At 54.6% G+C, this 55967-nt stretch carries 60 protein-coding genes (1 of these 60 running past the window's edge); 25 read left to right on the top strand and 35 right to left on the bottom strand.

Going from position 1 to position 55967, the window contains the following annotated elements:
• The 11 genes from ACOSDR_RS18370 to ACOSDR_RS18320 form a co-directional block, all read right to left on the bottom strand.
• A protein-coding gene (locus tag ACOSDR_RS18370) for a hypothetical protein (protein ID WP_420732162.1) crosses the window boundary here: on the bottom strand, positions 1-203 show its 5' end (the start). It extends 901 nt beyond the left edge of the window; 203 of the gene's 1104 nt are visible here — the first part of the coding sequence; it begins with the start codon at positions 201-203; the stop codon falls past the left edge of the window.
• Positions 204-430: 227 nt separating this feature from the next.
• Positions 431-1630 carry a hypothetical protein gene (locus tag ACOSDR_RS18365; protein ID WP_420732161.1) on the bottom strand — a complete coding sequence of 400 codons (1200 nt, stop codon included), beginning with the start codon at positions 1628-1630 and terminating at the stop codon, positions 431-433.
• Between the two features lie 19 nt (positions 1631-1649).
• Positions 1650-2219 carry a hypothetical protein gene (locus ACOSDR_RS18360; RefSeq protein ID WP_420732160.1) on the bottom strand — a complete coding sequence of 190 codons (570 nt, stop codon included), beginning with the start codon at positions 2217-2219 and terminating at the stop codon, positions 1650-1652.
• A 233-nt stretch (positions 2220-2452) separates the two neighbouring features.
• On the bottom strand, positions 2453-2725 hold the full coding sequence (locus ACOSDR_RS18355; protein WP_420732159.1) for a hypothetical protein: 273 nt from the start codon (positions 2723-2725) through the stop codon (positions 2453-2455).
• Complete coding sequence (locus ACOSDR_RS18350; RefSeq protein ID WP_420732158.1) at positions 2716-3954, bottom strand: bifunctional DNA primase/polymerase; 1239 nt, start codon at positions 3952-3954, stop codon at positions 2716-2718. The genes ACOSDR_RS18355 and ACOSDR_RS18350 overlap by 10 nt, the downstream gene beginning before the upstream one ends.
• A 3-nt stretch (positions 3955-3957) precedes the next feature.
• Positions 3958-4434, bottom strand: coding sequence for a hypothetical protein (locus tag ACOSDR_RS18345; protein WP_420732157.1), 477 nt, complete (start codon positions 4432-4434; stop codon positions 3958-3960).
• A complete protein-coding gene (locus ACOSDR_RS18340) occupies positions 4428-5099 on the bottom strand; it encodes an HNH endonuclease (protein WP_420732156.1) in 672 nt (223 codons plus the stop codon). Before ACOSDR_RS18340 ends, ACOSDR_RS18345 begins: the two co-directional genes overlap by 7 nt.
• A 2-nt stretch (positions 5100-5101) precedes the next feature.
• A complete protein-coding gene (locus tag ACOSDR_RS18335) occupies positions 5102-5290 on the bottom strand; it encodes a helix-turn-helix domain-containing protein (RefSeq protein WP_420732155.1) in 189 nt (62 codons plus the stop codon).
• Between the two features lie 118 nt (positions 5291-5408).
• The gene (locus ACOSDR_RS18330; RefSeq protein WP_420732154.1) at positions 5409-6602 is read right to left on the bottom strand and encodes a hypothetical protein; all 1194 of its coding nucleotides are present in this window, start codon (positions 6600-6602) and stop codon (positions 5409-5411) included.
• A 99-nt stretch (positions 6603-6701) separates the two neighbouring features.
• Positions 6702-7886: a tyrosine-type recombinase/integrase gene (locus ACOSDR_RS18325; protein WP_420732153.1), complete on the bottom strand. Its 1185-nt coding sequence runs from the start codon at positions 7884-7886 to the stop codon at positions 6702-6704.
• 510 nt (positions 7887-8396) lie between these two features.
• Positions 8397-10079: a putative bifunctional diguanylate cyclase/phosphodiesterase gene (locus ACOSDR_RS18320; RefSeq protein WP_420732152.1), complete on the bottom strand. Its 1683-nt coding sequence runs from the start codon at positions 10077-10079 to the stop codon at positions 8397-8399.
• Between the two features lie 272 nt (positions 10080-10351).
• On the opposite strand from ACOSDR_RS18320, the gene ACOSDR_RS18315 reads away from it, so the two are divergent.
• Complete coding sequence (locus ACOSDR_RS18315; RefSeq protein WP_420732151.1) at positions 10352-11044, top strand: FkbM family methyltransferase; 693 nt, start codon at positions 10352-10354, stop codon at positions 11042-11044.
• Here ACOSDR_RS18315 and ACOSDR_RS18310 read toward each other — a convergent pair.
• Together ACOSDR_RS18310 and ACOSDR_RS18305 are read right to left on the bottom strand one after the other, a co-directional pair.
• Positions 11028-12233 (bottom strand): hypothetical protein, encoded by a 1206-nt coding sequence (locus ACOSDR_RS18310; protein WP_420724656.1) that lies wholly within the window; start codon positions 12231-12233, stop codon positions 11028-11030. The genes ACOSDR_RS18315 and ACOSDR_RS18310 overlap by 17 nt on opposite strands.
• Positions 12234-12332: 99 nt before the next feature.
• Positions 12333-13013 carry a DUF4823 domain-containing protein gene (locus ACOSDR_RS18305; protein WP_420732150.1) on the bottom strand — a complete coding sequence of 227 codons (681 nt, stop codon included), beginning with the start codon at positions 13011-13013 and terminating at the stop codon, positions 12333-12335.
• A gap of 155 nt (positions 13014-13168) precedes the next feature.
• Between ACOSDR_RS18305 and ACOSDR_RS18300 the strand changes: the two genes are divergently transcribed.
• The gene (locus tag ACOSDR_RS18300) at positions 13169-13420 is read left to right on the top strand and encodes a hypothetical protein (protein ID WP_420724654.1); all 252 of its coding nucleotides are present in this window, start codon (positions 13169-13171) and stop codon (positions 13418-13420) included.
• Positions 13421-13646: 226 nt separating this feature from the next.
• Positions 13647-13781 (top strand): hypothetical protein, encoded by a 135-nt coding sequence (locus ACOSDR_RS18295; protein ID WP_420724653.1) that lies wholly within the window; start codon positions 13647-13649, stop codon positions 13779-13781.
• A gap of 19 nt (positions 13782-13800) precedes the next feature.
• Here the strand turns inward: ACOSDR_RS18295 and ACOSDR_RS18290 are convergent, their stop codons facing one another.
• From ACOSDR_RS18290 to ACOSDR_RS18240, 11 genes are all read right to left on the bottom strand, one after another.
• Complete coding sequence (locus ACOSDR_RS18290) at positions 13801-15288, bottom strand: class I adenylate-forming enzyme family protein (RefSeq protein ID WP_420732149.1); 1488 nt, start codon at positions 15286-15288, stop codon at positions 13801-13803.
• A 67-nt stretch (positions 15289-15355) separates the two neighbouring features.
• The gene (locus tag ACOSDR_RS18285) at positions 15356-16006 is read right to left on the bottom strand and encodes an HD-GYP domain-containing protein (RefSeq protein ID WP_420732148.1); all 651 of its coding nucleotides are present in this window, start codon (positions 16004-16006) and stop codon (positions 15356-15358) included.
• Positions 16007-16050: 44 nt separating this feature from the next.
• Entirely contained in the window at positions 16051-18132 is a 2082-nt protein-coding gene (locus ACOSDR_RS18280) for a GAF domain-containing protein (protein WP_420732147.1), read from the bottom strand.
• A 257-nt stretch (positions 18133-18389) separates the two neighbouring features.
• Positions 18390-18956 (bottom strand): demethoxyubiquinone hydroxylase family protein, encoded by a 567-nt coding sequence (locus tag ACOSDR_RS18275; protein ID WP_420732146.1) that lies wholly within the window; start codon positions 18954-18956, stop codon positions 18390-18392.
• Positions 18935-19468, bottom strand: coding sequence for a disulfide bond formation protein B (locus ACOSDR_RS18270; protein ID WP_420732145.1), 534 nt, complete (start codon positions 19466-19468; stop codon positions 18935-18937). The genes ACOSDR_RS18275 and ACOSDR_RS18270 overlap by 22 nt, the downstream gene beginning before the upstream one ends.
• A complete protein-coding gene (locus ACOSDR_RS18265) occupies positions 19465-20052 on the bottom strand; it encodes a YqaA family protein (RefSeq protein WP_420732144.1) in 588 nt (195 codons plus the stop codon). Before ACOSDR_RS18265 ends, ACOSDR_RS18270 begins: the two co-directional genes overlap by 4 nt.
• A gap of 99 nt (positions 20053-20151) precedes the next feature.
• The gene (locus ACOSDR_RS18260; RefSeq protein WP_420732143.1) at positions 20152-20952 is read right to left on the bottom strand and encodes a hypothetical protein; all 801 of its coding nucleotides are present in this window, start codon (positions 20950-20952) and stop codon (positions 20152-20154) included.
• Complete coding sequence (locus ACOSDR_RS18255) at positions 20953-21852, bottom strand: hypothetical protein (protein WP_420732142.1); 900 nt, start codon at positions 21850-21852, stop codon at positions 20953-20955.
• A 39-nt stretch (positions 21853-21891) separates the two neighbouring features.
• Positions 21892-22620: a hypothetical protein gene (locus ACOSDR_RS18250; protein WP_420724645.1), complete on the bottom strand. Its 729-nt coding sequence runs from the start codon at positions 22618-22620 to the stop codon at positions 21892-21894.
• Positions 22621-22634: 14 nt separating this feature from the next.
• Positions 22635-23450 (bottom strand): hypothetical protein, encoded by an 816-nt coding sequence (locus ACOSDR_RS18245; protein WP_420724644.1) that lies wholly within the window; start codon positions 23448-23450, stop codon positions 22635-22637.
• A complete protein-coding gene (locus tag ACOSDR_RS18240) occupies positions 23447-24790 on the bottom strand; it encodes a hypothetical protein (protein ID WP_420724643.1) in 1344 nt (447 codons plus the stop codon). The genes ACOSDR_RS18245 and ACOSDR_RS18240 overlap by 4 nt, the downstream gene beginning before the upstream one ends.
• A 319-nt stretch (positions 24791-25109) precedes the next feature.
• Between ACOSDR_RS18240 and mdh the strand changes: the two genes are divergently transcribed.
• On the top strand, positions 25110-26069 hold the full coding sequence (gene mdh, locus ACOSDR_RS18235) for a malate dehydrogenase (protein WP_420732141.1): 960 nt from the start codon (positions 25110-25112) through the stop codon (positions 26067-26069).
• On the opposite strand, the gene ACOSDR_RS18230 is transcribed toward mdh, so the two are convergent.
• Entirely contained in the window at positions 26066-26944 is an 879-nt protein-coding gene (locus ACOSDR_RS18230) for a YgfZ/GcvT domain-containing protein (protein WP_420724641.1), read from the bottom strand. The two genes, mdh and ACOSDR_RS18230, sit on opposite strands and share 4 nt — an antisense overlap.
• Before the next feature lie 45 nt (positions 26945-26989).
• Here ACOSDR_RS18230 and ACOSDR_RS18225 point away from each other — a divergent pair, with 45 nt between their 5' ends.
• On the top strand, positions 26990-28027 hold the full coding sequence (locus tag ACOSDR_RS18225; protein WP_420732140.1) for a glycosyltransferase family 9 protein: 1038 nt from the start codon (positions 26990-26992) through the stop codon (positions 28025-28027).
• Positions 28028-28035: 8 nt separating this feature from the next.
• On the opposite strand, the gene ACOSDR_RS18220 is transcribed toward ACOSDR_RS18225, so the two are convergent.
• Complete coding sequence (locus tag ACOSDR_RS18220; protein ID WP_420732139.1) at positions 28036-28824, bottom strand: glycosyltransferase family 2 protein; 789 nt, start codon at positions 28822-28824, stop codon at positions 28036-28038.
• Positions 28825-29023: 199 nt separating this feature from the next.
• Here ACOSDR_RS18220 and ACOSDR_RS18215 point away from each other — a divergent pair, with 199 nt between their 5' ends.
• Genes ACOSDR_RS18215 through pyrC form a run of 4 tightly spaced genes read left to right on the top strand, consistent with a single transcriptional unit; the run spans position 29024 to position 34317 of the window.
• The gene (locus ACOSDR_RS18215) at positions 29024-30433 is read left to right on the top strand and encodes an O-antigen ligase family protein (RefSeq protein WP_420732138.1); all 1410 of its coding nucleotides are present in this window, start codon (positions 29024-29026) and stop codon (positions 30431-30433) included.
• Between the two features lie 10 nt (positions 30434-30443).
• On the top strand, positions 30444-31478 hold the full coding sequence (locus tag ACOSDR_RS18210) for a glycosyltransferase (RefSeq protein WP_420732137.1): 1035 nt from the start codon (positions 30444-30446) through the stop codon (positions 31476-31478).
• A 35-nt stretch (positions 31479-31513) separates the two neighbouring features.
• The gene (asnB, locus tag ACOSDR_RS18205) at positions 31514-33283 is read left to right on the top strand and encodes an asparagine synthase (glutamine-hydrolyzing) (RefSeq protein WP_420732136.1); all 1770 of its coding nucleotides are present in this window, start codon (positions 31514-31516) and stop codon (positions 33281-33283) included.
• Positions 33280-34317 carry a dihydroorotase gene (gene pyrC, locus ACOSDR_RS18200; RefSeq protein ID WP_420732135.1) on the top strand — a complete coding sequence of 346 codons (1038 nt, stop codon included), beginning with the start codon at positions 33280-33282 and terminating at the stop codon, positions 34315-34317. The genes asnB (ACOSDR_RS18205) and pyrC overlap by 4 nt, the downstream gene beginning before the upstream one ends.
• A 7-nt stretch (positions 34318-34324) precedes the next feature.
• On the opposite strand, the gene ACOSDR_RS18195 is transcribed toward pyrC, so the two are convergent.
• Together ACOSDR_RS18195 and ACOSDR_RS18190 are read right to left on the bottom strand one after the other, a co-directional pair.
• Complete coding sequence (locus tag ACOSDR_RS18195) at positions 34325-35173, bottom strand: branched-chain amino acid aminotransferase (RefSeq protein WP_420724634.1); 849 nt, start codon at positions 35171-35173, stop codon at positions 34325-34327.
• Positions 35174-35225: 52 nt separating this feature from the next.
• A complete protein-coding gene (locus tag ACOSDR_RS18190) occupies positions 35226-35867 on the bottom strand; it encodes a S24 family peptidase (RefSeq protein ID WP_420724633.1) in 642 nt (213 codons plus the stop codon).
• 357 nt (positions 35868-36224) lie between these two features.
• Between ACOSDR_RS18190 and ACOSDR_RS18185 the strand changes: the two genes are divergently transcribed.
• The 8 genes from ACOSDR_RS18185 to ACOSDR_RS18150 all read left to right on the top strand — a co-directional run bounded on the left by ACOSDR_RS18185 (position 36225) and on the right by ACOSDR_RS18150 (position 44042).
• Complete coding sequence (locus tag ACOSDR_RS18185; protein ID WP_420732134.1) at positions 36225-36680, top strand: hypothetical protein; 456 nt, start codon at positions 36225-36227, stop codon at positions 36678-36680.
• Between the two features lie 529 nt (positions 36681-37209).
• Positions 37210-37431: a hypothetical protein gene (locus tag ACOSDR_RS18180; protein WP_420732133.1), complete on the top strand. Its 222-nt coding sequence runs from the start codon at positions 37210-37212 to the stop codon at positions 37429-37431.
• A 2-nt stretch (positions 37432-37433) separates the two neighbouring features.
• A complete protein-coding gene (locus ACOSDR_RS18175) occupies positions 37434-39137 on the top strand; it encodes a portal protein (protein WP_420732132.1) in 1704 nt (567 codons plus the stop codon).
• Positions 39130-39399: a hypothetical protein gene (locus tag ACOSDR_RS18170; RefSeq protein WP_420732131.1), complete on the top strand. Its 270-nt coding sequence runs from the start codon at positions 39130-39132 to the stop codon at positions 39397-39399. The genes ACOSDR_RS18175 and ACOSDR_RS18170 overlap by 8 nt, the downstream gene beginning before the upstream one ends.
• Before the next feature lie 15 nt (positions 39400-39414).
• A complete protein-coding gene (locus ACOSDR_RS18165; protein WP_420732130.1) occupies positions 39415-40167 on the top strand; it encodes a capsid assembly protein in 753 nt (250 codons plus the stop codon).
• 137 nt (positions 40168-40304) lie between these two features.
• The gene (locus tag ACOSDR_RS18160; RefSeq protein WP_420724627.1) at positions 40305-40625 is read left to right on the top strand and encodes a hypothetical protein; all 321 of its coding nucleotides are present in this window, start codon (positions 40305-40307) and stop codon (positions 40623-40625) included.
• Between the two features lie 522 nt (positions 40626-41147).
• Entirely contained in the window at positions 41148-42980 is a 1833-nt protein-coding gene (gene asnB, locus ACOSDR_RS18155; protein ID WP_420732129.1) for an asparagine synthase (glutamine-hydrolyzing), read from the top strand.
• A 15-nt stretch (positions 42981-42995) separates the two neighbouring features.
• Positions 42996-44042, top strand: a complete 1047-nt coding sequence (locus ACOSDR_RS18150; RefSeq protein ID WP_420732128.1) for a class I SAM-dependent methyltransferase — start codon at positions 42996-42998, stop codon at positions 44040-44042.
• A 6-nt stretch (positions 44043-44048) separates the two neighbouring features.
• Here the strand turns inward: ACOSDR_RS18150 and ACOSDR_RS18145 are convergent, their stop codons facing one another.
• Positions 44049-44384: a DUF1491 family protein gene (locus ACOSDR_RS18145; protein WP_420724624.1), complete on the bottom strand. Its 336-nt coding sequence runs from the start codon at positions 44382-44384 to the stop codon at positions 44049-44051.
• The gene (locus ACOSDR_RS18140; RefSeq protein WP_420732127.1) at positions 44377-45558 is read right to left on the bottom strand and encodes a CaiB/BaiF CoA transferase family protein; all 1182 of its coding nucleotides are present in this window, start codon (positions 45556-45558) and stop codon (positions 44377-44379) included. The genes ACOSDR_RS18145 and ACOSDR_RS18140 overlap by 8 nt, the downstream gene beginning before the upstream one ends.
• Positions 45559-45696: 138 nt before the next feature.
• Between ACOSDR_RS18140 and ACOSDR_RS18135 the strand changes: the two genes are divergently transcribed.
• Entirely contained in the window at positions 45697-47112 is a 1416-nt protein-coding gene (locus ACOSDR_RS18135) for a malonyl-CoA decarboxylase (protein WP_420724622.1), read from the top strand.
• A 17-nt stretch (positions 47113-47129) separates the two neighbouring features.
• On the opposite strand, the gene ACOSDR_RS18130 is transcribed toward ACOSDR_RS18135, so the two are convergent.
• A complete protein-coding gene (locus ACOSDR_RS18130; protein WP_420732126.1) occupies positions 47130-47810 on the bottom strand; it encodes a helix-turn-helix transcriptional regulator in 681 nt (226 codons plus the stop codon).
• A 181-nt stretch (positions 47811-47991) separates the two neighbouring features.
• On the opposite strand from ACOSDR_RS18130, the gene ACOSDR_RS18125 reads away from it, so the two are divergent.
• The 7 genes from ACOSDR_RS18125 (at position 47992) to ACOSDR_RS18095 (ending at position 52024) form a co-directional block, all read left to right on the top strand.
• Positions 47992-48444, top strand: coding sequence for a hypothetical protein (locus ACOSDR_RS18125; protein ID WP_420732125.1), 453 nt, complete (start codon positions 47992-47994; stop codon positions 48442-48444).
• On the top strand, positions 48437-49012 hold the full coding sequence (locus ACOSDR_RS18120; protein ID WP_420732124.1) for a GNAT family N-acetyltransferase: 576 nt from the start codon (positions 48437-48439) through the stop codon (positions 49010-49012). The genes ACOSDR_RS18125 and ACOSDR_RS18120 overlap by 8 nt, the downstream gene beginning before the upstream one ends.
• Entirely contained in the window at positions 49009-49839 is an 831-nt protein-coding gene (locus tag ACOSDR_RS18115; RefSeq protein ID WP_420732123.1) for an isocitrate lyase/PEP mutase family protein, read from the top strand. Before ACOSDR_RS18120 ends, ACOSDR_RS18115 begins: the two co-directional genes overlap by 4 nt.
• 67 nt (positions 49840-49906) lie before the next feature.
• Positions 49907-50443, top strand: a complete 537-nt coding sequence (locus ACOSDR_RS18110) for a hypothetical protein (RefSeq protein WP_420732122.1) — start codon at positions 49907-49909, stop codon at positions 50441-50443.
• A gap of 52 nt (positions 50444-50495) precedes the next feature.
• A complete protein-coding gene (locus ACOSDR_RS18105; RefSeq protein WP_420732121.1) occupies positions 50496-51038 on the top strand; it encodes a Chromate resistance protein ChrB in 543 nt (180 codons plus the stop codon).
• A gap of 27 nt (positions 51039-51065) precedes the next feature.
• Entirely contained in the window at positions 51066-51812 is a 747-nt protein-coding gene (locus ACOSDR_RS18100; RefSeq protein WP_420732120.1) for a COG4280 domain-containing protein, read from the top strand.
• Positions 51809-52024 (top strand): hypothetical protein, encoded by a 216-nt coding sequence (locus tag ACOSDR_RS18095; protein ID WP_420724614.1) that lies wholly within the window; start codon positions 51809-51811, stop codon positions 52022-52024. The genes ACOSDR_RS18100 and ACOSDR_RS18095 overlap by 4 nt, the downstream gene beginning before the upstream one ends.
• 4 nt (positions 52025-52028) lie before the next feature.
• On the opposite strand, the gene ACOSDR_RS18090 is transcribed toward ACOSDR_RS18095, so the two are convergent.
• The 4 genes from ACOSDR_RS18090 to ACOSDR_RS18075 are packed head-to-tail and all read right to left on the bottom strand — an operon-like array spanning position 52029 to position 55522.
• On the bottom strand, positions 52029-52532 hold the full coding sequence (locus tag ACOSDR_RS18090) for a DUF934 domain-containing protein (protein WP_420732119.1): 504 nt from the start codon (positions 52530-52532) through the stop codon (positions 52029-52031).
• A gap of 19 nt (positions 52533-52551) precedes the next feature.
• The gene (locus ACOSDR_RS18085) at positions 52552-54222 is read right to left on the bottom strand and encodes a nitrite/sulfite reductase (RefSeq protein WP_420732118.1); all 1671 of its coding nucleotides are present in this window, start codon (positions 54220-54222) and stop codon (positions 52552-52554) included.
• Positions 54222-54533: a DUF2849 domain-containing protein gene (locus ACOSDR_RS18080; RefSeq protein ID WP_420724611.1), complete on the bottom strand. Its 312-nt coding sequence runs from the start codon at positions 54531-54533 to the stop codon at positions 54222-54224. Before ACOSDR_RS18080 ends, ACOSDR_RS18085 begins: the two co-directional genes overlap by 1 nt.
• A 17-nt stretch (positions 54534-54550) precedes the next feature.
• Entirely contained in the window at positions 54551-55522 is a 972-nt protein-coding gene (locus ACOSDR_RS18075; RefSeq protein ID WP_420732117.1) for an NAD(P)-dependent oxidoreductase, read from the bottom strand.
• Positions 55523-55967 lie beyond the last annotated feature (445 nt).

The following is a 55967-nucleotide window of genomic DNA, read 5'->3' as shown; positions in this document are numbered from 1 at the left end:
TCAGGGTCCAGGCGAATCATTGCGGCCTGTTGGGGTGTAAACCCGCCCTCTGAAATCATTCCCTCCAGGGCATTGGTGCGGCGGCGGTCGTTTCGACCAGCGGCAAGCTGTCCAGTCAATGCCCCTGCGGCGGCTCCAATGTTTCGGCCTGCGTTGCCCGGATCGGTCGATGGTGCCCCGGCTGCAATCAGATAAGGGGCCATTGCGCCTAGTGCTGTTGGCAGGTCGCTATTGAAGATTGACCCTATTGCGCTCTGTTGTGGCGCAACTGACATAGGCCGGGGGGCTGCTGCTCCAGGGACCATTGCGGGTTGCTGCGTCGTGCCCAATAGACCGCCCTGGACTTGCGGATCGTTCGGGCTTCCCAAAAGACCGACCTGGATTAAGGCGGGGTTTAAAAGTCTTGGGTTCACATATCCTTGCATGCTCGTTACTCCACTAGGAAAAAATTTTCGGGGGGCGGCGGCGTATTGGACGGCATGCGCGGCAAGCCCTCTTGCGCCTGGGGGACTGTCTGATTCATGGCTGCGATGTCTTGCGGGGTGAAGACCGGCCCTAACTCCCGATCCATCGCGTCATACATCCCAATCAATGAATAGCCATTCCGGCGATAATAGTTTTCCGCGAATTGAAGTTCTTGCGCCTTGCGTTGGGCGATGCGCTCCAGGTGATCGACCACTTGCCGGTTGCCTTCCGGGGTTCGCAAAAGGTTTGGAAGGGCTGCAAGGAACATCGACACGTCTTTGTCACTGGATGAACCCGAACCCGTCTGTCGCATGGCAGGCGCAAGGCGGCTCTGAATGCTTTGAATCAGTTCGCCCTCTTGCAGGGATGGATCGACGGGCAAGCCCAAATCGTTCGCCAAGCTGCCAAGGAACAGGCGGATATTTGCGGTCGGACCCGTGCCGAATTGATCCAAGGCGGCGCGGACCCGTTGCAAGTCTGGCATGGATTCCCGCATTTTCTGGACGCCCTCCCGCATGCCGCCGATAAATTGCGCGTCGAGTTTCGATAGTTCGTCTGCACCCTTCGGAAGGTTGACGGTCACTCCCCCTTGCTTGGACAACATATCGCGGGCGGCTTGCTGATATTCCGGGGTTCCCGGCTGGTAGCCTGCCTGCATAAGCTTTACCTGAATGTCAGGGGGCTGTTGATACGCGGGCTGTCCAAGGGCCTCTTGCGCGGTCTGATATCGGAAACCATTGTTGCCGTCCGGTACTTTCACCAAATCGGCGGCTGTGATTGGCTTTGGCTTGTTGTTTTCCATGCCCTGTAGTGCGGCGAATTGCAGTTCTTGCGCCCGTGGTCCTGTCAGACCGTCCAGGGCGGCGAACATGCCTTGATAGCCTTTAGGCGGCTCTGTGGTGCCTCCAGGCGTCAAGGGTGCGCCGGTTGGGTCGCTGTAAGTCCGGTTGGGCGCACCTTGTCCCTGAAAACCCCGCATGGCGGCTTGGAATGCTTTTTGATCGGCCTCTTGCGCCTGCTGCCGTTCCTGTCGCTGCCTGCCCATCTCTAAGCCCTGCGTCAACTGAGACGCCAGATAGCCCAAACCGCCCGCGTGAGTGCCGTTGTTCATCTGCGCGGCATAGTTCGGATCAAGTAGTTTTACGTATCGGCCTGCGGTCTGCATTGGATGGTCCTTTCGTGTTTCAGGCGTTGCCAGCGATTAAGGGGGACTGGACCGCGCGAACAATTCGATCTTCATTTTCAAGTAAGACTTCGGCGGCCCAAGGGCCTGCGACTGCCAGCGCAATATGTGCTGTAGTTTCCAGCGACCATTGCCCCGCCATTTGCTCCAGGCCGATTGCCGTTGCAACGTTGTCCGGCTGCAATGCTGCCAGGGCTTGCCGATATTCAGGCGGCTGCTGTAACAACCAGCGCAGGGGAATCGATAGTTCTGGACGCGCTGGATAGGCCGGGTTCCCGTGGCCATGTTCGCCATATGCCGCGACGCCCTCACAATATAACCGTTCTCGCGTATCTCGATTAATGCTCCATTGATCCAAAAGCCCGAACACCAAATCATTCACGCGCTGGTCCAGGTTTCCGAGATATGCGCCGATAAATTGGCGTTTTAGGCTTGTGGTGATTTCGTCGGGAAGGGTAGCCGCCCCCGGATCAAGGGCGTTGTCGGACGCGGTGGGGCCATGAGGAATGCGGCAATCCGGGGGCGGCGTTTGTGACCGCTCAAAAGCGGAATTCTGTTTCCTGTTTCTCATATCCTGCTTTCCTCATGTTGGCGCGATCCCCGACGATTCCGACATAAACAATATAACTGATAAGCGGTTTACCTGCATGTATTAATTCCCTTAAATCCGTTACCGGTAACACATTGGACAGGTGACGCGGTTCGGCAATTTTTGTAAGATTGCCTTGGGTTGCTTGCACCGGCCCGGCAAACGGTGTCCCGACATGGAAGCTGGAAATTCCTTGTAAGGGGCCTTCCGTCTGTCTAACGCGGCTTTTGTTGCAGAGAAGCGGCGCGGCCCGTGTACTCCCCAAAGGATGCACGGGCTTTTTTTGTTTCAGATCCCAGATATTCCGCTAGTGCCCGTTCTATTGCTTTGGACAGGACGGCGGAATCATCGGCCTGGGATTTCTCCAGCATACCGAATTCAAGCATCGCCAATTTTAAGGCAGGCGTTGCCGTGATTGTCACAAGGGTTTCGCCCCGGCGTTTTCTTTCGCGATAGGCCGCCATTTTTTTTGCAGAGTCTAAGGGCATTGGCTGCGCCGGACTCGGACGGGTTTGGTTTGTTTCGTCCCGACTGACTTACGCCCCGTTTTCTCTTTCGATTGGCTTGGTTCTTTAGAATCAGACAGCATCCTAAGAGAAGGGGAAGGGGGTATGTTATATTGGTGAGCGTTTTGCACACCTTCCCCAAATTGATAGCGCGGCGGGTCTCCAGCGCCATTGCCTCCAGGATGAACACAAGTCAGATAACTATTGTCAGACAACCAATCGCGGGCATTCCTGAAACGGCGGACAGACCAGCCAAGGGATACCCCTAGTGCATTCGCAAGGATGAATTCAGCTTGCTTTGATCCAACACGCCAGCCATGCGCGGCGCGTATGTGCATCATCAAACAAAGCGCGTCACTGTTACCGCCAATGTCTTTTAACTCTGTCGCACTCATGGCCGCGCGGGCTTCCCCGCCCCATAGGTTCCCACTCTCCCGATACTGCCAGACCTTGCGCGCAACGGTCACAGCTTCACTGTCTGGCAACGGCGGCGTGAAACTGGCATTGATTGCGCGGGCCTCGATCAAGAGCGCGTCAAACGTGGGGACGTGGTGTGCGGCCTGAATAAGGGCATGGAATAGATCGACGTTGCGGCCTGTTCCACCGGGTTGTGTATTTTCCGCGCGTACAGACGTCCGAAAAACCTTCCCGACTTGGATATCGTCCATATGCGCGGCCTGGACGGGGCCTAGGCGCGCGGTAGCATCTTTCATAAAGGGGAGACGCCGCAAATCCTCTAAACGGCCCTCTAGGACGCGATAGTCGCCTGCTTTCTTGTCTGGCGTTTCAGGGTTTAACGGGCGGTGTGATGGGGCCAGAACGGCAAGACCGCCCCCAAGGATATCTAAGGGGCAAGCCTCGCCAAAAGGTTTGATACTTCTGATTTCGCCGTTGTGCCGATAATACAGATGCACGCCCCCGCTTGGGGTTGATATTTTTAGGGGGGTGTCCCCGAAAGCCTCCAGGGCGGCTTCGTGGTGAATCGGATACGGTGAATCAACATCGACAACCGAAATCCCCGAAATAGGACCGCACAAAATGGCGGCATTGGCGCTTGCCAGCCCTGGACGGTTCAAAAGCTTTTGCATGGTTCCGACCCGCAAGCTTTCGGGATGTTTAACCCTTGGGACGTGCGGGGCTTCTGCCCTGGTCGGAATGGTCGGGACGCCAAGCCCTGCCAGGACAGGGGCGGCTTCTGTGAAGGCTCCCATCGATCACGCCTCCACCTTTGGGGCCTGGTCTTCAGCCTGGAGTTGGCGCGCGACCCGCAACAAATCTTGCATCTTGGGCGGGCGTTCCGATTCATACCGGATGCGGGCGGCGGCGTTAATCAATACTTCATCAACCCCGATATCGTCTGGATGGTCTGGTATGTCTTGGATGAATGATTGAAAGCGACGATCCGCGATAGCCTCACTTGCCAACAAGGCACGGGCAATAAGAGCCAAACCCAAGGACTTATCACCCTCGGTCAGGTCTTTAACAGCACACGCAAAGCGATTCATCGGGCAATTTGTGAAGGCGTATTGCGTCACCGTGCCATCGTCATTTTCTATCGCGAAACGCGGGGCGAATTGACCGAGTAAGGGCATCATGCGCCCTTTGCCCATTGCTTCCCGGTTGCCATGACGGACGGCTGCGATCAACAAAGCGGGTGCCACGGTCTGGAGTTTGTCAGGGATTCCTAGCATGGCGCACCGCCTGGACGCGACACGCCCTGTTCGCCCGGTTCCGGGAAATTGAGCCTTGCGAATTCGCCATGAACGCCACGGGCAAGGCAATCGTAGTCTTTCGCGGCCTCTTGTGCCGTGAGCCGCCAGGGACCGCGAAACCGCGACCCGTTTTGCGTCACGGCTGCCTGATAGCGGCCTTGCGCTGGATCAAACCCAATTCCAAGGAATCCTGTGTGATTCAGGCAGACCGTGCGATTAGCGGAATTCTCGGCCCTTGTGCATATCCGCAAGTTTGAGCGGCGATTGTCGAGTGTGTCACCATTGGCGTGATCGACCACAAGACCGGGGGCTGGGGCCATGACTTCCCTATGCATGTAACAAACGCGACTCTTGCCGTTGCGGGTTACAGAACGGCCCGCATATCCGTTATTCGTGCCAGCGGGAAACCAACGGTATTGATTCAGGCGGGCATGATCTGCCCTGTCGACAAGGATGGGCTTGCCGTCGCTGCGAACAATAACGGCGGCTTGGTCGCCAATATCGGACAAGTCAAAATGTGTCGCGATGATGGACGGGACCGGTTGCGGAATTTTCGGAGTTGGAGTATTCTTAGGGCCTTCCGAGCCTGTTAAGAAATCTCCGTCCCCGGCCAGCGTGCCGGGGTTCGGTCTATGGTGTGTCATGATTACGCTGCCTGCATTCCAGCAAGAGCGCGAATGCTGCTAGTAACAACACGGCGGCTCCGTCCGAATTTCACGCTTTGAAGCGTTCCGGCGTCCATCATGTTGTAAACATGGCGGGGGGTAACTCGCAATTCATGGGCGGTTTCTGCAACCGTCATGAAAAGCGTTTCAGCGGGTCTGTCTGTATTCATGGCTATCTGTCTCCTTAGCCTCTGGGGTTCAACTCAGAGACTAAGATTGCAGAAGTATTCAGTGACAAAACAGATAGACTAAACTGACAATAATAAGACTAAACTGACAAAACCTAGTTTAGTCACCCGTTCTTTCTCTTATTTCCTTTTTTGCACGGATAATAGTTCTGTCAGACGGGGGTTTACCTAGTCTTAGTTTATTCAGTATTTCATCGCCAAGGTCTTTATTAGTCTTATTGTCAGGCGGCGCGCCATTTTGGTATTCTTTTTCCCATAAAATGAGGATGCGATCCACTAACTTTGGCCTGCCTCCTTTATCCTTTGTTGTCTCGACGGGCTTTTCATCCTTGGCGACGTGTACGGTTGTTTCCGTATCGACGGGCGGCGATTGAATAGCAGCTTGGGCAGGCGTTGCATGAACGGGTTTTTCCGGTTGCTCCAGGCTGCTATCAGTTTGCCATAGCCTTAGAACATCGTCGCGACGAAACCGGATATTCTCAAAATATTCGATTGCGGGTTTGTTGTAGGTTCCGAAAACACCAAGCCCAAAATATCTTTGCTCCAGATAATTCACACAGTCGGAAATTGTGTCATATGTGAATGCTTGCGGGTTGATTTGTCCATTCGCGGGGGAAGTGCCGTATGGGTTCAATCGCAATAACTCGCCACTGCATACAGCCTCGACCAAATCACGGGCGGCGCGCTTTACGGCAATTTTAGAATCAAAATAGCGGCCCCCTGTAGTTTCTATCGGAATATCCCAATACCCGGTCTCTATTGGGTCCAACAAATTAAATACCTTAAACGATAACACTTGTGACCAGTGCCACACTTGCGACAACGGCAAGCGGTGCGGGCTTTCTATCCAATCGGCGTAAAAAGGAATAATCATTACACCTTCAAACTTTATTGCTTCAGACCTTATGCTGTTTCTATAGAAAGTTAGAACACTGCCATTTGATGGGTCTAGAAGATTGCCTTCTTTCCATGCTGACACTGATATGGTTTCCGCTGTCTTTGATTGAATTTCTTGTGCAAGAATCCTATAACCTGTCGCACGGCATACGCCGTTTGCTAGTTTCTGAGCGAGTCGATCATAAGCCTCTTTACGGGGCTGCAAAGCCGCCCTCACAACATCGCCGCTTTCCCCCTTGTTCTCGACAAGATATTTAAGGGGTGATTTTTGATAGCGTTCTAGCTGGTGCCCTAATTCAACTAGGCGAGCCTCGCTCTCTCTGAGCGTTGCAAGTTCGGTCTCGTTTAAGACACTTTCCAGGGCCTCAACTAGAGTAAGTCGGTTCTGTTCTGTCATGCTCTGCACCTTCCGTATGGCGCGCCGTGATAAGGGCGATGGGGGCAGGCGGGCACGGTCCCCGCTTTTCGGTCGCTAAACCTAGCCCCCACCGTTCATTTACCGAATTGAGACAACCTTTGCCCCGACTTCGGAATTCAGCACAACGCGGCGGACGTGTTCCCCCCATTTTTCCAGCGCGTCGCGTTTTTCGTCTGTGAATGCGTGCAAGTCGTATGTTCGCTCCAGATCGTTTCTGGCATGGTTTAGAATTAGTTCTGAAACCAGCACCGGGACGCCAAGGCGAGAAAGACCCGTGCGGCCTGTTCGTCGCAGATCGTGCAGCGTCCAGCCTGTCACGGCGCTTTCGGTACTGAGCGCGCCAACAATCTTGCTATGACCGGCATAGGGGCGTTTGCCGTCGATGGTAAAGACATAGGGGCCAAGTCTGGGAATGGATTCTAGTATCTCCCAAGCGAAAGTAGGTAAGGGCACGATATGCGCCCTGCCTGCCTTGGTTCTGCTGCTTGGGATGGTCCATAGTCCGGCGTCCTGGTCCAGTTCATCCCATTGCATGGCGCGGCATTCGTCGCGGCGCTGCATAGATAAAATGAGCATCTGGACGAATTCCCTAGAGGGTGCAGACCGGGCGGCGGTTGCTTCCCAGACGGCCCGCAATTCCGTATCACTTAGAACCCGGTCACGGGGCTTTTCTTTCACGCGGCGCTTCAATCCAGCCATCGGGTTGATTTCAATAAGTCCTGAATTAACGGCCCAACTTAACGCGCCATGTAAGGCGGCGTGTACGCGGTTGACTTGCGCCCCTAGCCCTTTGTCTGAAAGCCTATCCAACAATCCAACAGCATCGCCCCGGCGGAAATCGTCCAGGCGCAACTTACCTATGTACGGGATAACATGCTGGTCATATAGGGCGCGGGTCTGTTCGGGCTTGCGGGTGTTGGGGATGGAATGGCGGGTGTGATAGTCCGAAATCAGATCCTTGATTGTTTCGATCTTGTTTGCGCCGGATACCTTGCCTTGTAGCAGATCGGCCCGGAATAGCGTTGCGGCTGCACGGGCATCTGCCAGCGTCATGGCTGGGTAATCCCCCAACAGCTTTGCAGATTGCACCTTTCGGCGCGGATTAGTGTATCTGAGAAACCAGCTTGCACGGCCCGTATGATAGAGGCGGATCATTAAACCGCTTGTATGAGTGTCGGTGCACCAGATGTAACCCTTTGAAGGTGTCTTTAGACTTCTCAGAAGCTTGTCTGTCAGTCGTGCCTTGGTCGGTTCCTTTGCCATATCGGCCCCCAAGAATTAGTAACGAAACGCCCCGTTACTAAATGGTTACTAAAGGTTTGGTTGCTTTACCATTCTATTCGGTGCAACTCAGTGCATAGTATATGGCGATTTTATGGCAGTTTCCAAGGGTTTTCGGATAATCTGATTTCATATCAGTTCAAAGTGAGGAAACGCGGTGCAGCGTGGGCGATACTACTCCCAGACGTGAAGCCTCCCTGTTCAACTTGCCCGGATCTTCGGATCCGGGCATTTTTTTTGTTTTTTGTCCGATTACCCAAACTGCAGCTATATAAGCTGCCTGAGTTACATGAGAGGTCACGTCAAATCCCAGCGTCTGTATGAGAGTTTTGGGTTTCTCCATGGTCATTGTTGTCTTTGCAAGGAAGGGCAGGATTACGCCGGTGAAGAATGGTTGTTACACGTTAGCGATTTAACGGGATGGAGAGGGGCGCGCCGGTTCCGCGCATGTGTTTAAGGACATTCCGAATTTAAGGACATCCCGGAATTTTGTTATGCCTGTGCCCGGGGGTCATTTTGTTTCAACCAGTCCGGCCATTCTGAGAGCGGCATGGGCTTGGCGATCCAATAGCCTTGCAGCATATCGCATCCCTGCTTGGTCAACCAATCCGCAGCCTCTTTGTCTTCGACACCTTCCGCGATGCTTTTCAGGTTCAGATCTTTCGACAGTTCGATGGTTCTGCGCACCAAAATTGCATCGGTTGAGGATTGCATAACCTCCCGCACAAAGGATTGGTCGATTTTCAAAGTGTCGGCAGGGAAATCTTTCAGATAGGAAAATGAGGAAAAACCTGTCCCAAAATCGTCTATGGCGATATGCACTCCCATGTCGCGCAATTCAGCCAGAATAGGCTTTGCCTCGCCCAGATCCTCAATAACAGAGGTCTCTGTAATTTCCAGTTCAAGATAGGGCAGGCGTTTCATATCGTCTTTGAAGGCTGCTTTTAATCGGTTGGGGAAGTCTGAATCTGTGACATCCCAGCCCGATACATTGATTGCGATATGATAGTCGATATCCGGCAGCACAGCCTCTGTTGCCATCATATAGGTTCGCGCGGCTTCAATCGACGCGCTTGTGATGTCATAGATCAATCGTGACTTTTCTGCCAAAGGGATGAAGCGGTCAGGGGGAATCATTCCCTCTTCCCCATGTTTCCACCGCACCAGCAATTCGCATCCCCGCACCAGCCCGGTCCGGGCGCACAGCTTGGGCTGGGCATAGAAAACAATCTCCTTGCGTTCGATTGCCTGGCCCAGATCCGCCAGCAGTTTCAGATTGTCCCGCCGCATTGTGTCATCGTGTTCGTTAAAGACCGAAGCCGTGGAAAATCTGGATGGCGTCTGCAGCATCGCCGCAAATGATTTGCGCACCAAATCATCGGGTTGTGTTCCATGATCCGGAAACACAACCATGCCAATCCGGCTGTCGATCCGCATTGGAAGGCTCCGCATCATTACCGGATACTGTAGAGAGCAAACGATTAAGTTCGATATCCGACCGGCCTCCTGTGGCGTTACATGTTCTATCAATGCCAGGAATGTGGCGTGCCCACCACGGGCCAGATAAGATTCCTCTGGCAGAATGGATTTTATTCGATTGGCACAGGCCTTTATGAAGTCCTCACAGGCGTCATTGCCAAATGACGTGCGGATGTCGACGGCGGTTGTGATTTCGAAATTCAGAATTACGTGTTGATCGTTCGGGTCATTGATTGTTTGTGCGGCCGCGCTGATCTTGCGCCGGAATGCCTCGAATAGCGGAAGATTTGTCACAGGGTCGTAGTTCATAATGCGGAACAGTTCCTGTTGGTGACTCAGGATCGTGTCGTGCAGAAGACCAATCACCAGGCCGAAAAGACATAGATACACCCCCCTGGAAACCCAGTTATCCAGTTCTTGCGGCTCCCCTGCCAGAACATCCAATGGCATGATCGGCCCCATGACAATCATGCCGACAAGACCCGCAACAATCCCCCCCAATACTCGAAAGCGGAAGGCGGCCAGCACAACTGGAAAATACACGACATGGAGATGAGCAAATTTTGTTCCGCCAGATTCATGCACAATAATCCAGGACAGGACAAAACAGACCGCAATAGTCGGGATAGCGATCCAGGGGTTGTTGTAGAGTCTGATCATTGGCGAGAATGTAAATCTATCAAAACGTCTCTTCATGGATAATCCTTTTAAACAGTCATCTGACCGGCAGAACCAACTGATACTTATATACGCAATTTTGGCAAAGATAGTTTGAGTGGTAAAAACTTAACAAATTATTATAAAAAACAACCAGTGCGGAAATTCAGTGCGTGTCAATCTGTTGGAAAGTCCCTCAAGGCAATAGCGAGAATAAGCTATCGGCGCGGCGTCCAATAGCCCGTCTCCTGCTTGTGCCCTGGTGGTGATCTGGTATCTTTGGTGATTGGTACACAGATAAGGGTTTGGGTGTGTTTTCGCGATTGTTTGATCCTGCACGGAAGTTCAAGAAAACGCCTGAAGGCAAACTTGTTTCCATCCTGAATGATTTTTCCATCGATATTGTTTTGGATGTCGGGGCGAATGTCGGACAAACCGGGCAGCGTCTGCGCCGGGTTGGCTATTCAGGTGCAATCGTTTCCTTTGAGCCGGGGCCACAGGCGCATGGCACGCTGAGTGAAGCGGCGGCCAATGACGCAAAATGGACCGTCGCACCGCGTACGGCGATTGGCGACACGGATGGCGAAATCGTCCTGAATGTATCGCAAGAGACCAGCATGAGCTCCGCCCTGGATGCCAATCCCGCGCTGCTGGAGGCATTGCCACGGACCGCCAATCAGGAAAAGGTCACCACCCCCGTCTATCGTCTGGATAACCTGTGGGATCAGTATGTGACCCCCGACAATCGGGCGTTTTTGAAAGTCGATACCCAAGGATTTGAACGTCAGGTTTTAAACGGTGCCTCTGAGGCCCTGAAGAAGCTGCAAGGCGTTCAATTGGAATTGTCCTTGTTTGAACTGTATCAGGGGGAAGAGACATATCTTGGGTTCCTCCAGGATCTTCATCGCTGGGGATTTGAACCTTACATGATGTGGGAAACCTATTTCTCACGAAAGCTGAAACGACAGCTACAGATAGATGTCGTCTTCATGCGCCCCCGGTAGAGGGTTTCAAAACCTGGAAACTGGTGAACCTGCATGCGATCAGGGTTGCCCAGACCGTGCCGCCGCCCACAACCATCATCAGATAGGGTGCTGTATAGTAGCGCGGATCGTAATAGGGGAAGATGATGAAATGCAGCGCGACCATCGCAACGGAAACTGCCCCAATTTCTCCATAGATTTGAAGGTTTCTGTGCTGACGACTGATCCAGTAAGCCACCAGCACCAGCGGCGCAATCAGCACAAATTTAATGCCATCAACCATTAAATACCCCAATTGGCGGATGAGTATTTTTAGGTAAATTTCGAAGGTTATGATTGGTTCTGATATTTGTAGATATGGCGTCTGGGAAATAAGACTGTGGCTGAAAACGGCCTTATATCCTGGAGGGTTCATGACCGCCACGATTCCGGCATACAGCAGCAGGGAAGCGATCCCCCAGGGCACAGACGCCTGCCAGAATGGCATTCGGCGGGGTCCCTGACAGAAAAAAGTCGCGACCCCCAGATACGCGCCGACAAAGATGATCGCATCGGCGCGCACAGTGATTGCGGCAAGCAGCAGCAAGCCGGTTGCGCGCGGCATTGCTTTGGCATGGGTAATCATCGCTGCGCCCAAGGCCAGCGCCGTCAGGCTGTCGGGATATTCGTACCGGGCGGTTTGATACAGCATAAAGCCCATGCCCAATAGGCTGAGTGGAATGGCAATCCTGGCGTCTACCCGACGACACAGCCAAACCGCTGTCATACCAAAAAGGACTGCAGCAGGAAGTGCAGAGAGCAATCTGAGCGCCCAATGCGGATCAACCCCCATCCATGTCAGCGCAATGGCGGGCCAAACGAACCCTATCTTGTAACAGTAAACGGGCTGAGTGAGCTCAAAAGCCTTCGCCGATTGGCTCATGTATTCACGATACGTGCTGATCCCTGGGCCCGCCGTGGTCAGGTCCCTATAAACATTTTCCGGATAATGCTGGGATAGATAGGAATACGTTCTCTCCCGCTTCTCGTCCCAGGTGCCGCCGTGCAGGGCGGAAAGGATACATCCTATGTAATGGGTAGAGTCCCAGGCATATTTTGGCTTAAGCAGAGATAAGGTAGCGAATGTCAGCACCAGACAGAGAAGAATGCCAGTAACAGGGGTCGACAGGCCAAAGCAGCCTGTTGCAATTCTTGATATGGCCCCCCGCATACCCTTGTGCACCCCATATATTCATTCGTGTGGATACAATAGAAACGGAAGTTGTTCTTGGCAAATTTATCCAACGGGAAAGCTGGAAAATTCCGGTCACTACTGGCTGAAAAGGGACTCGGCATATTGACGAATGGGCTTTTCCAGGAAGTCTTCGGGGTGACCCGCGGCAATTCCCATGAAACTTCCTTTTGCGTCGATGGTGCCTGATTTGATCATTGTACCCGAATTGGTTTCAATGATCGACACCGTGACGGTGGCCTGATCCACGACCCCTGTCCACGCAGTGTCAACATCACGCCACCGCAATATTTTTGGTTCTATCAGATAGTCTGCCTGCTGGGATCGGGCGGAAGCCAAGGCCTCATCCCGGGTTTCCTGACTGGAGCCAAGCGTCAAATTGATGAAGTAGGGGGCGAATGCGTCTGCCACGATCATCGCGGTTAAAACGCCCGAGCGGAAATAGATTTTTGCTCCATCCCGACCGTCGACAGGTGTCGTGACATAGGCTGTTTTTTGGTTGGCGGGTAGAATCACCACCGTCTCGGCGTCTTCCTGAATATTCTGTTGTGCGCTGCACCCAGTCAACGGCACAACAAGCAAAAATATTTTTAACCAGCGTCGCATCATAGCTCGTTTCTCACGTGCAGGGGTGGTTACGAATAAAATCGTTCTTCTTAAAAGAGTTAGGCCGTGAATGATGCTGACGCAAGCTGGTCCGTATTGGTAATTTGAAATCGCAGTTGGCGCAGTGCCTACTATTTGTGCAGCGTTAACCATGTTGAACGCTTGTCTTGAAAATCTACTCCGGGCACACTTTTGCTGTTGGACATTGCGGGCTGGGGTGCAGGATGTTCGGAGGCAATCGAGGAAACGCAGATACGGGGTCGGATTTTCGACGGGATCCACGATTTAACTCAAAGAAAATTCGCTTTTTGATGGATGGTCGAGAATTGGATGTGGTCGATATCTCCGCCACCGGAATTCAGGTCCGTCATGCCCCTGGATGGGTTGTCGCCGGACAGGGTCTGTATTTTGATTTATTGATCCCCGTGCGCAAAGGCATGAAAAAAGTTCAAGCAACGGGGCATGTGCTGCGGCGTAAAGGCACAGACATGGTGGTCACTTATCACAGCCCCCATCCAGATTGGCGTCGTTTGATCACACAATTCTTAGCCAGTCGATGACGCGGCCTGTAAATCAGCTTTTCGGTTTGCATCAATCCCCCTATAGTTTCTGAAAGGTGTCTCTGGACCGAATATGGTCCAGGGAACACCCGATTTGTCGTATAGCAGTGCGCCTGAGCGGTGCGGGTCTTGTGTATGATCCGGCCGGAAGTTGCGCGCGTCGATGCGACCTGCGGGATGCAGCACATTTCGTGCAAGCCTCGCCACACCGTAAGGATATCATCAAATGGGTAAGGGCAATAATCAACGCGGCAACAAGGAAACGAAGAAGCCCAAGAAAGAGCAGCCGAAGGTTCTGGCAACAGCTAATTCGAATGCAGGAAAGCCTGTTTTGGGGGCGACCAGCAAGAAGGCCAAGTAAACACGACGTCTGGCACGGATCAGATCATGCTCTGGGTTTTCTTCTGTGCGGCTGAACGAATGTGGTGGCGCAACCTGGTGGCGACTGTGTGGCGTTGGATCTTTCCAGACGGGCCACGCGGTATCGTATCGACAGTATAGAGATGTATGTCAGCTTTAATCGGCAAATGTGATTTCAGTTTTTGCTGAATATCGGAAAAGTCGGCATTTGGGGAAAACCGAACGCCCAACCAGATTGCCCCATCATCCAGCGGGTCTTGAATGGTCGTTGCACAGCAGTCTATCACCTCGGGAAATCCTTTCACGATCTCTTCGATGGCTGCGGCCGGGATCTTGTAGCCACGGACGTTCAGCAGGTCGTCATCACGCCCCAGTAATTGCAAATGGCTTGCATCTTCCAGGATCGCCTTATCCCCTGGATAGAACCAACCCTCGCGAAATCGCTCTGGCCTGGGGTGTTCTTCAAACAGATAATGGGTTGCGCAGGGTTCCCCGCGCAGTCTGATTGTCCCTTCTTTCCCATACGGAAGTGGGATGTCGTTGTCGTCAACGACCTGAACCTCCAGTTCCGGGATGATTTTACCGCGCGTATCGGACTGTATTTCTGCAATCGTGCCGCTTTCATTGGTCCCATAAAGCTCAATCAATGTGCCTGTGGGACAGACCTCGCGCCAGGCAGCCCTGTCCGCCGGGGTTAAGCTGCCGCCAACAATCAGTATTTTCAGGCCGGGTGGCAATGCATTGCGGTGGTCCATACTTTTAAGCGCAATGAATTCCATAGGGATAACAATACTATGTGTTGCGCTTTGCTCTTTCAGGGTTTGGAAAAGAGGCGCATCCCCTGCGAAAATACACAGTCCCCCGACGCGCATGCAGGAGATGAAAGATAAATAGTTGGCTTGGAAGGCGAAAGTGGCAGGCAAAACCAGGCGTGAGTTCTGCGTCAATACAAGGCGCTTTTGATTTTGACTGAAGCGGAATTCTGATTGGGCGCTTGTGCGCATCATGAATTTCGGTGCCCCGGTCGTGCCAGAACTGCAAGCGATGCGATGATTCTTTGCCGGCTTGCTGTCCCGCAATGCGACTGTATTGACTGGTTTGGATAATGTCTTTTCCCACCACAGGTCATCGCACAGGATCGTCAGACAGGTCCTATGCGGCCTGATTGTCGCCGCCGCGATCAGGTCCGAATGGCTGAACAGGCGTTGATACTCATCACCAATTTCCTGTGCGCGATATGTGGCCGTCACCACTCCAAAATGCTCAAGCGCCAGCAACAGCACAACGTGTCGATAAGGGGATGTCCATTCCACCGCCGCCAGGGCCTCCGGTTCTGGCACAATTGGTTCCAGCATTGAAATTGTGCGGCAGATATCCTGCCAAAGGGTCTGGTAGGATATGGAGATACTGTTATCCAGAATGGCAGCAGCATCCGGGCGCATTCGCGCATGGCCTGCAAGCGCTGTCAGGGTTCTGGTCAGCGATGGTTGAGGATGTTTCCTGCCCATTGATGGGGTATCTATCATCAAGCGGAGTCTTGAGTAGACGCGCGTAAGAGGATGGCAGTACCGATCATCAGGACGGTGTTACAATGCGAAAATCGTCAGGATCGACGGCATCAATTTGTTCTGGTTGTAAGAATTTATTCGCATAGGCTTCATAAATTCTTTCTGTCAGGAAAAGGTTGAATAGCTCTGGATCCACATGGGATTCCTTAGCCATGAATCCCATGATCTTCAGCGCTTCCGACAGGGTTTTTCCTTTCTTATAGGGGCGGTCAACGGCCGTGAGGGCTTCAAAGATATCGGCGATTGCCATCATACGGGCGACAGGAGACATATCCTCCTTGCTCAGTCGTTTGGGATATCCCGTCCCGTCCATTTTCTCATGATGGCCCCCGGCCAGCTCCGGCACCGTGCTGAGATGTTTCGGGAAAGGCAGACGCTCCAACATTTTGATGGTTTGGACGATATGCTCATTGATCTTGTAACGATCTTCCTCGGTCAACGTGCCCCGACGAACGGTCAGATTGTGAATTTCACCACGATTGTACAGAAGTTCTGGCACGTCCATTTTAAAGCCCCAGGGGTTGTCGGCATCAAACCGTTCTGAGGCGGGGCGTTTGATTTGATGTTCAATCCGGTCCGCGAGAAGAGGTTCTTCAACAGGCACGGGACGCTCTTCACGGTTTTCCAAACGGCTGAGTTCTTCATGCGAGACCCCCATTCGATCGCTGATGGTTCGGGTCCAGGTCTTTGCCGCAATTTCCTTTATGCGTTGAATATCTGCATCTGTTGTAAATTCACCCCCTGGTTGCATTTCGCAAGGAAGGCAAAGTCGTCATCCAATTGGTCCAGGTCGGCCTGAAAGGCGGCTTTGCGTTCGGGGGCATCGCCATCGCGCAAAACATCGCGCAGATAGGCGATTTCGGCTTCACGTTTCATGACCTCTACACGCATGCGGATTTCGTGAATTCGATCATAGATGGTTTCCAGCTTTGTCGCTTTGTCGACGACGAATTCAGGCGTTGTCACTTTTCCACAATCATGCAGCCAGGCGGCGACGTGAATGGCCTCCCAATCTTCGTTGGAAAGCGTGAAGTCGGCAAAAGTGCCGCTGGTGGCTGAATGCGCCGCAGAGGCCAGCATTTTAGTCAGCTCTGGAACCCGTGCACAATGGCCCCCCGTATAGGGACTTTTCGCGTCAATTGCGCCTGCGATCATCTGAATGAAGCTTTCAAACAATTCTTTCTGGGCAACAATCAATTGTCGCGCTTCAAGGGAAATCGCAGCAGAACCTGACAGGGCTTCGGTAAACCGGATTAAGGTTTGATCCATCGTCGTATCGGTTTCCAGCAGCAACAGGACCCCAACCAGTTCTTTCTGGCGGTTGAACAGGGGGGCAGCGATCAGGTTCTTTGGTGCCGCATCCATCGCTTTTGCAATGCCGCCCAGGCCCAGCATTTCCAGTTCGGTGGCGGTTGCGGGGGTCCCTTCCGCATTTTCGTCAACGATGCTGCGTGCCAGCAGGGTCTTTTTGCGCGATAACAAGACATCGGAAAGGGGATAGTCCAAAGGCCGATTGGCATCCAACCGCCCCGCATGGGGGACCAGTCGGGTGCCGTCCTTATCGGTCAGGTACAGAATGCCCGCCTCGGTTTTCGTTACACCAATAATTTCGTCCAGCAACCGCCTCATCAACGCATCAAAGTCTTCCTCTGCCGCGACAGCTTGCGAGATATCCAGGAACCGCCGGATGGTTTCTTTCATCATAAAGATTGCATTGGATAAATTCTGGATATCTGAAATTCGCGTTGTCGGTGACTCCTGATGTGTAAAATCAAACCGGCTTACATCGTCGGCCTGTTGTTGCAAGGCCCGCAGCGGGTTCGTGATCATGCGACTGACCCACAGCACCAGCAGTATGGACGCCAGCATCAGACCCAGCGCCCAAATCATCCCTTCCTGCATAACCGCTGTCAGTCCCCCCATCATTTCCGCGCGCGGAATTGCCAGGGCCAGGATCAGGGACTGGTCGCCCAGAATGGGCACCGATGAATAGGATACATCCCATACAGATCCATTCTGAGTCAGTTGGAGGCGGCTGTTGCCGCCGTTGCGGAACCGTTCAAATCCCAGAGACAAGACAGGGCTTCCAACATCAGACAGGCTGGTTTGCCTGAGTTTTCCATCCTCCCCCATTCGCGTGACACTAGCAGGGTCGGGATGCGCAACGATCAGTCCATCGGTGGTCATGAGAATGCTTTCCGTGCGGGGAGTCACACGGTTTTGTTCCATCGCATTGCCCAGCGTTCCAAGCGTGATATCAACACCAATCACGAACTGCTCTTCCGGTGACTCTGATGATCCCTTGCGGGCAACGGTCATCCCTATTTCCTGTGTGGTGAAGAAAACATAGGGGGGCGTGGAAATCGTCTCGTCGCTTTGTGTGGCGGATTGATACCAGGGACGGGTTCGGGGGTCATAGGTCGTGTAATCTTCCCGTGGCTGGAAACGAAGGGTCTGCATCGCGGCATTCACATAAATATAGTATCCGCGGGCAACCTGTTGTTTGTTGCGCTCCAACACCTGGACGATATAGGCCGTACCCTCTGGCGCGTTAAACCGAGCAGCCAGATTTGGATCAGCAGGTAATCTTCTGACCAACATGAAGTCACCCTGCTGATTACCCACAAAGACAGCGGTTATGTTTTCCGACCTGTTCAAGCCCCGCAAAAGAGCGGGAATGCTTTGCATCCGGTTCTTCAGCGCTGTTGTGCCAAGATTGCCGTTGGATGAAAGAAGATTGGCAACACTTTCTGCAGGAAGAAACAGCGCGCGTGTCTCTGCCACAGAGACACGGTTCACCTGATCCAACAGCGAGTTTGTCGAAGTGTCGGTAAGCTTCAGCGCGTAATTGTAGGAAATAGCGCCAATCAACAAACATACGGAGATAACAACAAATAGAAAAATCGTACTTAGGTGAACCTGTAGCGAGAATCTAAGGTTTGAAAGTCGGATTTTTGTTTGCATTCTGCCCCGCATGCAAAGAATTTTAAGTATTCTATCATACCAAATTCAAAAACATGTATTGTAAAGTGCAACCTGCGTTAAAATCTCTCACTCAACCAGATTGCAAGGCGGGAGCCACGTTGTATCAGACCGGTCAGAATAGAATAGGCCGGGGCCTGGGCCGCGCCATGGTCCAACCCAATGTCCCTGTGTTCCAGTTCTTCCAGACGAAACTCTTCAATTTTTGCGCTCAGGTCCGGCTCGTCCTGACCTAATGCTGATAGCTGTTCCTGATAGTGGGCATCAATGACTTCTTCAACGGCGACTGTGCAGGCCATAGCGGCCTTTTCCCCCAACAGGGCGGTGCCTGCCCCCAGGGCATAGCCCGCAACATGCCAAACGGGGCGCAGGGCCGTTGGGCGCACGCGACGCTGTGCTACCATTGTTTCAAAGGTTTCCAGGTGATGGGCTTCCTGGTCTGCCATATGACGCAGGATATCGCCCTTGGGTCCTTTTCCCAGAACCGATAACTGACCCTCGTAAATCCGTTTGGCGCCAAATTCACCCGCCAGATTTACGCGCAACATGGAATGCACATCGTCGCGCTTGCGGCTGTCACCGGGTAGATATTTCGGGCCACGGGTCATGGGTTTTTCAAGGGCCATGGGCGTTTCAATCCTTTCCAAATCGCCAGACCGCCCACCAGGACGACAAACAGCGACAGTAGAAAATTATACCCCGCCATGGAAATGCCAAACAAGGTCCATGCGGGATCGCCACAAGACGGGGCCGGCGGGCCGGATTGAATATTCTGAATGGCTCCGGCCAGCCCGGTGGATAAGGCCTGTGCGCCCGTGCAACCAGATGGTCCGGGCCAGAACTGATATTCAACACCGGCGTGATAGGCGCCCAGTCCCGCACCAATTAAAATTGCAACCAGTGCCAGGATCGAAATCAACAGCGACAGAACGCCTCTGCGCTTCAACAGCATGATGGCGACACATGACAACCCCAATGCGATCCACCAAGGCAATCGTTGATACAGGCACAAATGGCAGGGCAGATAGCCAAATCCATATTCGAAGATATTGACCGTTATCAGCACCAGTGCCGAACACACGGCAAGGGCGATCGGGATACGCTGCGGCGGCAGCAGTCGGGTCAGAAGCGTTGTCATACGATCACTTTGATCACAAGGAAGCCACCGATCAAGAGTACAAATGCCCCTGCGACAACCCAGCCCAGTCGGGTTTCGATAAAGTCGCGGATGGGGGCCCCAAATTTCCATAACAGGGCTGCGACCAGGAAGAACCGCGCCCCGCGTCCCACGATAGAAGACGCCATAAAGGCCAACGGATCCAGCCCCAATGCGCCAGACGCGATGGTGACGACCTTATACGGAAACGGGGTCATACCGCCGCCCAGGACGATCCACCAGCCGTTTTCTGCAAAGTCCCCCTGAATGCCCTGCAGCGCCTCTGTCGCGCCATACAGGGCGACCAGCGGCCGCCCGATGGATTCGAACAGGAAATGCCCGATCCCATACCCGGCCATCCCCCCCAGCACAGAGGCAATGGTACAAATCAATGCAAACCGAAACGCCAAATGCGGGCGCGCCAGGATCATGGGGATCAACAGCACATCGGGCGGGATCGGAAAGACCGAACTTTCGATAAATGAGACCACCGCCAACCACCAAACCGCATGTCGATGCGCGGCAAGAGACAGCGTCCAATCATACAGGCGATGCAGCAGGAGCATGGGGGTCCATTTTCTTAACGGTTTCCTGCTGTTAGCCCATACGACCATTATCGTCCACAAAATAACCAGACCTGTAGTTACAAAGAGACAATCAGTTTGTTAAAACATGCCATTGTTCACAGCTATTTGATGACCGATTGGAATGTCGGAATTTAGATAAAAGGGGGAAGATTTAAGGCGCATCATATCAATTATAATCTGCTGATGTTCCAAGTTTTTATTCCTGATGGCTATGTCTGCCGATGATCCAGCGTAGAAGTGTGCTGGTTCACAATTATAGTATGTATTGTTTGTGCACACAGGATTGATTTTATTTCGGAAATCAAATCGGATGGCACAGTCTAAGCCCTGTTGATTTGGTCCAATAGTTGTCTGATGTATTTCATTTAGTTTACCCAGCAGGTCGGGCCAAGGCATTGCTGGCAATGCCTGAAGCATTCTAATCTTATTAGTAAAGTCGGGCGCTATTTTAAGAAATGAACCGACTGTGTGATGAGTGCTAGGGTTTCCGCTGGGACCAAAAGTTTGGGTATTGTCTTCGACTGAATAGAGATTTCCGCGCTTCCAAACGATCACAAATGCAGATCGTGGCTTTAAGACTACCCAATATGATGTTTTGTTGGTGTTAGGGTCATTTACCCCAAAGTTACGGGTGAAAGGTCTTTGCTGTAACGTTATGTATAAGCAAGATTTTGGGATGCTTTTGTCTCTTAATTTTTCTATTTCAAGGTCAATTTCGGACGGGTTCACCGGCAAAGTAGATGGGGCGGATTTACCGTTAACCGTGGCACTATTTGGGAAAGATGTAAAAAAATCAGTGCCGGAAAGTGAAATAATTCCAAATACAAAAAGAAGGAGTATTGAAAGTTCGGATAGAGTGCTTTCTACAATTCGTGACATTTACAAGTCACCCTTGTTTTTGCGGTGGCCCCATTTGCGAACTACATAGTATGCAAAATCTGATATCTCATTATGTGTATTTAGATCGTATAAATTTAAATGAGGTGTTGTTTTGGAAATTCTTGTTGCTTGTAATAAATTTTGTTCTGGTGGAACAAGTTTTGGACGACTTCCGTCTGGATGCATTCTGCACGTACAATCCTTTATCTGATTTAGTAAAGTTATGATATTCTTTGCCCAGTTGGTTTTAGAAAAATTACTCCAGTCCAATATATTTGAACTATGTTTGTCATTATTGTTGAATCCAATATTGTCCATTAAGCTGCGTGTTATCAGGCCAAAGATCGTTGAAATGATCGCCGCCCCCGCTATTGGAACAATTTTTACCCCAAAAGCTAACCGAACGTCCGTGCTGTTGCTGTTGCCTAGTATAGCGTTCTGGCCAGCCAGATTAATGAGCAGTGATGTTGCGATTCCTGTTTGAAGGAATCCATAGGCCAAACTAGCCAAAGTGCATATAAACCCAATGAAATAAAATTTATCTGTAGACCAGCCGCAATTAAATAAAGCCTGTTTTGGATCTATATCTTCGAGGGCGGCAGTTGGCTTTATATTTGTATAATACAAAAGCAAAAAAATTAATAAATATAACAAAACAAAAAATATTCCACCAAACATAGAATGAATTATCATCTGAATAGAATTATCTACACTTACAAAATTCAATAAACTATTTATATTATTATTTTGAATTATTTCTAATATTTTTTCATGAAAATTTAATGTCAGGTATATTGCGAAAAATACTGGAGCCCCGTAGCCGATCAGATCAACGATCATGATTTTGAGTCTCAGATTTTTATAAAATGTTGAAGCTGGATCAGACGCAGTTTCTGCCATAACCACAATCCTTTATAACTAACAGTCTCGTTCTCACCCTCAACGATGATCGAAAAGGCGTTGTTGCAATTTTCGCGCGGCATAGTCGGTATTGTCTTCATTCAGAAGGGCGCGGATGCGGGCTTTCAGGAAGCGGTCGAAGGCGTCGGTATCGTCAGAGTTGTCGCTTTCTGGGTATTTTGCGGTGTTTTCGGCTTTGGTATGCGCGGCGGTATAGGCGCTGTCCTGGCCGATGGGATCACCCGCAGGCTTGCTCCAATCGATAAACTGCCCGACGGAATGGATCAGGTCATTGCGCGCGCTTTGAATGGCGTCGGCGACATCGGTCTCTTGGCTGGCCGTGGCATCCAGATGGGGTTCTGGGGTCAGGCCATAGGGAATGGGCCCAACGATGACACTGGGCAGGTCAAAGATGTTGAACTGTTCCCGATCCAGCAGACCGATAACGGAATGATTCGGCTTCGCGGTTGTCATGCTGTAGCGCAGGGCCAGGCAGAACATGACAATCGGGTCGGCGGTGGTGATATTGGCGATCACCAGGGCAGCCTTTGTCGTATGATCCTTGTGTTCGCGCGTCATATAGCCTGACCGCGTGATATGTGAGGATCGTACAATCCTGAAGCCCCGCCCGGTGATGGATGGCTCTATGATCTGATTGAAGATCGTATTCAGGTCTCCGTGGGTCAGGGCGTCTGGATGCGCATCATCGCGCTGTTTCACCGGTGTGGGTTCCAGCACGAAGCACAAATTTGGATCTTTGGTCGTCATTGTGTTTGCCCTTCTTAATATTCCAGGGAAAGTCGGAATGCCTTTGTTGGCATGGTTGTCTTGAAGAAATCGGTCCAGAAGGCGCGAAACTGGGTCGCCGTGCCGGACGGCAGCAAGGCCGCGGCATATCCTTTTTCTTCGATCAGACTCTGCTGTCCCAACCGTTTGCCAAAACCAAAGGCAGTAACAGTCGCATTTGCCAGAAAGTGATTTTCGGGAATAACCCCCCGTGCTTTGCGCTCCAGCGCTTGCCGCGCGGTGAAATCAAACGCGTTGATTTTGTAATTCAGCGGCGAATATTCCAGCATGTCCGAGAAAATATAGAAGTCGCTAATAGAGCTGTCGGAATATTGATAGGCCAGATTCTCAAGAGTGTTGATCAGATGGGTGGCATCAGAAACCGCCGACGCCGCGTTCAGGTCGTTCATAAATTTTGTAAACGCGGCGACAAACAGGCGTTTGTCGCGCTGAATCAGAACATTCGAACAGATATGTTGCCAGTTGGAATTGCCGGATTCGATCTCGTCGGGGCAGCCCGGAATGCAGGATGAAAAGGCACGCGTTAAAGCGCCGGGCTGACCGGCGATCAGATAAATATCCAGTTGGTTGCCTGGAATCAACTCCTGGAATATGCGGTTAAACCCTTCGGCAAAGCGCGTCATATCAATGGTGTCAAAGTTTTCGGTTTGATCGATCAGCATCAGGGTGTGGGATGGCGGGCTGGCAGGACCGCAATAGGTGGAAAACGCCTGTGCCTGTGCGGTGTCAGGGGTGCTGATGCCAGCCAGAAGGGCCAGAAAGCCCAATAAGGACGAGCGTAACATTGTCATTCGACCAATACCTCCTCGCCCAGAAGTCTCAATCCGAAATTACCAAAATAGACGGGCCGCTGTGATTTGCGCGATTGGGCATTGCTCTCCTGATAGGCGGTCAACTGTTGGGACAAGATGTTCAGGACGGTGCGGATATCGTTTTCGATCTGGCGCTTCAGTTGCATCCGCTCTTCTTCGAGTTTCTGAATATCCTGATCGATCTGATCGGCCAGGCGTTCTGCAGACGATATCCGTTTGGACATCTCGTTTTCTATGTCGGACGCATCGCGGTTGAAATCGCGCATATAGTAATCAACGGCACGTTCCGTCTGGCGCTTTTTCAAATAGGCTTGTTCCAACTCTGGTTCTCTGTCGTGGCGCAGGCAGGACAAAACTGTTCCGATTAACAAAACCAATCCGTTCAAGAGCAGCAGACCCACCTGGGCAAAGTTGCTTTCTGTCGGGTCGCCAAACAGGGCGTTGGACAGATTTCCAAATAGGTTTGAGAAGAAGTTGCTTGCACCCACCTGGGCGATTTCGGGCGGGGGTGTTGCCCCTGGGACCTGAATGATTGCAGATTGCGCGGCAACCGTTGCTGTGACTTCCCCGCGCATTTGGAACAATACCAGAATCATCGTGGCCATCAGCAGCAGGGTTAGCAGGATAAGGACCAAATGCCACAACTTCCGCCAGCCAGATACAGCGATAAACCGCAGCATTTGCACCCCAAGGAAATGGGCCTGCAGGATAAAGGTGACACCGATCAGGAAGGCGATGATGTAAGATATCCAGGCGGAAAATTCGAAGGACAACTGAACCGCCAATTGATTGACTGGCACTTCCAGAAGCGCCAGAAACAGCAATACCAGAATGTAGATAGACAGCCATGAAAACCAAGGGCGATCGATGATGGGCTCGTGCATGCGCAAACTGGGCGCGCGCCCAAATTCATGTTCCCGCTCCCGATAAGTTCGGTTCGCCTCGTCCCGTTGCCGCACCAACTCCGTATAGCGATGCGATCCCTTGCCAACCAAATCATTCACCCGTTGCAGGCGGGATTGCTTTTCCACATACAGCGAGCTTTTCCGTGAACTGTAATCATCATCGCGCAACGAAACGAATTCGCGGATGCGCAGATCGATTTTGTCGATTTCGGTGCGCATGCGTCGGATGTATTCGTTCAAGGCAGTCCGGGCTTCAGCAATGCGATATGCCTCATGCGGCGAGAAATCGGTATCCTCTACCGCTGGCAATTCCCGGTAGCCGTCTTCAGCCCCCCGTTGCCGATCAAGGCGCGCGTCTCTGCTGCTGAAATTCTGGTAATAGGCCAGAGTTTCAGCCGCTATGAATCTATCCATCTGGGACCCCCCCAAAGCGATTTAGCGAACTATTCAATCGTGACGATATGAAGGATAAATTTTACAATCAATTAAAAAATCATTCATAAGTACATGAAATTAAATATTGCTATTTAAGATAGCCATATGATCAACTTTTAGGGTCCCTTTGGGTGGATTGATCGGTCGGGTGTGGTTTTTCTTGTGCTGTGCCTTGCGCGGACTTGCCGTGTCGGATAGGGAACAAGGCAGTATTTTTTCGTCCAAAAATGACACCATGCGGACACTGCAAGTATGAAACGCAGTGCGGCATGGGTCGCAACGAAAGGGCTGTAAAATAATGGCACGGAACAAGATTGCGCTGGTTGGCGCTGGGAATATTGGTGGGACGCTGGCGCTTTTGGCTGGTCTGAAGCAACTGGGTGACGTCGTCGTCTTCGACATTGTCGACGGCATGCCGCAGGGCAAGGCGTTGGATATCGCGCAGGCTGCCCCGGTTGAAGGGTTTGATGCAAAAATGTCAGGTACCAATGACTATGCGGATCTGAAAGGGTCTGATGTGGTTATCGTTACCGCCGGTGTTGCGCGCAAACCTGGCATGAGCCGCGACGATCTGATCGGCATCAATGCGAAGGTCATGAAATCGGTGGGTGAGGGCATTAAAACCCATTGCCCGGACGCCTTTGTTATCTGCATCACCAATCCGCTGGACGTCATGGTCGGCCTGCTGCAGCGTGAAAGCGGTCTGCCGGAGAACAAGGTCGTTGGTATGGCGGGCGTGCTGGACAGCGCGCGGTTCCGTTGTTTCCTGGCTGAAGAATTTGATGTGTCTGTGGAAGACGTCACCGCCTTCGTTCTGGGCGGTCATGGCGACACAATGGTGCCGCTGATTCGATATTCAACGGTTGCAGGCATTCCCGTGCCGGACCTGATCGAAATGGGCTGGTCAACCCAGGAAAAGATCGATGCCATCGTCAAGCGGACCCGTGGCGGCGGCGGCGAAATTGTTGCCCTGCTGAAAACCGGTTCGGCCTTTTATGCACCGGCGTCTTCCGCAATTTCCATGGCGGAAAGCTATCTGCTGGATAAGAAGCGGGTTCTGCCCTGCGCCGCCTATTGTGATGGCGTTTATGGCCTGGATGGCTTGTATGTCGGCGTGCCGGTCGTGATCGGTGAAAATGGCGTGGAACGTGTTGTCGAAATCAACATGGACAAGGACGAACGCGCCATGTTCGACCATTCCGTCAATGCGGTGAAAGAATTGAATGCAGCCTTGGAAGACGTGCTGAAGGCCGGTTAATCCGACAGGGTTATCCAGTCTGGAATCTGTGGATGAAGGGCGGTGCTGCCGGAAGTCAGCGCCGCCTTTTTTCTGACCGCATCCAGGCGCAGAAGGGCCAATCCCCAATCGCCCGCAATGCTGAACAGTGTCCCTGCATCCTTTCCTTCTGGCGTCAGGACCTGACTGCCTTCCTCGGGTATGCCGCCTGACAGTCGGACCGGCAAAAGACGCTTTTTGGTCAGGCCGCGATACTTCGTTCGGGCCGTCAGTTCCTGGCCCATGTAACAGCCTTTTTTCCAGTCCAGGCCGTTCAGTTCATCAAATCCATGCTCCAACAGGATTGCCTTATCGGGCTGAATATCCCGTGCCCCGTCAGGAATGCCCAGTGGGATGCGGTGCGCGTCCCAATCCGTGCGACTGCGCTCTGTCGCGCCGTGCTGCAACAACCACGGGCGCGCCATATCTGCCGGGGCGATCAATCTGTATCCCATGGCGGGCAGGCGGGGGTCCGCAAACAAAATGCCCCCGGCAACGGGTTCTGCCGTTCCATCCGGTGATAGGGCGTCTGATCCGTCCCCCCAGATCGCAAAGCAGTGCAGCGCTGGCTCTACGCCCAATTTGGCATCGGCCCGAAGGACATAGCGTCGCAACGTCTGCCCCAAATCCATCAGACGGTCACCGCCTTCACAGTCGATCAGGATCCTGTCACCATCGGCGATCAGGAAAAAGTCATGGCGAAATTTTCCCTGCGCCGTCAGCAAGGCCGACCATAGGGCGCGCCCGGAGTCCAGCTTGGCAACATCGTTGGACACCAGCCCTTGCAAGAACGCGATCCTGTCGGTCCCGGACAATGTGATGACACCCCGGCCCGTCAGTTCGGCAAAATTTGTCATGACGCATTCTCCTTGACGCGAAACGGCTATTTTACACAGGTAAGCATGACCGGTTCTGTTGGCAAGCGGCGACAAGGCGGGTATAGGGTCCTCCCGACACCGGATCCAGACACTGGAAAGGCCTGTTACAGCTCTATGCGCCTTCTTTTCATAACCTCCAATCGAATTGGGGATGCGGTTTTATCGACCGGTCTGTTGTCGCATTTGATCGATCGGGATCCAGGCATCCGCGTGACTATTGCGGCGGGCCCGGCCTCTGCGCCTTTGTTTGAGGCCGTGCCGGGGCTGGAACGTTTGATTGTCCTGAACAAAGCCCGGTTTCATGGCCATTGGTGGCGTCTGTGGCGGGCGGTTGGTCTGCGAAAATGGGATGTTGCCGTAGACCTGCGCCGATCCGCCATTTTAAATGCATTGCGGGCGGAAGAAAAATTGCGCGTGCCAAAGCCTGTGCAGCCGATTCATCGCGTCGATGTTCTGGGCAGCATGGTCGGGCGCGCAGATAATCCACCCTTGCCAAAAATGTGGTGGTCGCCTGACCATGAAGAGCGGGCTGCGGCAAAGATTGGATCAGGAAATGGGAAAATACTGGCAATAGGCCCGACCGCCAACTGGCAGGGAAAGATATGGCCAGCCGACAGATTCGTATCCTTGATTGACGCTTTGACCGGCCCTTCTGGTCCGTTGCCCAGGGCGAAAGTGGCGGTCTTCGGTGGGCCGGGGGAGCGGCAACAGGCAATGCCGGTCCTGCAATCCGTTCCGGAAGACAGGCGCATTGATCTGGTTGGAACAGTGGACCTGCTGACCGCTGCGGCGGCAATGTCGCGAATGGCCCTTTATGTTGGTAATGATTCCGGGCTGATGCATATGTCCGCCGCGGTTGGCACCCCGACTTTGGGGCTGTTTGGACCGTCGCAAGAGGCCCTGTATGCGCCCCGCGGCCCGCGCGCTGCTTTTCTGCGAACGCCGGAAACCATGGCGGAACTTATTGGCTTTTCAGGCTACGACCGGCATACAGTTGGCAGTTTGATGGGAAGTCTGTCCACCGATCAGGTTATCGCTGGCGCCACCGATCTGCTGGGATAACGGTGCGGTTATTGGCGATTCTGGCGTTCCAGGATCTCACGCGCCTTTAAATGAATTTGCAGGCTATAGCCCGCCGCAAAAAAGGCCAGGGCAAGGCCATAGATCCCTTCGCGATATCCCTTGCGGGCAATATAGGATTTCCAGCCGCGCGTCAGAACTCGGCGCAGCGCGGAACTGAGGGACGGGACGGTGTTCTTATCCACCGCATCCTGGGCCATCAGGGTCGTGTAGCGGTTCATCCGGTCGAACATATCCGCCAGATCCTTATCCACCAGATGGATCAAGCCATGGCTCAGCGATCCCAACCGCGCCCCGGTTTGCAGGGACGGATGCACTCGCTCTGGGCCCCAGATTTTGGCCCCCTTGGAAAACAGACGGGGTGCAGAGGCCGCGCCATTATAGGCTCCCCAGCCATATCGAACCTCGCGGTCGCCAATCATGTTACGGATGGGGATCAGGTATAATCCATCGGGGCTGCTCTGGATCAGACCTGTCACTTCCTGGGCCACCGACTCGGTTGCGCGTTCATCCGCGTCCACTTCCAGGATCCAGTCGCTGGTGCAGGCCGCGATACCGGTATTGCGTCGTTCCCCTTCGGACGGCCAACTGCCTTCGATGATCAAGGCCCCGGCCTGGTGTGCGATCGCTTTGCTGTCATCGGTCGTGCGGTCCAGGACAACAACGATCTGATCTGCAAAACGTAATGATTTCAAACAGTCCGGCAACATCGCCTGTTCATTCCGGGCGACGATAAGGCAGGAGAGTGTCTTGCGCTTGGTGGTGCTGTTTTCGCTCATAACCTTGCGTATATCCGAGATTTCCAACCCCGAAAAGGAAGGATTAATTTGCCTCTGGAAACGAGCATCTGTAGTCTCCCGCTGAAACCCGCGCGTCTGGCTGACCCAGACGCTCCTTAAAATCGGATGATCCAGTGTCCGCGTGCTGATGACAGAGCCAAGCAGTCTTCGCCCCCCAGATCAATTCATGGATGGCCGCATGTTTCTTGCCGCAGCGCTGGTTGCGGCCTGGATCGGGTTGGTTCTGGCACCAGGATGGGCAGGGTATGGCGTTATCCTGGTTATGATTTGCGCCTGTATTGTTACGATTTTTCGCGGATATACGCATCTGTTGACCTTGCCCAGGGCGATGGGAACCGTGGGCTGGGTCGCGTTGGCCCTGGCGCTGTGGGGGGCAGCCAGTATTTTCTGGTCTGTCCAGCCGGACATCACAACGCCAATCGTGATTGTGCTATGCGGGGCGGTTTTATTAGGCGTGCCTGCGATTTTTCTGGCCGGTCATCTGACATCGGATTCGGCGGTGGTTGTTCCCACATTGTATGGTGCCTTTGCGATTGTTGCGATTCTGGTTTTCGAAGCCGCATCCGATGGTGCCTTGCGTGGTATTCTGCGAATCAATGGGCCACAATTCAGTATTCTCTATGTCCTCCTGAGCATTTTTATGTGGCCTGTCGCGGCATTGGTGCAGCGCGCCTATGGATGGAAAGAAGCGGCACTGTGGCTGGTGATCTGTCTTGCTGTGCTGTTGATCGCGGCCGGCCCGATAGCCCGGATTGTGTCGGTTGTTGGTCTGGTGTGTTTCTTGTTGTGTTTTATCTCCATTGTTCTGACACGTCTGATGCTGTTATTGGCCCTGTTGGCGTGGAGCTTTGGTCCAGCCGTTGCCGTCACGCTGTACGGGGACCGCATGAACGGCTGGATCCTGGAGAATGGCACGAATTTTCCCTATCTCACCAACAAGGTGGATGCGTGGCGCGCCGGCCTGGCATCCTGGGCTGAATCGCCCTTGCTTGGCTGGGGCGCCGGAATTGTCTCGGCGGATGGGGCACAGTCCTTTTCAACCGCGTCGGTGCAGACCAGTGCTTTTCTGGAACTGATGTTGGGGACAGGCATAGTCGGCCTGATGCTGGCTATTCTGGGCGTTTGCTTTCTGATTTTGCGCTGTGTTCAAGGCCCGCGGGAGGGATGGCGGCTGCCGGCTGCTGCTGCAGTTATTGGAACCGGTCTGGCAATAGCTGTTTCCGGCCTTGGGTTTTGGCAGGGTTGGGTCTTGGCAGCGTTCGTCCTGTCCGGCCTTGCTGTGGCGGGATGTCGTCCCATTGAGTCGAAAGGGGCATCTTTGGGGTCCATTTTTGACAGCGCCAGGAATGACCCGACCCTCTATCATTTCGACAATGATCTTTATGAGGATGATGATCCGGGTGACGACGAATACGAACCTGAAGACGACGACGACTATGATGAGGGTGATTCTGACGAGCGGGATCCCGATTTGTCCCGACAGAGATCCCACGCATTGGAAGATTCGCATTCAAGCACTGAGACGTCGGAGGATGAGGAGGAATGGCAAATTGATGTCGATCCCTCGGATCCCGACAAGCGGAGGTAAAGAGTAGCAAGTGTCTGTATCCGTTCTGCAAGTGATGGCCGGGGCGCAAACCGGTGGGGCTGAGGCCTTTTTCGTTCGGTTGGTCTGTGCCCTGGCGCGCGCAGGGACACCGCAACAAGCGGCCATTCGGCATCATGATGGTCGTCGCAAGACCCTGATAGAGGCAGGCGTCCCGGTTACGGAGCTGGCCTTTTCCGGGAAATTCGACATGATTACCAAGGGCAGCGTTAAGCGCCTGGCGAAAAGCTTCAATCCGGATGTAGTGCTGGTTTGGATGAATCGCGCTGCCAAGATTGCCCCAAAAGGGGATTGGACGGTGGTCGGTCGATTGGGCGGCTATTACAAGCTGAAGAACTATAAGCGCTGTGATCATCTGGTCGCCAACACCCATGATATCAGGGACTATCTGATCCGGGAGGGCTGGCCGGAGGAGCGGGCGTGGTATCTGCCCAACTTTGTCGATGATCGCCGCATGCCACCTGTTGATCGCGCAGAATTCGATACGCCCCAGGGCGCGCCGCTGCTGTTGTGCCTGGGGCGATTGCATCCCAACAAAGGGTTCGATACGGCGTTGGAAACATTGGCGCAATTGCCAAAGGCGTATTTGTGGATCGCAGGCGATGGCAAGGAAGAGCAGGCCTTGAAGCAGCAGGCGGCGCAATTGGGCATCAGCAATCGGGTGCGTTTCCTGGGCTGGCGAGAAGACACACCAGCCTTGCTTTCTGCGGCAGATATTTTCTTCTGTTCGTCGCGGCATGAGCCTTTGGGCAATATCGTTCTGGAAGCCTGGGCACAGGGTGTGCCGGTCGTTGCCGCAGCGTCCCAAGGGCCCAGTCAGTTGATAGAAGACGGCAAGACCGGCCTGTTGGCACCTGTCGACAATGCTAAAGAACTGTCGCGCACCATTGCGCGACTGTTGGACGATCGCAGCCTTGGTCAGGAACTTGTCGGGCATGCGCATGCGGAATTCACCGACAAATACTCTGAAGGCCCGGTTGTCGCCGCCTATCAGGAATTTTTTGAAAAGATCCGCCAATCCTCGTGAACGGAATGGCGATCCCTGGAGCATGATAGAAGTATATGTGCGGCATTGCTGGCCTTATGATGCGGGATGGGTCCGCGCCCAAAGATGCGGTCCTGGATCGTTTGATCACGGCCTTGGGGCATCGTGGCCCGGATGGCAGTGGCCGTCATATTGCTGGCGATACGGCATTGTTGCAGACCAGGCTGGCAATTATCGATCTGACCACCGGGGATCAGCCGCTGTATGAGCCGGGCGGTGCGGCCCTGGTTGCCAATGGCGAAATCTACAATTACATCGAATTAAAAGCGGCGATGCCAGATACGCCGTTTCGCACCGCGTCGGATTGCGAGGCCGCCCTGTTCCTGTATCGCCGGGACGGGGTGCAATATGCCAAGGCGCTGCGTGGCATGTATTCCATTGCGATCCATGACCCGACAGCGGGGGGCAGCCTGGTTCTCAGCCGGGATCCGTTTGGTATCAAACCCCTGTATTATATTGAGACGCCCAGCGCCTTTGCCTTCGCGTCTGAACCGGGCGCGCTGATCAAAGCGGGATTGATTAATCCAATGCTGGATGATGAAGCCCGAGATACCTTTTTGCAGTTACAGTTTTCCTGTGGACGGGATCTCCCCTTGAAAGGCATAAAACGCGTCCTGCCGGGCGAGACATTGATCGTGCGCCAGGGCCGGATTGTTGAACGCCACAGACTGCCAGCACTCCCCCAGGGCGGGCCGGAACCGATTACCGAAGCGGAAGCGCTGGCCCGGTTGGATGATGCATTGAGAGACAGCGTTCGGGTTCATCAACGATCTGACGTGCCCTATGGCATGTTTTTGTCCGGCGGGATCGATTCCAGCGCCATTCTGCGGATCATGGCGGATTTGAATGATGCCCCCGTTGTGGCATTCACCGCAGGGTTCGATGGAACCACCGTGCAGGATGAGCGCAGCCATGCCCGCATGCTAGCCAAACGCCTGGGCGCACAGCATGAAGAAGTTTCATTCGGACAGAAGGATTTCAATCAATTGCTGCCACGCATCGCGGCGGCCATTGATGACCCGACTGCGGATTATGCGATATTGCCCAGTTGGGCCCTGGCAGAGCGCGCAGCGCAGGATTTAAAGGTCGTGTTGTGCGGGGAGGGGGGCGACGAGCTTTTCGGCGGATATGGTCGCTATAGATCGGTTCTGCGCCCCTGGTGGATGGGGGGAAAATCCATCCGAGGTAAGGGTGTGTTTGATCGTTTGGGCGTTTTGCGCGACGTCTCCTCTACCTGGCGTGACAGCATTGCAGGGCGGGAAGCAACCGACAGCATGGATGGGCTGAACCGGCTGCAGGCCGCCCAGGCGACGGATTGTCAGGATTGGCTGCCCAATGATCTGCTGGTTAAGCTGGACCGCTGTTTGATGGCCCATGGGCTGGAGGGGCGCACCCCATTCCTGGACCCTGTTGTGGCACAGGCGGCGTTTCGCCTGCCCGATGTTTTGAAAATTCGTGAAGGACGCGGCAAGTGGATATTGCGACAATGGTTGGATCAGCATTTGCCGGAAGCTGATGCCTTTGCCCGCAAGCGCGGGTTCACGGTGCCGGTCGGCGCCTGGATTAAGTCAGATGCCGCCCGGTTGGGCGCAGCCGTCGCCCGCCAGGACTGCATTGCAGAAATCGCCCACCCTGATCGCGTGATTGCCCTGTTCAAGGCGGCGGGTAAAAAGCGTGAGGGGCAGGCGGCCTGGGTTCTGTTATTTTATGCTCTGTGGCATAAGGCTTGGATACAGCGGGTCGACACACATTCGGCGACAATTCTTGAGGCGTTGGAGGCGACATGACACAAGACACACTCAATCTGATCCGACCGGACGACTGGCATATTCATTTCCGCGATGGGGATATGCTGAAGACCGTGGTTCCGGCCACCGCATCCGTGTTTCGCCGTGCCATTGTAATGCCAAACCTGGTGCCGCCTGTAACCACCGCTGCGGCGGCACGCGCCTATCGTCAGCGTATTCTGGATGCCTGTCCGCCGGGTTCTAATTTCCAACCCTTGATGACAGCCTATCTGACAGAAACGCTGGACCCGGATGATCTGGCAGCAGGGCATGCGGCAGGCGACTTAACGGCGGTGAAACTGTATCCAGCGGGCGCAACAACGAATTCAGATGCCGGTGTGCGCGATATCCGCAAGGTGGATGCGACACTGAAACGGATGGCAGAAATTGGTATGCCGCTGCTGGTCCATGGGGAAGTGACAGATCCCGCAATTGATATTTTTGACCGGGAAGCCGTTTTCATCGAACGGGTGCTGAAACCCTTGATGGATCGTCTGCCGGATTTGAAGATCGTACTGGAACATATCACCACGCGCCAGGCGGTCGACTATGTTGCCACCGCCGGGGACCATCTGGCCGCCACGATCACGCCCCATCATATGGAAATCAATCGCACGGATATTTTCCGGGGGGGCATTCGCCCGCATCTGTATTGCCTGCCCATCGCCAAGCGGGAGGAGCATCGCCAGGCGGTTCGGGCCGCGGCAGTCAGTGGCAATCCCCGGTTTTTCCTGGGAACGGATTCAGCACCGCATCCGGTTCATGCGAAAGAAGCCGCCTGCGGATGTGCGGGCATCTACAACGCGCCGGGCGCATTGTCGGTCTATGCCGGAATGTTCGAGGCCGACGGGGCCCTGGACAAGCTGGAAGGATTTGCCAGCCTGAATGGTCCTAAATTCTATGGTCTGCCAGTCAACGAGGAAAAGGTAACCCTGCGCAAGACCGGCTGGACCGTGCCAGATGTCGTGACGACTGGCGGTGACCCGATCCTGCCCTATCACGCCGGGGAAACGCTGCCTTGGGCGGTTGTCTAGATACCGACTATGCCTTTTTGTGGGAAAACTCCCAGTACAGGTCATGGGCCAGTTTGAATTTCGGCCCGGGCTGTAGGTCGCGATCCTCATAGCGAATGACCGGCATGACCTTGCCATAATTGCCTGAGTTGAAAATCTCATCCGCCTCAATCAGATCCTGGGCGGTCAGGCGGGTTTCCAGCACGGTTTCCCCCCGGTCCCGCAATAATTTGATAACGCGCTGGCGGGTGATGCCGTTCAGGAAGGTGCCATTCACAACGGGCGTCTTCACAACACCATCCTTCGCCATGAAAAGGTTGGCCGTGGCAAATTCCGCGACATTGCCCAGCGGGTCCAGCATGACACAGTTATCAAAACCCTTGGCGCGGCATTCCAATAGCGCGCGCCCCGCATTGGGATACAGGCAGGACGCCTTTGCGTCTGTAGGTGCAGCATCGGGCATTGGCCGACGCCGCGTTGACAGGCAGGCGGAAAAGCCCTGTGTGCCCGGCATCGGCAGAGGGTTGACCGTCAGTGCAAATTTCGTCGAGTCCGGGTCTGGTGCGACAAAGCCAACCTCTGCCCAGAACATCGGGCGGATGTACAGGGCAGTATCGGATGAAAACTGGGCAACGCCTTCGCGTGCGATTTCTTCAATCTTCTTCGCATCCATCGTGGCGCGTAGACCCAGGGCTCCCGCAGATCGCACTGCACGCTGGCAATGCAGGTCCAGATCGGGCGTGACGCCTTCAAAGGCACGCGCGCCATCAAAAATCATAGAAGACAGCCAAACACCGTGGGACATGGAATTCCACAAAGGGGCATTGGCATCGACCCATTTGCCATCGACATAGGTGATCGCGGTGGTTGTTGTCATTCTATTGGTCCTTCACTGTGATGAGGAATTCGGCGCAAAGGGCCAAAATCCATTACTGACGGGCCCAGGCGATGCGCGTAAGCCACAGAACATGCTGTGCCTGGATGGTTTCAATATCCCCCCCATTCAGAGGTGCGATATCAATGGTGTAAGGAGTTTGCCGCAGCAACGTTCCGATGAAAAGCCCGGCGTGACCTGTCAGGCTGTTCTTAAAGCGATAGACCACACGGTCCCCCCGCCGAACACTGATTCCCGGTGCGCAAACCAGCAGGTCACCCGCACGATAGACGGGTTCAAAGTGATCGGACTTTATGTGCAGGCCAAAACAATGGGGGTCTTGTACGTCCGGGAATTCGACAAGATCCCAACCGGCCCCTGTAGGAAATCCATCATCATCATAATTCTGGTCATCGGCAGCCTTATCCAAGGGCAGCGTGGGCAGTTTGAACCCTGATCTGGTCGCGGGATCGCCATGCATGTAATTCACGAAATCGCCTAGGGAAACGCCGGCCACATCCAGAACTTTTGCCAGGCTGTCCATGGAAGGCCAGCGAAGCTCCCCATTTGGTTTCCGACGGCGACCTGCACTGAATACGGCCTGATCCAGCCCAGCCATGCGCGCAAGACGGGCGGGCGACACCCCAACCTGATCCGCAAGGTGATCAATCCCCAGCCAAATGTCTTTTTGCTTCATATGTCCTTCCTAAACGGGCAAATTAATTGTTTTCAAACTTGCGATCTATTAAATCCATTTAATCGGGATTATTCTAAACCTCAAGAAAAACAATTTTCGAACGAATGGCGAGGGTACATACAGTTTGGTCGCACGGCCAATGCTGTAATGGTCGAAATCAGGTTAAATTACACATAGAAAGATCTCATAAAATTTAATTTTTTTAATTATATAAAGAACATAAGTTAGTTAAAATAAGAAAATCGACTAAATTGCCCCTTTTTGTGGTTGACCATAAAAATTTCTAGTAATACGATCTGGTGCCTGTCTGGAACTGCAAAGTCCATAAAATTTGTAATGGAGGATTGGATGACGCGAATGCGACTCATCCCGCGCCCGACTGTTGTTTCACAGGGTGTGGCATTTGATACAGCGCAGGAGGCGTGGCTATGGGCCGCCTTTATCACACGCCATGGGGTCGGCGGGGGCAGCCTTACCGCACATGAATCAGATATCCCAAAACCATGTGAGCCACGGGATGTGATTTCTGTGGCCTGCCGCCTGCGTCGCGCGGGTGTATTGAGTGGCTATGAATTTGGTGCCTTGTGTCGATATGGGGCGGCGGAATGCCCGCCGGATCCGCGCATCCAGGAGGAAGTTCAGGATGAGCGCTATTGGTCACAGGCATTGGGAAAGCTGACTGGCCCCCTGCAGGAAAAAGGAATTGTGAAGATATCCCCCTGGGCGAACTCGGCGACCGGCAAAACCCATACCGGGTTTAAACAGGGTATCGGAATGAGGTCTGATTTTTCTTGTTATGAAAGGAACATATAGTGAATAAACCGACGGGACAAATCCCCTTGAGACGGGCCGTGATCATTGCCTATACGAACCGGACCAGTTTTTCGTTTCTGCGATGGTTGCGGCCAGGGTTTCGCCATTGCATAGCGATCTCTGCCGCCCCGCCTTATTGGGTTCTTGTTGATCCAATATCAAATAAACTCTCACATTCTGTGTTGGATCTTAAAGGGTTGGCCGATTACTTGGTGACGCTTCATCAGAATGGATATCGGTGTCAATTGACCCATACAAACCGCAGCCCCAACGCTGAGATCAGTGTCATGCCCTACACCTGCACCGAATCTGTCAAGCGAACCTTAGGCCTGATCAGCTATCGAATCTGGACACCGTATCAGCTTTTTGTACACCTTAAGAAAAACATATTGACAACATAAGATAGCAATGCAATATTTTAACCCGCAAGAGTAAATCTGAATGATCTGCATATGCCCTATCGCGTGACCGGGGCGATATTTATTAGGCGGTTGCGCGTAACACTGAAAAAGAACAAAAGGAGTCTAAAATGGGTTTTTCATCAAGTGCACCAACACCGCCACCGGTTGTTCCTGCTGAACCGTTACCGGAAAAGGACCCGACCCTGGAAGAACGGGATCGTCGGGTGGAGGAACTGGAGCGCCGTCGTCGTGGCCGCAGCGGCACCGTTGAAACTGGATTTCGGGGCGTTCTGACGCCTGCTTCAACATCGGGTGCGACCAAGCCCGGCAAAACTTACCTTGGGGAATAGATATGACAGTCACATCGCTTGAAACGATGCCGGCTGACTCCATCCTGGGCCGGTTCGAACGGGCGAAAGCCCGCCGCTCGGCCTGGGAAGGTCACTGGCGCGAATGTTACGACTATGCCATGCCTCAGCGGGATGGGGCTCTGTCGGAGACTGTTCCGGGCCAGAAAAAGACGGACAAGTTGTTTGATGGCACGGCCCCGGATGCGGTGGATCAGTTAGCAGCCAGTCTAATGGCGGAATTGACGCCGCCCTGGAGCCGCTGGTTTGATCTGGTACCCGGTCCTGACGTTCCTGCGCAGGACGCCATGCGGATTGCGGGTCCATTGGAAGAAGCGTCGGCAACGTTGCAGCGTCATTTCGACCGGTCCAACTTCGCCGTTGAAATTCACCAATGCTATCTGGACCTCGTGACGGTGGGCACAGCTTGCCTGCTGTTTGAAGAGGCCGCGCTGGGAGAGTCGACAGCCTTTCGTTTCACGGCTGTTCCCTTGGGGGAGGCGGTGTTGGAGGAAGGGCCAACCGGGCTGCTGGATATCAGTTTCCGGCGCAGCGAGTTTACGGAAGAAGCACTGAAGGCGCGGTTTCCCAAAGCAGATGTGATCACCGATCAGGCAGTTGGCGAAACAGATCAGGGGGATAAGAAATATGCCGTGCTGGAGGCGGTTATTCCCGATCCGGATCACGGCTATACGTATCGTGCACTTTTGACAGAAGGATCCCACACGGCGGATCGGGCCACTGAACTGGCTCAAGGGAGTTTCCCGGCATCACCGTTTATCAATTTTCGCTGGATGAAAGCGCCTGGTGAGATCTATGGGCGCTCTCCCGTAATGAAAGCCCTGCCGGATATAAAAACCGCCAATAAGGTCGTTGAACTGGTACTGAAGAATGCCACCATCGCCGTGACGGGCATCTGGCAGGCCGATGATGACGGCGTGTTGAACCCTGCAACGGTAAAATTATTGCCAGGGACGATCATACCAAAAGCGGTTGGATCCAGTGGTCTGACCCCACTCTCTGCGCCGGGTAATTTCGATGTATCGACATTGATGCTGGACGATATGCGCGGACGCATTCGCGCCAGCCTGCTGGCTGATAAGCTGGGCCAGGTGAACGCACCCAAAATGACCGCGACGGAAGTGTTGGAACGATCCGCAGAAATGGCGCGTCAATTGGGGGCAACCTATGGTCGGTTACAGGCAGAATTGATGTTCCCTCTTGTTCGGCGCGCTGTCTCCATTTTGCGTCGACGGGGCGAAATTCCAGATATCGTGCTGGATGGTCACGAGGTTGACTTGCAGATCGTGTCCCCCATCGCCCTGCACCGTCGTCGGGCAGAAGCGCAATCAGCCATGCAATGGTTTGAGATGATCGGTCTGTTTGGCCCGGAAGCCGCCCAGATCGTCAAACCACAGGAAGCCGCGCGATGGCTGGCCAAATCCTTCCGTATTCCTGACACGTTGCTGCGCACACCGGAAGAAATGACCATAGCGCAAGATAAGGAGGCGAATGCAGGGGCAGATCCTTTGGCTGGGCTGGGCAAGATGCTGGGGCCACTGGCGGGGGCCGCTGGTGGAAGCGATCCAACAGCCGCTTTAAGTGGCCTGGCGGGGGCGGCTCAAGCCGCCGTTGATCCAAACGCCGCAATCCCCGGACCGATACCGGCAATGGCGGGGCCGGCAAAATCGGGGGGTGGCAATGTCTGATCAAAAACAGACGGGCTGGGGAGCCCTGACCCCCATCGGGAGCACCGGCGACCCGGACTTGAAGGTCAGGATAGAGCGCGCTTTCGCCCGATGTTTCGCCGGGGCGGAGGGGGAACTGGTCCTGTCGCATTTGCGGGGGTTGACTTTGGACCGGGCGCTTGGACCAAACAGCACGGATGCTGCCCTGCGTCACATGGACGGGCAACGCTGCCTTGTCCTTCACATCCAGTCCCTGATCGATCGCGGTCGCGGGCTTTCTTAACAAAGGGAACAAATCATGAATAAAATAACTGAAACAGCGATTAAACCAGCGCAATCCCCCTCGCAAGGGACGGCTGCGGATATAAACATTCCGCAAAAATTCAAGGATCCCGCAACGGGGGAGGTTAATGTCACCACCCTACTGCGGTCTTATCAGGAATTGGAACGCAAACTGGGCCAGGGACAGGCACCGGGGGGGGATAATGGCCCCGCGCTGGAACTGGATCAGGCCGCCATGTTGAAAGCCCTGGGCGTACCCGACACCCCCGAACAATACCGCATCGATATTCTGGAAGACTATCTGGAACGGGATCTGGAGATGGAGGCTGTGCTGCATCGCGCAGGCTTTACCGAGGCTCAGGTGCAACTTGTCTATGACCTGGCAGCAGAAAAGCTGGCCCCTCTGATCGTGGAGGTCGTGCAGGCCGCCCGCGGGGCTGGTGACTCCGCCCGATTGGAAGCGCATTTCGGCGGTCCGGAGCGATGGAAGGAAATCCGTCGCCAGATGCGGAAATGGGGCCAGAAGAACCTGCCGGGCGATGCTTTCAACTCTCTGTGTTCCAGCTTTGATGGGGTCATGGCAGTGCATCGCATGATGGCCGCCGGGGACGAGCCGGGCCTGACCAAGGGTGGGGATCGTGGGGAGCCGCTGAGCGAGGAACAGTTGAAGCGCCTGATGAATGATCCGCGCTATTGGCGCGATCACGACCCGGCCCTGACCCGCAAGGTTCAGAACGGCTTCAAGCAACTCTATCCCGACGGTGCCTGATCGCCGGGATGATGCTCTCGCGCCCCCGTTTGATTTCTGCGATCGCAGGTGGGGGCGTGTCCATCTGAAGAGACCTTCAGCCATGGAAGACAATCGCGGTCGCACTTACTCAACCACTCGAAAGGAATGACAGTATCATGTTTAACAATAACCACTCGGTCCAGGTGATCGCCAATGGCCTTCAATCTCTTACCCAGGCGGAACTGGCGGAACTGGATTCCATCATCACGCCTCGGGCGGCGATTTTGCTGGCCAAGGCCTTCGGGCCGGAAATCGGCGAATTGCTGGGCCCGTTGCTCGTCAACGATGATCCAAAGGGGAAGGCGGATGCGGAAGAACAACTCCGCCAGATGATGCGCGATCCTCGCTATTGGCGCGACCGGGACCCACAGGTCCTGAATGCCGTCAGCGAGGGCTTCAAGCAGCTTTACCCGGAAGGCAGCGCACCGGCTGTCTGATCGGGGAAAGACAACACCGATGGGCGGTGGACCGGCAGCGACTTTGCCCGGACAGGCCCCACCGCTCATCGGGGTTGGCTGTTGAAAAATGGATACAATCACTTTTTGTGGTCACCCCGGACTTGATCCGGGGTCCAGGGCGGCAGTCAGGATTTATGCGGGCTGCCCTGGATTCCCGCCTTCGCGGGAATGACGGTGGTTTTTCACCATCCGCACTTCCCTCATCCTGAGGAGCGGCACCGCCGCGTCTCGAAGGATGGGCTGTAAGTTTAGTGCTTACAGCGGGCGCACCCTTCGAGACGCTGCGCTCCACAGGGTGAGAGTGCATTTGGCTAATGCTTCGTCACCCCGGACTTGATCCGGGGTCCAGGGCGGCAAGTGCTAAGTGTAGACCGCGCACTCCATTTCCGATATAAATGTTTCAAGGTTCAGAAAGAACCTGTCTTAAAGCGTCTTTAAAAGCGGCAGAAGGCCGGATGATGACTGAAGTGATTTCACCCTTCTATACAGGGGTCGCCTGATATGTGCGGCCTTGCGGGCTATATCGGCAGTGAGCCGCCCGATGCGGATGCGCGGGCGCGGACCTTGCGTTCCATGGCCCATCGCGGACCGGACGGGTCGGGCCAGCGAGTGATTGCCCTGTCGGATTCGACCGTTGTTCTGCTGCATACCCGCCTTGCCATCATCGATCCCGATCCCCGATCTGCCCAACCCTTTGAAGCCGATGGCTGTGTGCTGGTCTTCAATGGGGAGATTTATAACTATCTGGAAATCCGGGACGCGTTGATTGCGCTTGGCCATTCCTTCCGCACCCACAGCGATACGGAAGTGCTGTTGCAGGCCTATCTGGCCTGGGGAGAGGCGGCGCTGGATCGCCTGGAGGGGATGTGGGCCTTTGCCCTGTTGGACCCACGGGACGGCGGTCGGCTGCTGTTGTCGCGCGATCGCTTTGGGGAGAAGCCGTTACATTTGCATCGCTGTTCCCATGGGCTGTATTTCGCGTCAGAGATCAAACAGCTTGCCGCCCTGACCGGCGAAGGGTTCACAGTGAATGCAGAAAAGGTGCATCGCTTTCTGGCCCATGGCTATCGCGCCTTGTTTCGGGACCAGACCTGTTTCTTTCAGGATGTCACGGCCTTCCCTGCTGGTCAGGTCGCCTGGATAACTCAATCGGGCGTAGGGGAGCCTAAGCCTTACTGGACGCCAAAATTTTCGCCCGTTGCAATGACGGCGGGGGAGGCGGCAGAGGGGGCCGCCGTAGAAATAGACCGCGCCATTCGCATTCGGTTACGATCAGACGTCCCGCTTGCCATCAGCCTGAGTGGCGGAATTGACAGCAATGTTCTAGCCGGGATCGCGGTGCATCGCCATGGCCAGCAATTGCATACCTTTTCAATGCTGGAGGCGGACCGCGACTATGATGAAAGTGCCGCCATCCGTGCCGCCGCCACCGCTCTGGGCACGCCCCACCATGAAACCCGTGTATCCAGTGATGGCTTTTTGGATCGTCTGGCGCGGATGAGCCTGGCTTATGACGGTCCCGTCCCGTCGCTGGGCATGTATCTGGATGGGTTCCTGTCGGAGGCCGTGGCCCAGGCAGGCTATAAGGTGCTGATCAATGGCAATGGCGCGGATGAGATTTTTGCCGGTTACTACGATCATTATCTTTTCTGGCTGGCCGGGCAGGCGGAGCGCGCTGATTTTGACGATTTGATCGCTGAATGGCAGGCATCTTTTGGTCAACATGTGCGCAATCCGCTGTTGCGCAATCCGCGCGCCTTTATCGATCATCCGGGCCAGCGCGGACATGTGCATCTCAACGCGCCCCAAGTGGCGGATTATCTGATCGCGCCGGTGGCGGGAGACTTTGAGGAGGCATCTTATTGCCCCGATCTGCTGCGCAACCGGATGCTGAATGAATTGCTGCGGGAATCCGTGCCCGTGCTGACCTGGGCCCATGACAGCCACTATATGGCCCATTCCATCGAAAATCGCGGTGCCTATCTGGACCGTGGTCTGGTGGATTTCATGCTGACCGTCCCATCACAGCATCTGATTCAGGACGGTTACTCAAAAGCGCTGTTGCGCCAAGCGGGGGAGGGAATCGTGCCACAGGAAATCTTAAAACTGAAGAAAAAGCTGGGCTTCAACGCGCCGATTGCCTCTCTGTTGGACAGGCGGGCACAGGATGTTCGGGACCGGCTATTGGCCGACAGCGCCCTGTGGGACATCGTTGATCGCGATTCCGTGGCCCGGCTTTTGCACCCTGAAACAGACAGTCAGGGGATGGACAATTTCCTATTCTGCCTGACGTCTGCCCGTTTGTTTTTTGAAACCAGTGTTGATCCACGCTAAAGGGAATTAGGCCTCATGGAAAAGACATATCTGCCCCGCCTGCAAGACTTGAAGCGTCTGGCCGCTGACCTGCCCCGGACACGGTTCATGGCCCTGGCGCGGATTGAGGCGCTGATCCGCATGAATATGGGCTGGGAGGCCTTGCAATATGATCAGGCACTGTCGGAACATCCTTTTGCGCTGACCCATGCGCTGGTGGAGCGCGCCATTGGGGATTTAGAGGCCGCGCGAAAGATTGCTTTCTGCGATGGCGGGCTGCCGCTGGATCACGATCCGCGGGAGCAGACGATGGAGGAGGAACACCAGGACCTGTTCCAATCGCTGTGGACTCAATTCGATGCGGATCAATATCGCGACCGGATTACCCGTTATGATGATCGCCTGCGCTTCAACGGGCTGGAAAAGGGTGCCTTTGAGGGCATGCGCATCGTCGATATGGGCTGTGGTCATGGCAATTTTGATCATGCCCTGCTGAATGCGGGGGCGGCGGAAGTCGTGGGGGTCGATTATGGATCAGACAGCATCCGCTATGCCGAAGCCGCACGTGACAAGCTGGGCGTGGCGGAAAGCCGCCTGCGGTTCATCCATGCCACGGTCTATGATGTGCCCGAACAATCCGGCAGCTTTGATGCGGCTGTTCAAAATGGCGTGTTCCATCATCTGGATGATGAAGACCGCGCCTACCGCGAAATGCATCGCTTGCTCAAGCCCGGCGGGATCGCCTGGATCTATACGGAAGGGGAGGGATCAATCGCCCGCGACCTGTTCCATGTCTCCGTTCAGATCCTGGCCGATGTGCCAGCGAAACTGGTTCAGGATCACCTGGCCCATCTCGGCTTTTCCATCAACAAACGCTATCACCTGGGCGATGGGCTGAAGGCGGTGTATCGCGCCACCAGTTGGGCCAACATTACAGGGCGTCTGGAAGCGATTGGCTTTGGCGATTTCAAACGCCTGATCGGCGGCTTCGATACCGATCTGGATGTCACCGATGCCGACCCCTATGCCGCCGAAAAGTTTGGCGAGGCCGACATCCGCATTCTGGCAACCAAGCTGGCTTAGAAGTGATTACTTTGGATCAAATGGATTGGCTCCATTCCGATCCTCAATTTCGATGACCCACAGGTCCGGGTCACGCGCACTGGTGCGGGTGATATAGGCATCGGCGTCGGTCTCGCTGGGGGTCGGGTCTTTGGGCAGGGCATCGACCCAGCGCAGTTTACCCTCCATATCACGCTGTTGCGTCAACAGTCGACAGGCCCCGTCCAGGGTGGCGATTTTGACCAGCACCACGCCGGTATGGGGATCACCCTTGTGCAGGACCATGGCGGAGATTCCCTGGCCGCTGCATTGCGCCAGCCCGGCCTGAACCCAAAGGGCGGTTGGCAGGCGATCATCACTCATCCGTCAGGCCCAGTTCGGCCAGAATCTTAGCCCTGTCGGCATCCAGCTTGGGTGCAGGAGGGCGCGTCGATGGGTCTGCGACACCAGATATCTTGATGGGATTGCCCGCCATCATCAGGTCGGGGCCATCCGGGTCCCTCATATGAACCACCATATTGCGGGCGCGGACCTGTGGGTCATTCAGGGCCTGTTCAACATTGTTAATAGGCCCATGGGGGACGCCAGCCGCATCCAGGACGTCCAGCCAATGCGCAGTTGGTTTGGTTTTCAGGGTGGTTTCTAATTCGGTCTTTAGGGCATCCACATTTGCTGCGCGATCTGAATTGGTCAGGAATCTTGGGTCAGTGGCCAAGTCGGGTCGGTTCAATCCAGAGCATAGATCGGTAAACAGCTTATTGTTGCCTGCTGCGATGATCAGATGACCGTCTTGTGTCTCATAGGCTTCGAAGGGGGTGATGGAGGGATGCCGGGCGCCCAATGGACCGGGTGGCTTTCCGGTGACGGCGTAGCGTGCAACAGCATTTTCCAAAATCGCGATTTGGCTGTCGAGCATGGAGACATCGATCATGCGGCCCAGGCCTGTGCGCTCCCTTTCATACAAAGCGGCATTGATGGCGCCCAAAGCGAACAGGCCGGCTGTCAGATCGCCAACAGAGGTGCCAACGCGGGTTGGTGGGCCGCCTGGATGGCCGGTAATCGACATCACGCCCCCCATGCCTTGTACAACCATGTCATAGGCAGGTTTTGTCTTATAGGGACCGGTCTGACCAAAGCCTGAAATAGCCGCATAGATTAGTTTAGGGTTGGCCGCATGCAGCGCATTCCAGTCATAACCCAATCGCGCCATGGCCCCGCCGCGATAGTTTTCCACCAGCACATCGGCCTTCCTGATCAAGGCGTCGAATATGGCGCGGTCCTTGGGGTCTTTCAGGTTGATGGCGATTGATTCCTTGCCGCGATTGAGGCTCAGGAAATAGGCGGAAACACCCTCTATGAAAGGGCCGAAACTGCGGGAATCATCGCCGGTTTCTGGCGATTCTACCTTTATCACCCGGGCCCCCAGATCGTTCAGCATCATCGTGCAGTAAGGACCGGCCAGAACGCGGGTCATATCAATAATCATCAGACCCGCCAAAGGTCCTTTGTCGGAGGGGGTTTCAGGAATGGCGTTCACGGGGACTCCCTACAGAAATGCAAATTTAATCGATTTTTTATCGGATAGATCATACTCTTTTGTACCATGCCGGTTGCGCCGTCTTTTTTCCAGGCCATATCCAATAGAATTAATGCGACAGTGTGAAGGTACAGAGCAATGAGCACGACCCTGGTTGTTAGACAAGAGACTGGTTTTTTCGCCCGGACGCTGGCCAGTTTGCGGGACGTTTGGGATGATCTCGCCGGAACGGAGAGCGTTGAGGCGCTGAAGCCGGATCTCGAAGGGCGTGACCTGACAGTCGTTCGCAAGCAAATGGCGGCATGTCTGGAACGCAAGGGCGGTGAGGTTTCCGCGCGCAAACGCGCCGCGGCCCTGGGCCAGGCCTATCTGTCACTGAGCCGGGATGGACGCCGCCGGTTTCTGCTGGTCCTGGCGAAAGAGTTTGGCACCAATCCAGAAGACATCGATAAGGCCCTGGAGGGGTGGAAAGAAGCGGGGGATGATGCTGCCCGTTATAAGGCGGAAGAAGCGTTGAGAAACGCCCTGACCCCAGCCAGCACCATCCTGTTGATGCAGTTCAACGCACTGCCGCAAGGGGTGAAATTTCTGGTGGATATGCGGGCCGATATCCTGTCCTTCCTGTCAAAGGAACCGGATCTGAAACCGTTGGATTCCAGTCTACAGGCCTTGTTGGTCAGCTGGTTCGATATCGGCTTCCTGGAAATGCAGACGATTTCCTGGAACTCTCCCGCCTCTTTGCTGGAGAAGCTGATCGAATATGAGGCTGTCCATGAGATCCGATCCTGGGAGGATTTGCGAAACCGCCTGGAATCGGATCGCAGGCTGTACGCCTTTTTCCATCCGCGTATGCCAGAAGAGCCGTTGATCTTTGTCGAAGTCGCTCTGGTCAACGGCCTGTCTGGCAATGTTCAGAAATTGCTGGATGAAGCGGCCCCGACCGGGGATCCGGAAAAGGCCGATACGGCGATCTTCTATTCCATTTCCAATACGCAGAAAGGGTTGCGCGGTATCAGCTTTGGGAATTTCCTGATCAAGCGGGTGGTGGATGACCTGCGACGGGATCTACCAAATTTGAAGACATTTTCTACCCTGTCACCCATTCCGGGATTCCGTAAATGGCTGGAAAAGGCGGTGGCGGACGGCCTGCCTAATATCCTGACGGCGGAAGATCGCCGCCGGTTGAAGGATGTGACCGGCGAAACCGCGACCAAAGGCTATCTGATGAAGATTCTGTCTGATCCCTCCTGGACCCAGGATGATGATTTGGTTGCCGCCTTGAAAGAACCCCTGACCCGGTTATGCGCCCGCTATCTGGTGGAAGAGAAGCGTGGTACCCAGCCGCTGGATCCGGTCGCACGGTTCCATCTGCAGAATGGATCCCAGGTCGAGCGGATCAACTGGATGGGCGATACATCCCCCAAGGGCATTGAGCAATCCGCCGGGATGATGGTGAATTACCTATATCGGCTGGGTGATATAGAGCGGAACCATGAACGGTTCTCCAGTGATGGCACCGTGGTCTATTCCAGCGCGGTGAAGGCCCTGCTGTAGTGGGGTAAAGCGCCTCTTTAAGTCAGATTTGTCGTGTCGCGCCATTTTTGGCGCAGGCTGGCCGCGCAGTCATGGAACGGGGTGTTCAGACGGTCTGCCCTGGTGATCCGGTCAAGCCGGAAATGACGGAAGTCCTCGCGCAGCTGACACCAGGCGGCCAGAACGATCGAGTCGATGTAATAGATAATTGCCAGTGGCAGGATCGTTCGGGTGCTTTCTGTGCCTTGGGCATCTGTGTAAGCGATTGAAAGACGGTCCTCCTCGCGTAATGCTTCACGGAAAAATCGTGCATCGGTATCGGATTTTGGAATCGCATTCCAGTTAGAGGCATAAAGGGCACGGTCCGCCAATGGACCCGCATGCTCCGGGATGGCAGATGATATCTTGCGGCTTGCCCGTTCTGCCGCGCGCAGCAGTCCATGATCCTGTGTGCGACCTAACATGGCCAGGCCAACAACAATGGCTTCCATCTCCTCCGCATCAAACATCAGGGGCGGCAAGTTATAGCCAGGCCGCATGATGTAACCGATCCCTGCTTCTCCTTCGATTGGAACCCGCATCGCCTGAAGCGTAGCGATATCCCGATACACTGTGCGTTTCGTGACTTCTAACCCATCGGCCATGGCTTGCGCCGTTAATGGACGATCAGCCGCGCGCAGAATCTGGATGATTTCAAACAGGCGTCCTGACTTGCTCACTCATAGTCTCCTCAATTCAGGGACTATAGCACCACTGCTGACATACTGTTGTCAGCAGTAATCTGATTATCTTTCGGGACGGACAAAAAAGTTTTCGTAACCAAGGAGACATTGAGATGAAACGCGACGCGCATGAAAGTGTTATTTTCCATGAAAACCCTGACCTTTTTAGGGGGCAGTCATGACTGAATCCAGGCGGTTATCGGCATTTGAAACCCATTCGGTTCGTATGTTGAGATTCTGGACTGTCACCATTCAGGGCCCTGCGGAAGACATTGCACGCATTATGGAGCATGTCACCGCCGTCACGCCCTTGAGGCAAGGCCCCTATGATAACAATGCTTATGCCACGGCTGCCGGTACGGAGCGGTATCGGCCGCTGGACGGAGCCGCAGCGGGAGCCGAAAGCGTAGTGCGGGAGCGCCCCGGCGTGGTCGAAGTCAGTTTCGATCTGACACCGGATCAGAATATTCTGGAGCAAGTGGTCGAAGCGGTGTTTCAGGTACACAGCTATCAGGAACCGGTTATAAAGGTTCAGGACACTCTGGTCAGCCGCTCAAAAGGGTTGGATGACCGCGATAATCCGCACCGCTGGTGGAATACGACGGGGGACTGGAAACAGGCAGATGGGTAATTCAGATACGATAGAATTGCTAGAGGCGGGACCGGATGTTTGGGACGCTTTTGTTGATTTGATGGGGCCAAAGCAAGGCGGTTCCGGGGGCTGCTGGTGCATGTTGTGGCGATTGGATCGCAAAAGCTTTGATGCGGGGAAAGGAGAGGGTAATCGCGATGCGCTGAAGGCATTGTTTGAAACCGATCCGCCGGGGCTGCTGGCTTTTGATGGGGACAAGGCGGTCGGTTGGTGTGCGATTGCGCCCCGCCCAGCCTATCCCTATCTGGACCGATCACGCCTGTTCAAACCACTGGATGATATACCGGTCTGGTCGGTGTCTTGCCTGACAATTGCCAAGAGCCACCGGCGGCAGGGCCTGTCGGTGAAATTGTTGGATGGTGCAGCGGATTTTGTTCAACGCCGCGGTGGCCCGGCGGTGGAAGGCTATCCGGTGGATCCCAAGGTTCCCAATTATCCGGCCGTTTATGCCTGGACAGGACTTGCTGCCGCCTTCCGCAGGGCAGGGTATCAGGAAGTGGCTAGGCCGTCTGAAACACGGCCCATTATGAGAAGGATGCTGACATGAGCAATCATTGTGAAGAAAAGCGTGCGGCTTTCCGGGCCCTGCACCAGCAGGATACCCCCTTTGTGATTCCCAATCCCTGGGATGTCGGATCTGCGCGAATACTGCACGGATTTGGGTTTCAAGCCCTGGCGACGACCAGCGCTGGCATGGCTTTTTCCATGGGGGTCTGTGAAGGGGAAAGCACGCGCGATGCCGTGATGGATCACTGTCGGATGCTGGTGGATGCGACGCCGCTGCCGGTATCGGCAGATCTGGAAAAAGGTTTTGCCGATACGCCGGACGGGGTTGCTGAAACCCTAACTCTGGCCGGGGAAATTGGTCTGGCGGGCTGCTCCATTGAAGATCATACCGGGGATCGCGCCGACCCGATCTTTGATCAAGGGCTGGCTGTAGAACGGGTGGCCGCAGCGGTGGAGGCAGCGCATGCGATCTCGCCAGCCTTTATCCTGACCGCGCGTTGTGAAAGCTTTCTGTGGGGCGGGACAGATCTGGATGCGGTGATCCGCCGATTGCAGGCCTTTGAGGCGGTCGGGGCGGATGTCCTGTATGCGCCGGGTCTGACGGATCTGGATAGTATCCGCACGGTGTGTCAGTCCGTCACACGACCGGTCAATGTTGTGATGGGAATGCCGGGCGCCACCTTTGACCTGGACGCGTTGAAACAGGCTGGCGTCAAGCGGGTTAGCATTGGATCGGCCTTCGCCCGTCTGGCCTATGGATCGTTGCTGGCGGCGGCGCAGGAAATTCAGGAACAAGGCAGCTTTGGCTTTTCGGGCCATGCGGCCGGGTTTGCGGCGATTGAGCGCTATTTCCGTAAATCGCCATAAATTATCGCTGGCACGTCTCTTGCTACATGTCTCTTACCAGATTTGATGCTGGTTGGAGGCCTGTAAAATGAAGATAACATCCTTTTTAGAACCGATCCGCGACGATGGGTCTGCTACAACCCTGTTTGGGGAAACCGGGACCCCGATGCTGGGTCACAGTCGACGCATCAAGCGTTCAATGAGTCTCGGTAAGGCTGGGGCTGCAGGCAAGGCTGGTCGCCATCAGGACCGCTTACCAGATCCGCCGCCACTGGGCCCTTTTGGCGACGATTATGACCGCGTTACGCCCAGCCTTGAAGCCACCTATCTTATGATTGGCGACCGCTATGACCCACGGTCACTGGCGCTGCATGATATGATTGATATGACCGATATGCTGGTCGCCGGTCATGTCATCACCCGAAGCGATCAGGCCTTGCTGCTGCGCGGGCCTACAGGGCGGGGCTATTCCATGACAACCGTGACACAGCCACGGAACAGAATCGCCGAATGGCAGGACTATCTTGCCCAGGGGGTCGCACGATCCGATCTGAATGCTGTCAGCCGGGCGACCCGGGCGCTGGGTATATTCGGTCGTGTCGCGGCAACCCGGTTGCCGATATAGAGCATTAATTAATTCAGTTGAAATGTAACGACTGTAACATTAATGTTGTTGCATGATAACGATCTCATGGTTGCTCCTAACCTATAAAGTGCCAGCGGAACCGGCATCGAAACGCATTGCTCTTTGGCGTAAGCTGAAAGGCTTAGGTGCGGTCTATTTGCAGAATGGCGTGTGCTTGCTGCCCAAGACCGACAGTCATGTGCGGCGATTGAAAATGTTGGAAAACGACATTGCTGAGATGAAGGGAGACTGCGTCATACTGGAGACGCTGGCCCTGGACAAGGCGCAAGAAGACAAGGTTGTTGCCCGGTTCAAGGCGGACCGGGACGATGCCTATGAAGAATTCATCGACAAATGTGATGATTTTGAACGCGAGATCGCAAAGGAGGTCGCGGCGGATCACTATACTTATGCTGAATTGGAAGAGAATGATGTCGACCTGAAGAAATTACAGGGCTGGTTGGAAAAGATCAAAACGTTGGATTTTTATGGGGCCGCGCAGGCTGGGGAGGCCGGTGAGCGATTGAAGGGCTGTGAAGTTCTGTTGGATGACTATGCCAAACGGGTTTTTGAGGCGCATGAAGAAAATCTCTGAACGAACCAATTTTTGGGGTGTCGCATTATGATGATAACATCTGCTGAAACAACGGCCATCGGGGCGGCTTTCCTGGCCTCCGTGGTGGAGGTGGTAGAAGCCTTCACCATCGTTCTGGTCGTCGCCACCTTACGCGGCTGGCGCCCAGCAATACTGGGTACTGTGGCGGCGCTGGCGGTGTTGGCGGTAATCATTCTACTGCTGGGACCTGTGTTGGATCAGATCCCGATCCATGTGCTGCAATTGAGTATTGGGATTTTGTTGCTGTTGTTTGGCATTGGCTGGCTGCGTAAAGCGGCCTTGCGGGCGGGCGGCGTGATGGCGCTGCATGACGAGGATGCGATCTTTAAGAAGGAAGCTGCCTTGTTGGAAGAAGAATCCAAGCGTCATCGGAAATCTTTGAACTGGATCGGTGGAATCACTGCTTTCAAGGCCGTCCTGCTGGAAGGGTTGGAGGTTGTCTTTATCGTTATTGCGGTCAGTGCAGGGCGTGGATTGTTGGTCTCCGCCAGCCTGGGCGCGGCGGCTGCCTGTGTTCTGGTGCTGGCTGTCGGTGCGGTGCTGCATCGTCCCTTGTCGAAGGTGCCGGAGAATACGCTGAAATTCGGTGTTGGTGTGATGTTGTCCGCCTTTGGCGTGTTTTGGACCGGTGAAGGGTTGGGCGTGGAATGGCCGGGCGCGGATTTGGCCCTGTTTGTATTTGCGGCCCTGTTCCTGGCGGTTGGATTGATGGCTGCCGCCATGGCCAAACGGATTAAGGGAGCGGTCGCATGATCACCATTTTGAAAGACGTCGCTGAAGAACTCTACAGCATGTTTATGGGCGATATTTGGCTGTCCATGGCGGTATTAGCTGTTGCCGCGGGGACTGCGGTGATTACAGAACTAACCCCGCTCGATCCGTTGATCGGCGGGGCTGTACTGTTGGTCGGCTGTCTGCTGGTCGTGATCGGCAGCGTGCGCCGGTCTGCCTTAAAAGCGAAGTAACGGCCTATTCGGCAGCAGCGATGGCGCGACGCTGAGCCCAGACAGCAGGCGTGCCGTCGGCGGCGGGCTGATAATAGTGGGACAGTTCGCCCATCGCCTCAATCCAGCCTTGAGCCTCTGCGCCGTCCTTTACCTGGAAGGCATCAAAACCTGCGCGCTTCATGAACAGATATTGGTCGCGCAGGACATCCCCCGTGGCGCGGACTTCACCCTGGAAGCCATAGCGCTGACGCAGCAGGCGCGCGGCGGAATAAGACCGTCCATCGGTGAATTTTGGGAAGTCCAGGGCCACCACTTGCAGGCGAGGCAGGTCTGCGGCAATTGCGGATACATCATCGCCTGGAACCAGTTTCACGCCCAGTTCCGCGCGGCTGCGCACCAGCGTCTCGCGCTCTGCCAGAAAGCGTTTATAGGAAACGATGGTTGGAATGTCTGCCTGGACAGGAGTGTCATCCGCAGCAACCAACCATTGATCTGACACTTGGGTACCATTTTTGATCAGGGCCATTGTCTTCACTTTCTATGGGTTAGGCGGCTTTAGGGCCGTACAGGTTTTCCTTAAACGGGGTGTGACCCACTCGTTCCAGGGTATCGATGAACCGTTCAGCAGGGTCTTGACGCAGCGACAGATAGGTCTCCACAACATTCTCAACCGCGTCGATGATGCCATCCGCACTGAAACCAGGGCCGGTGATGTCCCCAATGGCAGCCGCATTATCGGCCCGCCCGCCAAGGGTCAGCTGATAATGCTCTTCCCCCTTCCGATCGACGCCCAGAATGCCGATATGGCCGACATGGTGGTGACCACAGGCATTGATGCAGCCGGAAATCTTGATCTCCAGATTGCCGATATCGTATTGCCGGTTCAGATCGGCAAATCGATCAGAAATCTGTTGGGCAATCGGGATCGCGCGCGCATTGGCCAGATTGCAGTAATCCAGGCCGGGGCAGGCGATGATGTCGCCCGCCAGCCCGATATTGCCTGTCGCGAGACCGGCTTCGACCAGCTTGTCATACACGGCAGGCAGGTCCGACAGCTTCACATGGGGCAGAACCAGATTCTGCTGCAAGGTTGCACGGATTTCGCTGTCCAGGGCATAGGCGTCCGCGATATCGGCCACTGCATCCATCTGATCGCCGGAGATATCGCCCGGAATGCCGCCCGTGGGCTTCAGCGATATATTGACGATGGCATAGCCTGGCTGGCGATGGGCCACGACATTGCTGCGCACCCAATGGCGGAAGTCGCGATCTTCGAAACGCCGGGCCTCATAACCAGTATCGGTATCCGCCAGTACCTCAAAATCCGGGGCACGAAAATAGGCGGCGATCCGGTCCCGTTCTTCGGCGGGAAGATCAACGCTGGTTTCTTTTTTCAGGTTGGCCCATTCAATCTCAACAAGCCGCCGGATTTCTTCAATCCCGACCTCGTGCACCAAGATTTTGATGCGCGCCTTATACTTGTTATCACGCCGGCCCAGCATGTTATAGACCCGCAGGATTGCCTCCAGATAGGACAGCAGATTATCCCTGGGTACGAAGTCACTGACCGTTTTGGCAATGAAAGGGGATCGCCCCTGACCGCCGCCGATCATCACTTCAAAGCCAGTTTCACCTGCGTCATTTTTCTTAATCGTCAGGCCAATATCGTGTACGCGCACGGCAGCACGATCATTAGGGGCGCCGGTGACGGCAATCTTAAACTTGCGCGGCAGGAAGGAAAATTCCGGATGGAAACTGGACCATTGCCGGATCACCTCTGCCCAGATGCGGGGGTCTTCGAATTCATCCACGGCCGCACCCGCATAGGGGTCTGCGGTGGTGTTGCGGATGCAATTGCCCGACGTCTGGATAGCGTGCATTTCAACCTTCGCCAAATCCTCCAGGATATCGGCGGTATCCTCCAGCTTGATCCAGTTGAACTGAATATTCTGGCGGGTGGTGAAATGGCCATAGTCCTTGTCATACTTGCGCCCGATATGGGCCAACATGCGCATCTGTTTGGCGTTAAAGGTGCCATAGGGAATGGCGACGCGCAGCATATAGGCGTGGATCTGCAGATACAGGCCATTCATCAGCCGCAGCGGCTTGAATTCGTCTTCTGTCAACTCACCCTTCAATCGACGTGCGATCTGGCCCCGAAACTGGGCGACGCGTTCCTTTACAAGGGTTTCATCAAATTCATCATACCGGTACATTATGCGGCCTTTCCAAGGCTGTCTGCCTGTTTGCCCAGATCCAGACGTACGGTTGGACCCAGGGCACGAATGCGTTCCTTGTTTTTGGTGGGGACGGGCTTGCCATCTTCCAATTTCACATCAATCGGCAAGGCGTCCACAACGGTGCAGGCCTTTGTCGCTTGTGCGGCGATGGCTTCCATTGCGGCCAGACTGTCGGCGTCCTCTGCAACCCGTGCGTCATAAACGCTCTCGCTCCAGCGACCAGTGGGGGTCAGCCAGACGGCGATGCCATCGATCAAACGATTTGCGGTAATGGCTTTCAGGCTCATGGTGATTTCCTCTTGTATCAGGCGCTTAAAGCGCGGGGCAGCGGATCGGCGCTGCCATGCCGCAGGGTTTCGTAACGGGTATTGGCGGTTTGACCCGGTAAGGCCAGGATAACGACAGTCCTGCCAGCGCTGCGCGCGATTTCCGCGCGGTGCAGGGCATCTGCGGGACTGCAGGTGACCATGCGGTCGGCATCCCGGCGCACCAGTTCCAGTGCGGATGCCCCAAATTGCGCATCGTGCAACAGGATATCGGCGCGCTGTAACTTGCGCAGTGCCCGCAGGCTCAACATATCTGGTTCATTGGGAGAAAGTTCCACAATGGTGATGTGACCATCGGCCTGGTGATGCACATCACGGCCATTCAACGCAGTCAGCATGGCATCATTCGCGCCGCTGTCATCGCCATTCAGAACTTGCTGTGCGATGGGGCCATCGAAGAATCGCTCCCAAAAGGCGCGGCGCAGGGGGCCTTCCGAAATTGTGGCAGTGACTGCGCGACGAAACCGCTGGGAAAAGGCGGCCAGGGCCCCCAGGCGGGAAGGCAGGATGGCTTCCAGCGTTTCGCGTACCGACCGCGCCAGGATCGGGGCGGCACCGCCTGTGGCGATACCGATGATCACCGGATTGCGGTCCACGATGCTGGGGATCAGAAAGTCGCACATTTCTGTACGATCCACCGCATTGACCGGCACCCGATGGGCGCGCAGTCGCGCGACGCTGGCCTCAGCCTCTGCATCATCATCGGTCGCGACAATGCCAAAGGCTGCATTTTCTGCGATATCCTGATCGGTTAGGGCGCGGTAATGCAACGTGACCCGACCTGTAGCTGCCATTTCTTGAATGTCACTGACAGCAGGGGCCTGACTGAAAACATTAATCTTTGCCGCAGTCCGGGCGATCAGGCGCAGTTTACGCAAAGCAGCATCCCCACCGCCAACGACGATGATTGCTTTGCCTTCCAGGCGCCAAAAGGACGGAAATACGTCCATAAGAGTGTCGCTTTCGTTCCGCGTTAATTCACACTTATAAATGTGTGAATAATGTTATAGACAAAATATAAGTGTGAATTAGTGAATTGTCCAGTCAGATCCTATAATTTAAGTATGAATAGTGGGATTAAGTGTTTGGCAGGTGGGATGGTTCTATTCTCCCTCCCCCTAGAGGGGGGAGGGTTGGGGTGGGGGTGACAAGGCCGTAAGGCCTTTGCCTGCGGATAACTTGGATGCGGAGGAGAGAGCACCCCCCTCCCAACCTCCCCCCCTTGAGGGGGGAGGGGTAAAATATGGGGCTCCCCTCCTCAAGGGGGGAGGGGAATCGCATATGGCAGATTTGCCATAGGCGGCGAACAGGATTCTAAGGAGGTTTTCCATTTGCGGAGGACCTCATGGAGCAGTTTGAAGACACGTTTGGGGATTTGCCGGACCCGCGCGCGGG

The sequence above is a fragment of the Hwanghaeella sp. 1Z406 genome, assembly GCF_048892425.1.
In the GTDB taxonomy this organism is placed as follows: Bacteria; Pseudomonadota; Alphaproteobacteria; order UBA8366; family Aestuariispiraceae; genus Pacificispira.
The sequence above is the reverse complement of the archived record's forward strand: the minus strand, read 5'-3'. Positions and strand labels throughout refer to the sequence as shown.

Bases quoted from the DNA above. Each gene is read 5' to 3' on its own strand.
- ACOSDR_RS18290 (WP_420732149.1), bottom strand. From the start codon at position 15,288: ATGGGCAGGAAACATCCTCAACCATCGCTGACCAGAACCCTGACAGCG.
- ACOSDR_RS18260 (WP_420732143.1), bottom strand. From the start codon at position 20,952: ATGTCACGAATTGTAGAAAGCACTCTATCCGAACTTTCAATACTCCTT.
- ACOSDR_RS18135 (WP_420724622.1), top strand. From the start codon at position 45,697: ATGAGCACGACCCTGGTTGTTAGACAAGAGACTGGTTTTTTCGCCCGG.
- ACOSDR_RS18330 (WP_420732154.1), bottom strand. From the start codon at position 6,602: ATGACAGAACAGAACCGACTTACTCTAGTTGAGGCCCTGGAAAGTGTC.
- ACOSDR_RS18145 (WP_420724624.1), bottom strand. From the start codon at position 44,384: ATGAGTGATGATCGCCTGCCAACCGCCCTTTGGGTTCAGGCCGGGCTG.
- ACOSDR_RS18195 (WP_420724634.1), bottom strand. From the start codon at position 35,173: ATGACAACAACCACCGCGATCACCTATGTCGATGGCAAATGGGTCGAT.
- ACOSDR_RS18305 (WP_420732150.1), bottom strand. From the start codon at position 13,013: ATGGTTAACGCTGCACAAATAGTAGGCACTGCGCCAACTGCGATTTCA.
- ACOSDR_RS18185 (WP_420732134.1), top strand. From the start codon at position 36,225: ATGCGACTCATCCCGCGCCCGACTGTTGTTTCACAGGGTGTGGCATTT.
- pyrC (WP_420732135.1), top strand. From the start codon at position 33,280: ATGACACAAGACACACTCAATCTGATCCGACCGGACGACTGGCATATT.
- ACOSDR_RS18100 (WP_420732120.1), top strand. From the start codon at position 51,066: ATGATGATAACATCTGCTGAAACAACGGCCATCGGGGCGGCTTTCCTG.
- ACOSDR_RS18295 (WP_420724653.1), top strand. From the start codon at position 13,647: ATGGGTAAGGGCAATAATCAACGCGGCAACAAGGAAACGAAGAAGCCC.
- ACOSDR_RS18180 (WP_420732133.1), top strand. From the start codon at position 37,210: ATGGGTTTTTCATCAAGTGCACCAACACCGCCACCGGTTGTTCCTGCT.
- mdh (WP_420732141.1), top strand. From the start codon at position 25,110: ATGGCACGGAACAAGATTGCGCTGGTTGGCGCTGGGAATATTGGTGGG.
- ACOSDR_RS18255 (WP_420732142.1), bottom strand. From the start codon at position 21,852: ATGGCAGAAACTGCGTCTGATCCAGCTTCAACATTTTATAAAAATCTG.
- ACOSDR_RS18365 (WP_420732161.1), bottom strand. From the start codon at position 1,630: ATGCAGACCGCAGGCCGATACGTAAAACTACTTGATCCGAACTATGCC.
- ACOSDR_RS18175 (WP_420732132.1), top strand. From the start codon at position 37,434: ATGACAGTCACATCGCTTGAAACGATGCCGGCTGACTCCATCCTGGGC.
- ACOSDR_RS18150 (WP_420732128.1), top strand. From the start codon at position 42,996: ATGGAAAAGACATATCTGCCCCGCCTGCAAGACTTGAAGCGTCTGGCC.
- ACOSDR_RS18120 (WP_420732124.1), top strand. From the start codon at position 48,437: ATGGGTAATTCAGATACGATAGAATTGCTAGAGGCGGGACCGGATGTT.
- ACOSDR_RS18325 (WP_420732153.1), bottom strand. From the start codon at position 7,886: ATGGCAAAGGAACCGACCAAGGCACGACTGACAGACAAGCTTCTGAGA.
- ACOSDR_RS18110 (WP_420732122.1), top strand. From the start codon at position 49,907: ATGAAGATAACATCCTTTTTAGAACCGATCCGCGACGATGGGTCTGCT.
- ACOSDR_RS18250 (WP_420724645.1), bottom strand. From the start codon at position 22,620: ATGACGACCAAAGATCCAAATTTGTGCTTCGTGCTGGAACCCACACCG.
- ACOSDR_RS18285 (WP_420732148.1), bottom strand. From the start codon at position 16,006: ATGGGGGTCTCGCATGAAGAACTCAGCCGTTTGGAAAACCGTGAAGAG.
- ACOSDR_RS18310 (WP_420724656.1), bottom strand. From the start codon at position 12,233: ATGCGGGGGGCCATATCAAGAATTGCAACAGGCTGCTTTGGCCTGTCG.
- ACOSDR_RS18360 (WP_420732160.1), bottom strand. From the start codon at position 2,219: ATGAGAAACAGGAAACAGAATTCCGCTTTTGAGCGGTCACAAACGCCG.
- ACOSDR_RS18160 (WP_420724627.1), top strand. From the start codon at position 40,305: ATGTTTAACAATAACCACTCGGTCCAGGTGATCGCCAATGGCCTTCAA.
- ACOSDR_RS18105 (WP_420732121.1), top strand. From the start codon at position 50,496: ATGATAACGATCTCATGGTTGCTCCTAACCTATAAAGTGCCAGCGGAA.
- ACOSDR_RS18320 (WP_420732152.1), bottom strand. From the start codon at position 10,079: ATGAAGAGACGTTTTGATAGATTTACATTCTCGCCAATGATCAGACTC.
- ACOSDR_RS18075 (WP_420732117.1), bottom strand. From the start codon at position 55,522: ATGGACGTATTTCCGTCCTTTTGGCGCCTGGAAGGCAAAGCAATCATC.
- ACOSDR_RS18165 (WP_420732130.1), top strand. From the start codon at position 39,415: ATGAATAAAATAACTGAAACAGCGATTAAACCAGCGCAATCCCCCTCG.
- ACOSDR_RS18275 (WP_420732146.1), bottom strand. From the start codon at position 18,956: ATGGCCCTTGAAAAACCCATGACCCGTGGCCCGAAATATCTACCCGGT.
- ACOSDR_RS18085 (WP_420732118.1), bottom strand. From the start codon at position 54,222: ATGTACCGGTATGATGAATTTGATGAAACCCTTGTAAAGGAACGCGTC.
- ACOSDR_RS18190 (WP_420724633.1), bottom strand. From the start codon at position 35,867: ATGAAGCAAAAAGACATTTGGCTGGGGATTGATCACCTTGCGGATCAG.
- ACOSDR_RS18230 (WP_420724641.1), bottom strand. From the start codon at position 26,944: ATGACAAATTTTGCCGAACTGACGGGCCGGGGTGTCATCACATTGTCC.
- ACOSDR_RS18340 (WP_420732156.1), bottom strand. From the start codon at position 5,099: ATGACACACCATAGACCGAACCCCGGCACGCTGGCCGGGGACGGAGAT.
- ACOSDR_RS18215 (WP_420732138.1), top strand. From the start codon at position 29,024: ATGTTTCTTGCCGCAGCGCTGGTTGCGGCCTGGATCGGGTTGGTTCTG.
- ACOSDR_RS18245 (WP_420724644.1), bottom strand. From the start codon at position 23,450: ATGACAATGTTACGCTCGTCCTTATTGGGCTTTCTGGCCCTTCTGGCT.
- ACOSDR_RS18170 (WP_420732131.1), top strand. From the start codon at position 39,130: ATGTCTGATCAAAAACAGACGGGCTGGGGAGCCCTGACCCCCATCGGG.
- ACOSDR_RS18355 (WP_420732159.1), bottom strand. From the start codon at position 2,725: ATGCCCTTAGACTCTGCAAAAAAAATGGCGGCCTATCGCGAAAGAAAA.
- ACOSDR_RS18345 (WP_420732157.1), bottom strand. From the start codon at position 4,434: ATGCTAGGAATCCCTGACAAACTCCAGACCGTGGCACCCGCTTTGTTG.
- asnB (WP_420732129.1), top strand. From the start codon at position 41,148: ATGTGCGGCCTTGCGGGCTATATCGGCAGTGAGCCGCCCGATGCGGAT.
- ACOSDR_RS18270 (WP_420732145.1), bottom strand. From the start codon at position 19,468: ATGACAACGCTTCTGACCCGACTGCTGCCGCCGCAGCGTATCCCGATC.
- ACOSDR_RS18125 (WP_420732125.1), top strand. From the start codon at position 47,992: ATGACTGAATCCAGGCGGTTATCGGCATTTGAAACCCATTCGGTTCGT.
- asnB (WP_420732136.1), top strand. From the start codon at position 31,514: ATGTGCGGCATTGCTGGCCTTATGATGCGGGATGGGTCCGCGCCCAAA.
- ACOSDR_RS18225 (WP_420732140.1), top strand. From the start codon at position 26,990: ATGACCGGTTCTGTTGGCAAGCGGCGACAAGGCGGGTATAGGGTCCTC.
- ACOSDR_RS18350 (WP_420732158.1), bottom strand. From the start codon at position 3,954: ATGGGAGCCTTCACAGAAGCCGCCCCTGTCCTGGCAGGGCTTGGCGTC.
- ACOSDR_RS18220 (WP_420732139.1), bottom strand. From the start codon at position 28,824: ATGAGCGAAAACAGCACCACCAAGCGCAAGACACTCTCCTGCCTTATC.
- ACOSDR_RS18090 (WP_420732119.1), bottom strand. From the start codon at position 52,532: ATGGCCCTGATCAAAAATGGTACCCAAGTGTCAGATCAATGGTTGGTT.
- ACOSDR_RS18115 (WP_420732123.1), top strand. From the start codon at position 49,009: ATGAGCAATCATTGTGAAGAAAAGCGTGCGGCTTTCCGGGCCCTGCAC.
- ACOSDR_RS18335 (WP_420732155.1), bottom strand. From the start codon at position 5,290: ATGAATACAGACAGACCCGCTGAAACGCTTTTCATGACGGTTGCAGAA.
- ACOSDR_RS18095 (WP_420724614.1), top strand. From the start codon at position 51,809: ATGATCACCATTTTGAAAGACGTCGCTGAAGAACTCTACAGCATGTTT.
- ACOSDR_RS18080 (WP_420724611.1), bottom strand. From the start codon at position 54,533: ATGAGCCTGAAAGCCATTACCGCAAATCGTTTGATCGATGGCATCGCC.
- ACOSDR_RS18265 (WP_420732144.1), bottom strand. From the start codon at position 20,052: ATGCTCCTGCTGCATCGCCTGTATGATTGGACGCTGTCTCTTGCCGCG.
- ACOSDR_RS18240 (WP_420724643.1), bottom strand. From the start codon at position 24,790: ATGGATAGATTCATAGCGGCTGAAACTCTGGCCTATTACCAGAATTTC.